Source organism: Microcoleus sp. B9-D4 (genome assembly GCF_036705105.1).
In the GTDB taxonomy this organism is placed as follows: Bacteria; Cyanobacteriota; Cyanobacteriia; order Cyanobacteriales; family Microcoleaceae; genus Microcoleus.
This window is the reverse complement of record NZ_JAUBTS010000063.1, coordinates 1-47857: the sequence shown is the minus strand read 5'-3', so window position 1 is coordinate 47857 and position 47857 is coordinate 1. Positions and strand designations below refer to the sequence as shown.

At 45.3% G+C, this 47857-nt stretch carries 50 protein-coding genes; 23 read left to right on the top strand and 27 right to left on the bottom strand.

Going from position 1 to position 47857, the window contains the following annotated elements:
• Positions 1-180 precede the first annotated feature (180 nt).
• The 3 genes from QUB24_RS27285 to QUB24_RS27275 form a co-directional block, all read right to left on the bottom strand.
• Positions 181-3861 (bottom strand): CHAT domain-containing tetratricopeptide repeat protein, encoded by a 3681-nt coding sequence (locus QUB24_RS27285; protein ID WP_333156735.1) that lies wholly within the window; start codon positions 3859-3861, stop codon positions 181-183.
• A 40-nt stretch (positions 3862-3901) separates the two neighbouring features.
• Positions 3902-5236 carry a zinc ribbon domain-containing protein gene (locus tag QUB24_RS27280; protein WP_333156734.1) on the bottom strand — a complete coding sequence of 445 codons (1335 nt, stop codon included), beginning with the start codon at positions 5234-5236 and terminating at the stop codon, positions 3902-3904.
• Positions 5237-5810: 574 nt separating this feature from the next.
• A complete protein-coding gene (locus QUB24_RS27275; RefSeq protein ID WP_333156733.1) occupies positions 5811-7082 on the bottom strand; it encodes an aspartate aminotransferase family protein in 1272 nt (423 codons plus the stop codon).
• A gap of 128 nt (positions 7083-7210) precedes the next feature.
• On the opposite strand from QUB24_RS27275, the gene QUB24_RS27270 reads away from it, so the two are divergent.
• On the top strand, positions 7211-8485 hold the full coding sequence (locus QUB24_RS27270; protein ID WP_333156732.1) for a ribulose bisphosphate carboxylase small subunit: 1275 nt from the start codon (positions 7211-7213) through the stop codon (positions 8483-8485).
• Between the two features lie 185 nt (positions 8486-8670).
• Here the strand turns inward: QUB24_RS27270 and rbsK are convergent, their stop codons facing one another.
• A complete protein-coding gene (gene rbsK, locus QUB24_RS27265) occupies positions 8671-9597 on the bottom strand; it encodes a ribokinase (RefSeq protein WP_333156731.1) in 927 nt (308 codons plus the stop codon).
• A 303-nt stretch (positions 9598-9900) separates the two neighbouring features.
• Here rbsK and nblR point away from each other — a divergent pair, with 303 nt between their 5' ends.
• From nblR to QUB24_RS27245, 4 genes are all read left to right on the top strand, one after another.
• The gene (gene nblR / locus QUB24_RS27260; protein WP_333156730.1) at positions 9901-10596 is read left to right on the top strand and encodes a response regulator transcription factor NblR; all 696 of its coding nucleotides are present in this window, start codon (positions 9901-9903) and stop codon (positions 10594-10596) included.
• 99 nt (positions 10597-10695) lie between these two features.
• Positions 10696-11211 carry a DUF192 domain-containing protein gene (locus QUB24_RS27255; RefSeq protein WP_333156729.1) on the top strand — a complete coding sequence of 172 codons (516 nt, stop codon included), beginning with the start codon at positions 10696-10698 and terminating at the stop codon, positions 11209-11211.
• Positions 11212-11704: 493 nt separating this feature from the next.
• Positions 11705-11917 (top strand): hypothetical protein, encoded by a 213-nt coding sequence (locus QUB24_RS27250; protein WP_333156728.1) that lies wholly within the window; start codon positions 11705-11707, stop codon positions 11915-11917.
• A 115-nt stretch (positions 11918-12032) separates the two neighbouring features.
• The gene (locus QUB24_RS27245) at positions 12033-12248 is read left to right on the top strand and encodes a DUF2949 domain-containing protein (protein WP_333156727.1); all 216 of its coding nucleotides are present in this window, start codon (positions 12033-12035) and stop codon (positions 12246-12248) included.
• Between the two features lie 55 nt (positions 12249-12303).
• On the opposite strand, the gene QUB24_RS27240 is transcribed toward QUB24_RS27245, so the two are convergent.
• The 3 genes from QUB24_RS27240 to trpC form a co-directional block, all read right to left on the bottom strand.
• Positions 12304-13461: an alanine--glyoxylate aminotransferase family protein gene (locus QUB24_RS27240; RefSeq protein ID WP_333156726.1), complete on the bottom strand. Its 1158-nt coding sequence runs from the start codon at positions 13459-13461 to the stop codon at positions 12304-12306.
• A gap of 83 nt (positions 13462-13544) precedes the next feature.
• Positions 13545-13790 (bottom strand): DUF5340 domain-containing protein, encoded by a 246-nt coding sequence (locus tag QUB24_RS27235; protein ID WP_333055069.1) that lies wholly within the window; start codon positions 13788-13790, stop codon positions 13545-13547.
• A 350-nt stretch (positions 13791-14140) separates the two neighbouring features.
• On the bottom strand, positions 14141-15040 hold the full coding sequence (gene trpC, locus QUB24_RS27230; protein WP_333156725.1) for an indole-3-glycerol phosphate synthase TrpC: 900 nt from the start codon (positions 15038-15040) through the stop codon (positions 14141-14143).
• Between the two features lie 85 nt (positions 15041-15125).
• Here trpC and QUB24_RS27225 point away from each other — a divergent pair, with 85 nt between their 5' ends.
• From QUB24_RS27225 to QUB24_RS27210, 4 genes are all read left to right on the top strand, one after another.
• Positions 15126-15545 carry an element excision factor XisH family protein gene (locus QUB24_RS27225; protein WP_333156724.1) on the top strand — a complete coding sequence of 140 codons (420 nt, stop codon included), beginning with the start codon at positions 15126-15128 and terminating at the stop codon, positions 15543-15545.
• On the top strand, positions 15530-15922 hold the full coding sequence (locus QUB24_RS27220; RefSeq protein ID WP_333156723.1) for a XisI protein: 393 nt from the start codon (positions 15530-15532) through the stop codon (positions 15920-15922). Before QUB24_RS27225 ends, QUB24_RS27220 begins: the two co-directional genes overlap by 16 nt.
• A 157-nt stretch (positions 15923-16079) precedes the next feature.
• On the top strand, positions 16080-16412 hold the full coding sequence (locus tag QUB24_RS27215; RefSeq protein WP_333055073.1) for a DUF433 domain-containing protein: 333 nt from the start codon (positions 16080-16082) through the stop codon (positions 16410-16412).
• On the top strand, positions 16409-16768 hold the full coding sequence (locus QUB24_RS27210) for a DUF5615 family PIN-like protein (RefSeq protein ID WP_333156722.1): 360 nt from the start codon (positions 16409-16411) through the stop codon (positions 16766-16768). Before QUB24_RS27215 ends, QUB24_RS27210 begins: the two co-directional genes overlap by 4 nt.
• Before the next feature lie 205 nt (positions 16769-16973).
• Here the strand turns inward: QUB24_RS27210 and QUB24_RS27205 are convergent, their stop codons facing one another.
• From QUB24_RS27205 to QUB24_RS27195, 3 genes are all read right to left on the bottom strand, one after another.
• Positions 16974-17378 carry a transcriptional regulator gene (locus QUB24_RS27205; protein ID WP_333156721.1) on the bottom strand — a complete coding sequence of 135 codons (405 nt, stop codon included), beginning with the start codon at positions 17376-17378 and terminating at the stop codon, positions 16974-16976.
• The gene (locus QUB24_RS27200; RefSeq protein WP_333037951.1) at positions 17362-17661 is read right to left on the bottom strand and encodes a type II toxin-antitoxin system HigB family toxin; all 300 of its coding nucleotides are present in this window, start codon (positions 17659-17661) and stop codon (positions 17362-17364) included. Before QUB24_RS27200 ends, QUB24_RS27205 begins: the two co-directional genes overlap by 17 nt.
• Before the next feature lie 76 nt (positions 17662-17737).
• Complete coding sequence (locus tag QUB24_RS27195; RefSeq protein WP_333156720.1) at positions 17738-19201, bottom strand: NB-ARC domain-containing protein; 1464 nt, start codon at positions 19199-19201, stop codon at positions 17738-17740.
• A 152-nt stretch (positions 19202-19353) separates the two neighbouring features.
• Here QUB24_RS27195 and QUB24_RS27190 point away from each other — a divergent pair, with 152 nt between their 5' ends.
• The gene (locus tag QUB24_RS27190; protein ID WP_333156719.1) at positions 19354-19755 is read left to right on the top strand and encodes a hypothetical protein; all 402 of its coding nucleotides are present in this window, start codon (positions 19354-19356) and stop codon (positions 19753-19755) included.
• Between the two features lie 65 nt (positions 19756-19820).
• On the opposite strand, the gene QUB24_RS27185 is transcribed toward QUB24_RS27190, so the two are convergent.
• Positions 19821-20012 (bottom strand): hypothetical protein, encoded by a 192-nt coding sequence (locus tag QUB24_RS27185; RefSeq protein WP_333156718.1) that lies wholly within the window; start codon positions 20010-20012, stop codon positions 19821-19823.
• Between the two features lie 95 nt (positions 20013-20107).
• Between QUB24_RS27185 and QUB24_RS27180 the strand changes: the two genes are divergently transcribed.
• Positions 20108-20434 (top strand): nucleotidyltransferase domain-containing protein, encoded by a 327-nt coding sequence (locus QUB24_RS27180; RefSeq protein ID WP_332946008.1) that lies wholly within the window; start codon positions 20108-20110, stop codon positions 20432-20434.
• Entirely contained in the window at positions 20431-20820 is a 390-nt protein-coding gene (locus tag QUB24_RS27175; RefSeq protein WP_333156717.1) for a HEPN domain-containing protein, read from the top strand. The genes QUB24_RS27180 and QUB24_RS27175 overlap by 4 nt, the downstream gene beginning before the upstream one ends.
• A 32-nt stretch (positions 20821-20852) precedes the next feature.
• Here QUB24_RS27175 and QUB24_RS27170 read toward each other — a convergent pair whose 3' ends face one another.
• The 3 genes from QUB24_RS27170 to lpdA form a co-directional block, all read right to left on the bottom strand.
• A complete protein-coding gene (locus QUB24_RS27170; RefSeq protein ID WP_333156716.1) occupies positions 20853-21416 on the bottom strand; it encodes a hypothetical protein in 564 nt (187 codons plus the stop codon).
• Positions 21413-21904: a DUF4365 domain-containing protein gene (locus tag QUB24_RS27165; RefSeq protein ID WP_333156715.1), complete on the bottom strand. Its 492-nt coding sequence runs from the start codon at positions 21902-21904 to the stop codon at positions 21413-21415. Before QUB24_RS27165 ends, QUB24_RS27170 begins: the two co-directional genes overlap by 4 nt.
• Before the next feature lie 297 nt (positions 21905-22201).
• Positions 22202-23638, bottom strand: coding sequence for a dihydrolipoyl dehydrogenase (gene lpdA / locus QUB24_RS27160; protein WP_333156714.1), 1437 nt, complete (start codon positions 23636-23638; stop codon positions 22202-22204).
• Positions 23639-24082: 444 nt separating this feature from the next.
• Here lpdA and QUB24_RS27155 point away from each other — a divergent pair, with 444 nt between their 5' ends.
• Positions 24083-24361, top strand: coding sequence for a hypothetical protein (locus QUB24_RS27155; protein WP_333156713.1), 279 nt, complete (start codon positions 24083-24085; stop codon positions 24359-24361).
• Positions 24362-24864: 503 nt separating this feature from the next.
• Here QUB24_RS27155 and QUB24_RS27150 read toward each other — a convergent pair.
• The 5 genes from QUB24_RS27150 to QUB24_RS27130 all read right to left on the bottom strand — a co-directional run bounded on the left by QUB24_RS27150 (position 24865) and on the right by QUB24_RS27130 (position 32096).
• Positions 24865-27150, bottom strand: coding sequence for a lipopolysaccharide biosynthesis (locus QUB24_RS27150; RefSeq protein WP_333156712.1), 2286 nt, complete (start codon positions 27148-27150; stop codon positions 24865-24867).
• A gap of 194 nt (positions 27151-27344) precedes the next feature.
• The gene (locus tag QUB24_RS27145) at positions 27345-28922 is read right to left on the bottom strand and encodes a polysaccharide biosynthesis/export family protein (RefSeq protein ID WP_333156711.1); all 1578 of its coding nucleotides are present in this window, start codon (positions 28920-28922) and stop codon (positions 27345-27347) included.
• Positions 28923-29054: 132 nt separating this feature from the next.
• The gene (locus QUB24_RS27140; protein WP_333156710.1) at positions 29055-29771 is read right to left on the bottom strand and encodes a cyanoexosortase B system-associated protein; all 717 of its coding nucleotides are present in this window, start codon (positions 29769-29771) and stop codon (positions 29055-29057) included.
• The gene (gene crtB / locus QUB24_RS27135) at positions 29771-30646 is read right to left on the bottom strand and encodes a cyanoexosortase B (RefSeq protein WP_333156709.1); all 876 of its coding nucleotides are present in this window, start codon (positions 30644-30646) and stop codon (positions 29771-29773) included. Before crtB ends, QUB24_RS27140 begins: the two co-directional genes overlap by 1 nt.
• Before the next feature lie 289 nt (positions 30647-30935).
• Positions 30936-32096, bottom strand: a complete 1161-nt coding sequence (locus QUB24_RS27130; RefSeq protein WP_333156708.1) for a DegT/DnrJ/EryC1/StrS family aminotransferase — start codon at positions 32094-32096, stop codon at positions 30936-30938.
• A 189-nt stretch (positions 32097-32285) separates the two neighbouring features.
• Here QUB24_RS27130 and QUB24_RS27125 point away from each other — a divergent pair, with 189 nt between their 5' ends.
• From QUB24_RS27125 to QUB24_RS27110, 4 genes are all read left to right on the top strand, one after another.
• The gene (locus QUB24_RS27125) at positions 32286-33323 is read left to right on the top strand and encodes an NADP(H)-dependent aldo-keto reductase (protein ID WP_333156707.1); all 1038 of its coding nucleotides are present in this window, start codon (positions 32286-32288) and stop codon (positions 33321-33323) included.
• A 174-nt stretch (positions 33324-33497) separates the two neighbouring features.
• A complete protein-coding gene (locus QUB24_RS27120) occupies positions 33498-34022 on the top strand; it encodes a hypothetical protein (RefSeq protein ID WP_333156706.1) in 525 nt (174 codons plus the stop codon).
• Between the two features lie 182 nt (positions 34023-34204).
• The gene (locus QUB24_RS27115; RefSeq protein WP_333156705.1) at positions 34205-34759 is read left to right on the top strand and encodes a GIY-YIG nuclease family protein; all 555 of its coding nucleotides are present in this window, start codon (positions 34205-34207) and stop codon (positions 34757-34759) included.
• 3 nt (positions 34760-34762) lie between these two features.
• Positions 34763-36391 carry a DGQHR domain-containing protein gene (locus QUB24_RS27110; RefSeq protein WP_333156704.1) on the top strand — a complete coding sequence of 543 codons (1629 nt, stop codon included), beginning with the start codon at positions 34763-34765 and terminating at the stop codon, positions 36389-36391.
• Between the two features lie 97 nt (positions 36392-36488).
• Here the strand turns inward: QUB24_RS27110 and QUB24_RS27105 are convergent, their stop codons facing one another.
• Entirely contained in the window at positions 36489-36641 is a 153-nt protein-coding gene (locus QUB24_RS27105) for a hypothetical protein (RefSeq protein ID WP_333156703.1), read from the bottom strand.
• Here QUB24_RS27105 and QUB24_RS27100 point away from each other — a divergent pair.
• Complete coding sequence (locus QUB24_RS27100) at positions 36640-37320, top strand: DUF433 domain-containing protein (protein WP_333156702.1); 681 nt, start codon at positions 36640-36642, stop codon at positions 37318-37320. The genes QUB24_RS27105 and QUB24_RS27100 overlap by 2 nt on opposite strands.
• Here QUB24_RS27100 and QUB24_RS27095 read toward each other — a convergent pair.
• Genes QUB24_RS27095 through uvrB form a run of 5 tightly spaced genes read right to left on the bottom strand, consistent with a single transcriptional unit; the run spans position 37317 to position 40289 of the window.
• Positions 37317-37715 (bottom strand): DUF2281 domain-containing protein, encoded by a 399-nt coding sequence (locus tag QUB24_RS27095; RefSeq protein WP_333156701.1) that lies wholly within the window; start codon positions 37713-37715, stop codon positions 37317-37319. The two genes, QUB24_RS27100 and QUB24_RS27095, sit on opposite strands and share 4 nt — an antisense overlap.
• Complete coding sequence (locus tag QUB24_RS27090) at positions 37712-37945, bottom strand: DUF6883 domain-containing protein (protein ID WP_333156700.1); 234 nt, start codon at positions 37943-37945, stop codon at positions 37712-37714. The genes QUB24_RS27095 and QUB24_RS27090 overlap by 4 nt, the downstream gene beginning before the upstream one ends.
• Positions 37935-38060: a hypothetical protein gene (locus QUB24_RS27085; RefSeq protein WP_333156699.1), complete on the bottom strand. Its 126-nt coding sequence runs from the start codon at positions 38058-38060 to the stop codon at positions 37935-37937. Before QUB24_RS27085 ends, QUB24_RS27090 begins: the two co-directional genes overlap by 11 nt.
• A gap of 5 nt (positions 38061-38065) precedes the next feature.
• On the bottom strand, positions 38066-38260 hold the full coding sequence (locus tag QUB24_RS27080; protein ID WP_333156698.1) for a DUF433 domain-containing protein: 195 nt from the start codon (positions 38258-38260) through the stop codon (positions 38066-38068).
• A 16-nt stretch (positions 38261-38276) separates the two neighbouring features.
• Positions 38277-40289, bottom strand: coding sequence for an excinuclease ABC subunit UvrB (gene uvrB, locus QUB24_RS27075; RefSeq protein WP_333156697.1), 2013 nt, complete (start codon positions 40287-40289; stop codon positions 38277-38279).
• A 180-nt stretch (positions 40290-40469) separates the two neighbouring features.
• Here uvrB and QUB24_RS27070 point away from each other — a divergent pair, with 180 nt between their 5' ends.
• Positions 40470-40952: a hypothetical protein gene (locus QUB24_RS27070; RefSeq protein WP_333156696.1), complete on the top strand. Its 483-nt coding sequence runs from the start codon at positions 40470-40472 to the stop codon at positions 40950-40952.
• A 98-nt stretch (positions 40953-41050) separates the two neighbouring features.
• Here the strand turns inward: QUB24_RS27070 and urtA are convergent, their stop codons facing one another.
• A complete protein-coding gene (gene urtA / locus QUB24_RS27065; protein WP_333156695.1) occupies positions 41051-43978 on the bottom strand; it encodes an urea ABC transporter substrate-binding protein in 2928 nt (975 codons plus the stop codon).
• Between the two features lie 553 nt (positions 43979-44531).
• Between urtA and QUB24_RS27060 the strand changes: the two genes are divergently transcribed.
• From QUB24_RS27060 to QUB24_RS27045, 4 genes are all read left to right on the top strand, one after another.
• On the top strand, positions 44532-44738 hold the full coding sequence (locus QUB24_RS27060) for a hypothetical protein (RefSeq protein ID WP_333156694.1): 207 nt from the start codon (positions 44532-44534) through the stop codon (positions 44736-44738).
• A gap of 500 nt (positions 44739-45238) precedes the next feature.
• Positions 45239-45421 (top strand): CsbD family protein, encoded by a 183-nt coding sequence (locus QUB24_RS27055; protein WP_333156693.1) that lies wholly within the window; start codon positions 45239-45241, stop codon positions 45419-45421.
• A gap of 77 nt (positions 45422-45498) precedes the next feature.
• The gene (locus QUB24_RS27050) at positions 45499-45942 is read left to right on the top strand and encodes a hypothetical protein (protein WP_333156692.1); all 444 of its coding nucleotides are present in this window, start codon (positions 45499-45501) and stop codon (positions 45940-45942) included.
• Positions 45943-46058: 116 nt separating this feature from the next.
• Positions 46059-46571: a hypothetical protein gene (locus QUB24_RS27045; protein ID WP_333156691.1), complete on the top strand. Its 513-nt coding sequence runs from the start codon at positions 46059-46061 to the stop codon at positions 46569-46571.
• 165 nt (positions 46572-46736) lie between these two features.
• On the opposite strand, the gene QUB24_RS27040 is transcribed toward QUB24_RS27045, so the two are convergent.
• The coding region (locus tag QUB24_RS27040; protein ID WP_333156690.1) for an IS4 family transposase at positions 46737-47857 on the bottom strand (1121 nt) is incomplete at its 5' end.

The following is a 47857-nucleotide window of genomic DNA, read 5'->3' as shown; positions in this document are numbered from 1 at the left end:
GCTGCCTATCTTTTTTTAGCACAAGTGGGTTAAATCTTTACGCTCTCTGGATTTGGGGCGGGTTGTCACCCCCCCAGCAAAAATTCAGGATGAAACAACACAGCAAAAACAGACGAAGGCCGATCGCCCTTTATCCATTTCAACCGCCGAATCCTCAAAAGGGTAACTAATGACTAATCACTAAACCCCAGCAGCCGTAAAAGCCGCCCAATAATAAGGATTGGCAAAAGGATAGGGTTTGCGGTTGCGAATTTGCTGCAAAGAAGCCTCCGCAATCAGGCGAGAACTTGGAGACAGCCGATCGAACATTTGCGAAATTTGAGGTTGAAAATCCGCCAGCAATACCTCCAATTCCTCGCTAGTCAAATCCCGCAGCCACCTTTGAGCGTCCCCCAGCGCGATCGCCACATCTCCCACCTGCAACCGAGAAAACCGTCCCAGATTTTCATAAAACTTGCTCGTCAGCAGCAGCGTAGAAACATCGTTCACCTTCCAAAGACTGCTAACCACACTAGACGTGCCAGCATACAACAAACCCGCCGACAAACCCACAAAATCTCCTCCAGCACCGCTAACTCCGCCAGCAGCAATTTCGCAACCCGATAAAGTAACTAAAAAATATTGTCTAAAATCCAGATTAAAAATTTCCTCCAAACTCAGAGAATCATTCCTCAAAAACACTGCGGATTTCAGTGGCCAAGCCAAATTAAGCAAACTAAAACAAGCAAAGTGAGCGCATTTCTTCTGCTGCAACTGCCCTATTTGCTGGGGCAAATCCCCATTATTAGCAGAGATTTCTTGGGAAAAAGCCTCTTTAATTGCCGGCTTATGGCGCACCACTTCTGTACTGGCAAAATACTGGGAAATCTTGCCAATTTCAATGTTGCTGTAGAACGCATCTCTGGTGAAAGTTGGAATTGCCAAAAGCTGCTGCAAACCGGGTTTGTACCGACCAATAGCCGCTCCGTGTGCACTTTGTCTTAACAGCAATAGCTGACAGCTAGGAGCATAGCGAATTCCTCCGGCAAATCGATCGATCAAATAAGCAGCAGGCGCTGCAACGTCCCCAAAAGACGAACTTTGAGAAAAATCCGAAAGGCTGTAGGTTTCCACCTCAAAACCGCTGCGATCGCTCCACCCAGACCTAAAAATTCCCCCACCATCCTCAAACCCGTCTCTCCCCGCCAGAGGCAAAGCGTGGAGTGGCAAAGCGTGCAAAAATCGGTGCGGCACAAAAATCAGCCGATCGCAATTATCGGGAATCAGCGCCACCACTCGATCGATTTCCAGCATCGTAGCCAAGCGTTTGAGGCGAGTCGGGAGATGATTGATCCAGCGACCTTTTTGTTCAGAATAAGCGGTGAGGTACTCCTGGCCCCAACTTTCGGCAGCCAAAGCATTTTCCGACGAACACAGGTGAACGGCGGGATATTGTGAACTCTTTACCACCACAAAAGCAACCAGCAACTCCCCCAAACTCGCCCACACCACAGCAGCGCAATTGTCATCAGGCAACAATTGGCGAATTTGCTCGAAAGCGATCGGTTCAACTTTGTGAGCTAGGCTGAAGAAAGGGTCGTTGGCCTGTACCTCCCGCGCAATCAACCTATCAAACTGCTTCCACAATTGATTTAAGTGCATGAAGTCCGAGTTCGGCAGTAGAGAACCGCTGCTCAAACCTTGGCTATCGCCCTCAGAAATCAAGGTCGTGTTCGGCTCAGGTTCTCCCTGTTCTTGGTGCCGCTGTTCCCCCGCTATTTCCTGTTGCAGCGACTCCAACTCGCTTCGCACCGCTGCAGGAATTTCGGCTTTCGGAGTCAAGTGGCATTTAACCAGCAGTTCTACCAAATTCCGATTTTTGTGGCGTTCGGCGTATTCCAGAGCCTTAGCGTAATATTCAGGTTGACTGGGGCCGAGTTCCAGGCAAACTTGCACCAGGCATTTATAGAGTCCAGCCCAGGTGCGGGTTAATTTGACTTTTGGGGTACTCGTCCGTGAAGCGTAGCTATCCCGTAGGGAATCGCCAAAATCGACTGTATCAACCCCAACTTCGCAACGCAAGAATTCCACAGTATCGACAGCAGCAGTAAAAACCCCGTAGGCGCGAAGCAAGTCGCCTCGAACTCGGTAAGCTTGACCTAAATAAAATAAAATTTCAGCCCAGCGGTGGGGATAGGTTTCGCGAGTGTAGACTTGACAGGCGCTGTGATAGCAGCCGATCGCGCTTTCCATGTGGGACAAGTTTTCCGTCTCTGTCAGTTGCGAATAAGCCCTGCCGAGATAAATTTGCAGCATTGCCCAGCGGTTGGGATATGCCTGCCTGGTGTAGACTTCGCCCGCATTTTGATAGCAGGCGATCGCGCTTTTGAGATTGCGGTTTTTTTCCCCTTTCAGGTGTTCGCAGAAAGCGCGGCCGAGGTAGGCACACAGAATTGCCCAGCGTTCGGGAGTTTTTTGGCGGTTGCAAAATAGCAAAGCATTTTGATAGCAGACGATCGCCATTTCCAAATTTTCGGCTTTTTCCCCTTTCACCCGCCGACTGTATATCCTACCGAGGTAAGTTTGGATCGAAGCCCAGACTTCGGGAAATTTAATGCGGGTGTAGACTTGTAAAGCATTTTGATAGCAGACGATCGCCATTTCCAAATTTTCCACCGGATCGCCTTTGATGCGATCGACAAACACCCTGCCCAAATTCCTTTGAGTTGTCGCCCACTGCAGCGGAAAAGCTTCCCGAGTCCGCACCTGCAAAGCTCTCTGATAGCACGTAACCGCGTATTCGAGATTTTCAGCTCGGTTGCCCTGCTGCAACTCGCAGTAAGCATTTGCCAAATTATTTTGAGTTGTGGCCCAACGCCGGGGAAACACCTTGCGGTTGTAGACTTGCAAAGCATTCTGGTAGCAAGCGACGGCCAGTTCCAGATTTTGGGCTCGGTTGCCCCGCAGCCGCCGACTGTAAGCACGGCCGAGATTGTTTTGAGTGCTCGCCCACTCTTGCCCAAAAGCCTCGCGGCTGCGAACTAGCAGCGCGTTTTGATAGCAGGCGATCGCCTGTTCTAGATTGTCTGCCGGAGATCCCCTGAGACGTTCGCTGTAAGCGTTGCCCAGATTGTTTTGCAGCGTCGCCCACTGTTCCGGGTACTGTTCGGGAGTGCGTACTTGTAGGGCATTTTCAAAGCAAGCGATCGCCTGTTCGATATTTTGAGCCTTATCACCTTTGGGACGATCGCTATAAGCATTGCCCAGATTGTTTTGCATCACCGCCCATTCTTGGGGAAATTCTTTGCGGGTAAACACCTTCGCAACTGTTTCGTAACCGGCAATTTCGATTTCCAAGTTATTAGCCTTGCTGCCAAGGGGAAACCGCCCAATTTTGTTGCTCAGATTGCCGATTAACGCTGCAATCCGCCTTCTCTCGGATTCTTTAGCAGCAGAAAACACCAAATTTGCCCAGCAGCGCAGCAGTTGTGCAAAATTCTGGTCGAGTTTATCTAAATTGTTTCTCAGGAGCGAGTACAGGTGCTGCGAATCAGCGCTGCGCGCCACTGCCTGCAATACTTCTGCTAAAAAAGCCAGATATGCTGCCCCGGTTGCGGGCAATTTAGAATTCCCTTTTGCAGATTCTAAGGGTGCGATCGCCCTTTGGAAAAATTTTGCAGCTTTCAGCAAGCTTTCTCGCGTCAGTGCCACTTCTTCCAAATACAGCGTTTGCACGAACCCAAAGTCGATCGACTTTGGGTTCGTCCTCAAAATCAAATCTATTCCTGAGTCCCCAGGATTTTCCAGCAGCGCTTGGAGCATATTAACATCTGTTTTGCGACGCTGTTCATCCATCGTGCATTCCGCCAAACTATTAACCATAGGAGCGCTGCTTCCCTGCAACCAAGTGAACTACCCACCCCTAAATCGTAGTACCGAATATAGTAGGGGCTTCTGTACTCATAGGCGAGTGCCTTAGCTGAGACTTTCGTCCCAGCTTTGGTCTTACCTCGCCTCCTAAAGCCGAAACGGCTGAACCTTCCGCCTTTAGTATTTTGATACCTTCTGCTTTCATCTTGATCGCTGCGTTCCCCTCCTGATCGCGATCGGTAGCACAGTGAGGACAAGTCCATTCCCTCATATCTAATGGCATCTCGGTCATTTGATGGAAACAATTAGAACAAAGTTTGAAACTGGAAACCCCTCTATCAATCTCGACTAAGTTCCCGCCTTTGCGTTCCCACTTGTAGGCTAAAAAGTTGGTAAAACTTCCCAAAACCTCATCTGATATTGCTTTCGCCAAATTGGAATAGCGAATCATGTCCCATAAATGAAAGTTTTCTACTATGAGCGCGAGGCGATCGCTGACCAATTTATAACTAACTTTATGTAGAAAATCTTGCCACGAATTCCTAAACCCTTCGCATCCCTTGGTCACAGCTTTTCTATATTTGTATTCATAATTACTTCTTTTCTGCTGGCGCTTCAAGTTCTTCTCGTGCTTGGCAAAATGCTTAGCATTAAAGTCGTATTTAGATACTTTTTCATCATCGGGGACAATAGCAAAGTATTTCAATCCTAAATCAGTGCCCGCAATCCTACCTTCTTTTGTTGCCCGGTTTTCAGCTTTAATTTCAGTCAGTATAGATGCAAGATATAGCAATCCTAAATGATTTGTGTAATTCTTGTAGGGGCAAACCCCCCGTGGTTGCCCCGCCTTAGCTGGGGTAGGCACGGGGGAACTACCCCTACATATTTTTACAACTGATTTAGGATTGCTATATTTCCCTGAATATTTTTTACTAATAATTGAATTATGAATTTTACCCTCACTTAATCTATATCTCTTTATTTTGGGTTGACTTATTTCCCTATACCGGAAAATCCTAGTCACCGCTACAAATTTAACGTTTTGAGGATACTGAAATGACAGTTTTTGATCTGGAAATGGAAAGTTATAAAAGCCAGCAAATCCATCATAAAAAAAAATGTAGGCAGTGGTTAACTTGAGCGTAGTAAATTGCAAAAATTTTCTGTATAACTCACTTAAGCACACACTTACCTCGGATTTTTTGAGAGCAGGTAAAAGTGTGTTGAGCCCGGAGCAGCCAAGTCCTTTACCAGTTTTTTTATAAAGTTCAATAGATTTATTTTGACCATAATTAGACCACCAACGCGCACCCCCAAAAGTTGAAGCTACTTGTATTTGTTTATTTTGGGTAGGATACAAACGAACTTGGATAGCCTTGTGTAGCAATCAACATCACCTCCTTGGTTCTTCTATTCTCTCACAATATACAGTTGATGAACAAAGCATTACGAAAAAATTTTGTGACGAAGATTACATATGTTCTCTCTTGAAAGTGATACGCAAAATTACTTAAGGATGCAATCGTCCTCACCTGCCCTTCCCACTATAACGGTACTCGGTTTAGTCGGAAGGGCGCGAAATAGTTAAACCAGGATTCACCAGTGCCAACAGACACTCACATAGCGAAACTAGCACCTACGATCGCTAATAGTATTATTTTGCGCGTTGCTCCTTAGTAAAATCGCGGTAAAAGGCCCCGTCACCCTGTGGCGGCGGGTTTCACAGGCCTTTCTAAAATTGACAAACCCGCCCCGACAGACTTGCAGCGGGACGGGTTTACTTTTACCCCGATCGGACTTACGCTAAGAAACCCGGTTTCTGGGAAACTATGGGGTTTAGTAACGAGAAATCTCGAAATAAACCGGGTTTCTGAGGAAGAGTGTGTCCTGGACTAAGTGAGTTATCTAGGATATGGCGCGAGTTTGAGCGCTACAGCTAACAAAAAGCAACTCAGTAGATTTTACTGTACCGCTTGAGATCGCAACGCTGACTCCACTGCCAGCAGAGCTCGATCGACTTCAGCGGCAGTGACAATCAGCGGCGGGACAAATCTCAGCACTTTCGGCCCTGCAGGAACCAACAAAACTCCTGCGGCGATGGCAGATTTGACGATATCAGCGGATGTAAGTTCGATGTCAGCTTGCAATTCCATCCCGACAATCAAACCCCAGCCGCGCACCTCAGCAATTAAATGCGGATATGCGGCCGCCAACTTGTTGAGCCCTGCTTTCAACTGTTCCCCGCGCTGCTGCACGTTTTCTAGAAGGTTTTCCCGTTCTAAAGTTTGGCACACACACAAAGCTACAGCGCAAGCAAAAGGATTGCCACCGAAAGTGCTGGCGTGACTTCCCGGTTCAAATACATCGCAGGAAGATTTGCACAGCATAGCGCCGATCGGGATACCGCCGCCCAATCCTTTGGCAGAGGTAAAGATATCCGGTTCAATGCCGAGGTTTTCGTAGCCCCAGTATTTGCCACTGCGTCCCATCCCGACTTGCACTTCGTCGAGAATCAGCAAAATGCCTTTTTCGTCGCAAATTTCCCGAATGCGCTGGAAGTAAGCGATATCTCCGGGGCGAACTCCGCCTTCGCCTTGCAGCGCTTCCAGCATAATTGCAGCTACTTGGCGTTCGTCTTTGTCGAGTTGCTCGATCGCACTTTCGATCGCACTAATATCGTTGTATGGCACATAGTGAAATCCCGGCACCAAGGGGCTAAAACCCTTCTGATATTTAGGCTGTCCCGTTGCGGTAATTGTCGCCAAAGTCCGCCCGTGGAAACTCGCAACGGCCGTAATGATTGTCGGATTCGAGATATTTAATTTTTCGTGGGCGTACTTGCGGGCGAGTTTAATTGCCGCTTCATTAGCTTCCGCGCCGGAGTTGCAAAAGAAGGCTCTGTCCGCGCAAGAATGGTCTACAAGCCACTTCGCCAACTGGCCCTGTACGGGGATGTAATAAAGATTAGAAACGTGGTGTAGGGTCTGAATTTGCTGAGTTACCGCTGCAATCATTGCCGGGTGCGCGTGTCCGAGAGTGCAGGTAGCAATACCAGCCACAAAATCGAGATATTCGCGGCCCTCGGTATCCCACACGCGACAGCCGAGGCCCCGTTCTAGGGCGATCGCAAAACGCCCGTAAGTCGTCATTACATAGCTGTCGAAGCTCTCAGAACTGAAGGGACTGGCTTCGGCTTGCACGCTTGGTTCTTTTAATAAGGTTTCTGGACTCACGAATCGCTCCTTAACACATAATATGTAGACCTCGATTGTACGGTAAAAATCCAGGTTAGCGGTGCAGCCTGTTAGTTTTGTCATAAAATCATAACAGTAACCTCAATTAATCCCTCACAAATCTACTGATGAGTTATTACATTTCTCCTAACTTTCTCGATAAAGTTGCGGTGCACATCACTAAAAACTTTTTAAAATTGCCCGGAGTAAGAGTCCCCCTAATTTTGGGAATTCACGGCCGCAAAGGAGAAGGCAAAACTTTTCAAACCGAACTGGTTTTTCGGCGGATGGGCTTTGAACCGGTGATGATATCTGGCGGGGAATTAGAAAGCCCGGATGCAGGAGATCCGGCGCGTTTAATTCGCTTGCGCTACCGGGAAGCTGCGGAGCAAATTCGGGTGCGCGGCGAGATGTGCGCCATCTTTATTAACGATTTGGATGCTGGTGCTGGCAGGTTCGATACTACTACTCAATATACTGTCAATACTCAGATGGTCAATGCGACTCTGATGAATATTGCTGATAATCCAACTAACGTGCAGTTACCAGGAAGTTATGACAGTACGCCACTGCACAGAGTGCCGATTATTGTCACCGGAAATGATTTTTCTACGCTTTACGCGCCGCTGATTCGCGACGGGCGGATGGAAAAGTTTTATTGGGAACCCAGCCGGGATGATAAAATTGGCATTGTTGGGGGAATTTTTGAGTCGGACAAATTGTCAAAAACCGATATTGTGGCGTTAGTCGATAATTTTGCCGATCAGGCGATAGACTTTTTTAGTGCTTTGCGATCGCGCATTTATGACGAACAAATCCGCGAATTCATTCACAAATTAGGAATCGAGCGAGTTTCCAAGCGTTTGGTAAACACTTTGGAAGCAGCGCCAGATTTCCATAACCCGAATTTCAGCCTCGCTCATTTATTAGAAATGGGCAGTTTGATGGTGGGTCAACAAAAGCGGATTAAGGAAATGCGCTTAGTAGATGAATACAACCAATCGCGGCTGTTTAACGTTCAAGGAACCCCCAATCCTCCTGCTGCTGCGCCCACGCAAAGTCAATTAAACGACCCCTCCTCGAAATATTATAAGGCTTACGAGGAGCCAAGTTCTGAAGTGGGTAACGGTCATGCGGCGCGGCTGAGTTCCGAGGTATTGGAACAAGTAAAGCAGTTGTTAGCAAGAGGCTGCAAAATAGGCATGGAATATGCAGATAATCGCCGATTTAAAACTGGTTCTTGGCAAAGTTGCGCGACGATTAACAGTGCACAGGAAAAAGATGTGGTTGCATCTTTAGAAACTTGTTTGGCGGAACACGGCGGCGAATACGTGCGGCTGATTGGTATCGATCCAAAAGTCAAGCGGCGGGTAGTTGAAACAATTATTCAGCGGCCAAAGTAGGGTAAGCTGTTACAGATTTAAATTCTTGCATATTGGGGGCGGGCTAGAAGCCCACCCCACAAGATTTTGATTTTTTTTACATATAATAGACCTATTATGATCGTTCACTTTCATCTCTTGAAATTATCTGCGTTCATCTGTGTTTATCTGCTTGAAATCTGCGGTTAACCGGCTCTATCAAAGATTTATCCAATCACTCTATTGTGCAAAAATTTATCAAAAGTTGCCCGATCGGGCATAGCAACTTGAGCACCGACTTTAGTTGTGCACAGAGCGCCCGCTGCTGCGCCCCACCGCACCGCCTCTGACAAGGACAGACCGGCATCTAATGCAGAAGCCAACCCGCCGTTAAAAGCATCGCCAGCAGCCACAGTGTCGATCGCCTCCACAGCAAAAGCCGGTAAAAAAAAGGTTTCATCCGCCGTCACAGCAACAGCCCCGCGATCGCCCAATTTGACAATAACATTCTTGACCCCACGCTCCTGCAAGTGTTTGGCAGCTACAATCGCTGTTTCGGTGTCATTCACCCGAAAACCGACTAACTGGCCCGCTTCCACTTCATTCGGCGTGATAATGTCAATTAGCGGATAAAGTTCGATCGGCAAATCCGCCCTAGCCGGTGCTGGATCGAGAATAACTCGCACCCCCGCTTGACGAGCAGCTTTCGCAGCTTTTTGGACAACTTCCAGGGGAATTTCTAACTGTAACAGCAAAGATGTAGCTGCTGTTAACAGTTTTTTGAGACGTTCTATATCTGCTTCACCGACATTGTTATTCGCGCCCGGAATCACAATAATATTATTTTGACCTGTCTCGTCTACGGCGATAATTGCCACTCCTGAATGAGTGTTTTGGTCTATTAATACATTGTCTGTACTTAAACCATAAGATTGTAAATTTGTCAATAATTCATCAGCAAATTTATCGTTACCGACGCGACCGATGATGTGGGTGGAAGTGCCGAGACGGGCGGCGGCGACGGCTTGATTTGCTCCTTTGCCACCGCCGGCTGTGAAAAAATTGCTACCGATGATAGTTTCCCCTGGCTGCGGCAACCGGGGAGTTTTTGCTGCTAGGTCGATGTTGATACTGCCGAATACGATGATGGTCATAATTTAAATTGGGAATTGGGCATGGGGCATGGGGCATGGGGCATGGGGCATGGGGCATGGGGCATTATAGAATTGGGAATTGGTAATGGGTAGCAACTCGCAAATAACCCATAACGAATAGACATCTCCCATAATTATCGTGGAACAGGCATCCTGCCTGTTCAAAATCTGCTTTTTAGGAGAAGTCTAATAACAACAAATAACAACAGTCAACAGCCAACAGTCAACAGCCAACAGTCAAGCGCCAACAACCAACGGCCATCAAACGTGCTAGAACAGTTATGATCTACATCGGTCAATTCAATGGCTGCAATTACTCTCGATCGCAATCCCTGTGTCCTGCTAGTTGAAACAGACGAAGTTCTCGCCGGACACTTGAGTCTCGACTTAAAATCCTCCGGCTATGAACCGGTAGTGGCTTCTAATACCGCCACAGGCCAACATTTAGCCAGTGAATTGCAGCCAGCTTTGATTGTAATCGATCGCATACTTGGCGCTGAGTCGGGGCTGTCACTGTGTTCTTACCTCAGAAGTATTGGCAATCGGGTGCCGGTGCTGCTATTGGTGGGTCGTGATACAGTTGACGATCGCGTAGCTTGTCTGGAAGCTGGGGCGGATGATTATTTTCTGAAACCTTACCGCACTGAGGAGTTTTTGCAGTTGGTGCGCTTGTATTTGCAGCCGGATAACAGCAGCAACGAACAATTGAGGTTTGGCGATTTAGTTTTGGATTTGGCCTCTAGGCGGGCCTTACGCAATGGACGGGCGATCGACCTGACGATGAAGGAATTTGAGCTGCTAAAGTATTTGATGGAACATCCCCGCGAGGTTTTGACTCGGGAACAAATTCTGGAAAATGTTTGGGGTTACGACTTTCTGGGCGAGTCGAATGTAATTGAGGTTTACATCCGCTATCTGCGGCTCAAGATTGAAGATGAGGGCGAAAAGCGCTTGATTCAGACGGTGCGCGGTGTTGGCTATGTGATGCGGGAAGCTTGAAGAAGTCAGTTGACTGTTGACTGTTGACTGTTGACTGTTGACTGTTGACTGTTGACTGTTGGCTAATTCCCAATTTAAAATCTAAAATCTAAAATCATTATGAGTTATTTAACTAATTTGCTCGGTATTGGAGTAAGTATATTTTTGCTGGGATGTTCGCCGACTTTACCTGTCGCGAATGCTGGTGGTACTGGTATTTTGGCGGATCAGTCTCCGGCAGCGACAACATCGGGTCAAGTGCTGCCTGTTTCTGCTAGAGCTCGGATAGCCGATCGCCCAATCGAACTCGAAGTGGCAAAAACAGTGGAACAGCAGGCTATGGGTTTAATGTACAGAACTTCTTTGCCGGATGACAGAGGAATGCTGTTTGAGTTTAAACCGGCGCGGCGGGTCAATTTTTGGATGAAAAATTGCAAGATTTCTCTGGATATGATTTTTCTGCGGGATGGGGTGGTTGAGGCGATCGAAGTTTCTGCACCTCCTTGTACTGCTGATCCTTGTCCTACCTACGGGCCCGATACTGCTGTCGATCGAGTTATTGAACTCCGGGGCGGGCGGGCTGCTGAACTCGGTGTCAAAGTGGGCGATCGTATTGAAATCGAGTTTTTCCAGTAAAACTTCGGACTGTTTCAGTAAAATCTTCACACAGACATAATCCCCCGGTTTCCATCGCCCAGAGAGCCCCCTGCCTTCGGACTACCCAAGAAAATTTAGAAACTTTACAAAAATTGATAAAATCTATTAGAATATTAATGTAACATTCAGTACAAACACCCAAACATTTGCTACGATGTCGATCTCAGTCAGTCAGGACTTGAGCTTGTTTCCGGAAGCTGTAGATTGTTGGTCGCAGGTATCAGACGAGTCAGCGACTCGTTACCAATCCTGAGAGACGATACTCAGCCTCAAGGTGTAGCAACACGAAAAGAAATTCTCTGGAAGTTCTGGCGATCGAGCTAAATCTACTAAACCTATCTAAAGTAATATGCTACGAGCCAACTTAATTGGCGGGAATTGGCAAACTTAACTTGTGGTAGCAGTTTCGGGTTTGATCGAAATATCTAACTAATTTTGCCGAAGTAGATTTGCGGATTCTGCATTTCGGCAGATGAAGTTAAACTCTGAACCTGGTTTAGTAGTTTTAGGTAGCAGAATTTATTCTGATTCGCGCTGCAAAGATGCCGAGGTATTCAGTTTAGGTTCGATCGCGATTACCAGTCTATCGGGCAGACATCAGCAAAATTGCAAAACCTTTCACTTTTTGGGAAAGGTTAGCTTGTGCGCTCGCACTCAGCATTACGTTTGGCAGTTCAACCGCTAATAGCGTTTTAAAAGCTATCGACGGTAACAAGACAAATTTAAAACTGGCTTATTACTCATCAAAAACATCAGGTTCACATCAGAAAATGGTGTCCTATACTTAGAGGTGAAATCACATGGCACCCGCTACATACACTAGATTAATTCGATTTTTACAAGAAGATTTGGCAATTTCGCCCGCGTCAATTGCTGTCGCCGAACGTGTCGGCGATAACAAACAGCGGCATCGCGATCAAGACCCGAATTCCTTGCCGATGGTTCTGTGGCAATACGGTTTAGTCACTCTCGAACAGTTGGATAAAATCTTTGATTGGTTATCCGAAGCATATTAAAAGGATTTTAGATTTTAGATATCATCCAAAATCTAAAATCCTTTAACAACTGAGATTAGGATTCAGCCAAGAATTTGGCAGCAGCCGCAACGCCGGCACCAGGAGTGTAGCCTTCATGACCCAATTCTCGCAGCACAACTTCTAAAGAGGAAATTGCTGCTAGAATATCGCGATCGCACACAAAGCCCAAATGGCCGATTCGGAAGATTTTACCTTTCAAATGGTCTTGTCCGTCGGCGAGAGCAATGTCAAATCTCTTTCTCATCAAAGTCCGCACTTTTTGAGCATCTACGGATGCTGGCGGCATAACCGAAGTAATCGCAGGGCTGGCGGCATCGTCAGCAGCAAACAACGGCAAACCTAAAGCTTTTACAGCAGCGCGAGTAGTTGTCATCAACCGTTTGTGCCGCGCGAAAACATTTTCCAACCCTTCTGTTTTCATCATCTGCAGCGATGCTTGCAGGGCAAAAAACATATTGACAGGGGGAGTAAAAGGAGTGGTATTTTTGGCAGCGTCTTTGCTATATTTGCCCAAATCCAAATAATAGCGGGGCAGTTTCGCCGTTTTGTAAGCTTCCCAAGCTTTGGGACTGACAGCCACAAAACCCAAACCTGGAGGAATCATGTAAGCTTTCTGAGAACCCGAAGCAATGACATCGATTCCCCAAGCGTCCATCGGAATATTGACAGCGCCTAAGCTAGTGACAGCATCGACCATAATTAAAGCTTCACCGTGGGCCTTAACGTGGCGGTTGATGGTTTCGAGGTCGTTGAGAACGCCGGTGGAGGTTTCCGAGTGGGTGATGATGACAGCTTTGATTTGCTTCTCTGTATCTGCTTCGAGTTTTTCGCGGAAGTGTTCGGGGTCTAAAGGTTGGCCCCACTCGGCTTTAATAATTTCGGCGTTTAAACCGTAAGCTTCGGCGACTTCAGCCCAACGTTCGCCAAATTTGCCGTTGCATCCGACTAAAACTCGATCGCCCGCACTCAAGAAATTAATTATCCCAGCTTCCATCGCGCCGGTACCAGAAACCGTTAAACTCAGCACGTCACTTTTTGTTTGGTGCAGCCATTTGAGGTTTTCGGTACAGTCTGCAAAAATCGCGTCAAATTCCTTGCTGCGGTGGCCCATCGGGTGTTTTGCCATCGCTAACAATGCCGCTTCAGGCACCGGCGTCGGGCCGGGAATCATCAGCATTAATTTGTTGTCCATGATATTGTCCTAAGTTTTTCTGTGGGAGTTATATAGAATAAATCAAATACGATACGTCACGTCGCGTCGATACTCTAAGTTTTTTAACTTTTAACTCCCTTGTGGTTAATTTCATTTAGAGCCCAGCGATGTTCTACCGCTAAGTTCGATCGCTCGCAGCTTTGTTCTAATTGCTTTTGAATGGCAAGGGCTTTACGCAGTGTAATAATAAGTTGGTGAACTTGTTGCTGCTGCGGCGATTGTGGACTGACAGCAAACATCGTTTTGCGCTCTAACAATTGAAGTAGCAATTCATAATGAATGTACGAAGGAAGGGGGATTGGCTCCATGAAAGCTAACATACCTCAGCGAACCGACACCCCATTGCAATTGCATGAGGCATCACAGGTGAACATTAGATGCCCGATTTTTTATTTGTGTTCTAACCGTACAATAACCCCTGCTTTGCCGATCGAATATTCGGGGCTGGGTGCGTTGGACACGCTAAATCTTGCGATCGACAGGCTTACAGAATAGATTTAATTGCTTTCTGGCAAAATATTTCTATGCAATATAGCTTTCAGTGCTATTTCTTTTTTACAGTAGCGCTTGAGTCGATGCAGGCTAGAAATTCTCATTATTTACCTACTTAATCATTTTTTATCAGAATCAAGGGTGCTTTGTCAAGCGGTCTCGCCTTTCACAGGCTGGGAGGGCGATCGGCAAGGGAGGCTAAAGCTGCGCCTGGATCGGGCTGCTTGACCAGAGATTCGCCGATGAGGACGGCTTCGGCTCCGGCGCTGGCAACTTGAGTTAGGTCGTCGGGAGTGTGGATTCCTGACTCGCTGACGATGAGGATGCCTTTTGCTTGGATTTCGGTTTGGCGATCGGCTAATAGTTGACCGGTAGTTTCTAGGCTGACGGAAAAGTCTGCTAGGTTGCGGTTGTTGATGCCGATTAGGTTGACGCCTTCTAGGGTTAATACTCGATCGAGTTCTTCGAGAGTGTGAACTTCGATTAAAGCTGTCATGCCCAATGTCTTGACAATTTTTACAAAGTATTGTAAGTCTTTGTCAGAGAGAATAGCTGCGATTAACAATACAGCATCCGCGCCGTGAATCCGGGCGAGATAAATTTGGTAGGGATAGATAATAAACTCTTTGCAAAGTAAGGGTAAATCGACAGCGGCACGGATTTTAGCGAGGTTGTCGAAGCTGCCTTGAAAGAACTTTTCATCGGTGAGTACGGAGATGCAGCTAGCGCCGTTTTGTTGGTAAGCTAGGGCGATCGCCACGGGATCGAAATCTTCGCGAATTACGCCTTTGCTGGGAGAAGCTTTTTTAACTTCGGCGATGATAGCGGGTGTGGTTTTGCCGTTTTTAAGGGCGGCAAGAAAGTCGCGGATGGGCGGTGCAAACGGGAGTTTTTTGTGCAGTTCGGATAACGGGGTGCGATCGCGCTTTTGGGCCACTTCTGCTTCTTTTTCCCAGACGATTTCTTCGAGGATGTGCTGGGGTTCGGCGTCGGGTACGGCGATTTGGTAGCTGAGGTAGAGTACGGAGACTGAGGTGCTGGGGGGACGGCGGCGGATTTGAAGCATGATAGGGGGATAAAGGGCGATCGTAACAAGTTTAAAAGTATTATATAATAGTTACAGTAAATCCTCCTAGCCTGAGAGCTAATGCGTGTCAGCTAAAGATATATATCACGAAACAGTTAAGCGTGCCTTACAAAAGGATGGCTGGACAATTACTCACGATCCATTTCCCATGCAAATTGGTCGCAAGCGTTTATCTGCCGACTTGGGTGCAGAGCGTCTAATTAATGCGGAAAAAGGAACCCAAAAAATTGTTGTTGAGGTCAAGAGTTTTGTGGGACGCTCGGATGTAAAAGATTTGGAACAGGCTTTGGGACAGTACGTTCTTTACCGCCATGTGCTTAATGAAATGCAGAGCGATAGAAAACTCTATCTTGCTATTTCTGAGGAGGTTTTTAATAGTGTATTTTCTATAGAATTAGGGGAAGTGTTATTGAAAAATCAGACAGTTAAACTGATTGTTTTTGATAAAAAAAGTGAGGCAATACTTCAATGGATACCCGATTGAGATACCAAGAAATTATCAAAACGATACTTCAGGAACACGCTAACTTCCGCAAGACTATACCTGATGGCTATCATTCTCAAATGTTATTTGATGATGAACGAGGAGGATATTTAGTTTTGGATATTGGTTGGAATGAGAACCAGTACCTTCACGCCACACCAATCCACCTTGATTTAATCGGCGATAAAATCTGGATTCAATATGATGATACTGAAGAAGGAGTGGCGACTGATTTACTGGCGGCAGGTGTTCCTAAAGAAGATATTGTACTCGGTTTTAGGCATCCTCAAGTGCGACAATATACTGAATTTGGAACTGGTTTGAGCGACAAAGATGAAGAAATTGTTGCTGAATCTGCTGCTGTGCGATCGGCCTAAGTAGAGTACGGAGACGGATGTGCTGGGGGGACGGCGGCGGATTTGGAGCATGATAGGGGGATAAAGGGCGATCGTAACAAGTTTCTATTATATAAGGTCGATCGCCCTTTTCAATTTATGATAAAATGCGATTAACTAAGTATTCGGAGATAAACCGATGCAATTAGAAGACTATTTTGAATTTCTCGACCCCGATGACATCCGCATCAAAGGACATCGGATCGGCATTGACGATGTAATTAAATATTACTTGGATGGATATTCGCCCGACCAAATTCTGGAAGAATTACCAAGTTTGAATTTAGAGAAAATTTACGCGACGCTAACTTATTATCTGCAAAATCGGAGGCAGATGGATGCTTATATGTTGCGGCTGGCGAAGTGGCGCGAAGAACGCTATCAGGAATGGTTGGCTAATCCATCTCCTTTAGCATTACGTTTGAGAGCAATCAAAGCACAGCGAGAACAGGAGTTACTTAACCTGAAGTGAAAATTCGTTTTTTACTCGATGAAAATTTGCCTCCTAAGCTCAAAAGTGCTGTTTTAAACCTCGATCCGGAGATAGATATTTTGCGGGTGGGTGATTCAAATGCACCGCCATTAGGCACCTTAGATCCAGAGATTCTCATTTATTTGGAATCATCAAAACGACTATTGGTGACGGATAACCGCAAAAGTATTCCCGGACATTTGGAGGAACATTGGGCCGCAGGGGGACAAAGTTGGGGATTAGTTTGGGTGCGTCCAAGTGGAAGTATCGGCAGATGGGCAGAAACAATTCATTTTATTTGGGAAACTACTGAAGCTGAAGAATGGCTCGATAAGTTAGATTGGATTCCATATTAGAGAATGATGTGGAAAAAGTACGCGCGTGCGTAGCTATCCCGTAGGAATCGCACTTTTGGGCCGCTAAAATCCCTTCGCTAACCCGCAAGTCCGCCGGGGGTTGAAAACCCCCGTCTTATAGCCAAAGTCCTCTAAAAGAGGACTGAAAAGCCAATTCAATAAACAAAGGTCGATCGCGCATTCCCAAATTTTACCAAAAGGTCGATTAATTAAACAGAAACAAACCCGGATTTACGTGAAAAAACTTTCCCAAAGCCTCAGCTTGTTTTTTGCTAATTTCTAGCTGACCGTTAACGATTTCAGTTACCGTCTCAACTGTGCCAATAATTTCTACTAAATCTGCTAGTTGTAAACTTCTAGCATCCATCAAATGAAGAAGTCTTGAGTGGGGAGTAGAAGCATTCAGTTGATAGTGATTTTCTTCATAATCCTCAATTAGTTTGACTAAAAGTTCTAGGAGAGTATCTTCTTCGGGAGTGAGATTTTTCCGAGAGAGCAAATTTTCAACTATTTCCAAAAAAGTCTCGTTTTCATCTTCATTTTTGATGATTCGAGGTTGATATTGAGATAGCAGGCTGCTGTACCTGTCGGAGTCAAAAGTAAGGGTCATTTTTCCAGTTGTCTTTGTCATATTCTGCATGAGTCAAAATGTACTTGATATAAACAATCTGCTTTTGATAGTTAAGACTTACGATTAAGCGATATTTATTTCCTTTGATATTGAAAATTGTAAAATTTCCAACTGCTTCAGCTTGAGGATAAATAGTTTGAACTTCAATAAGTTTAGTCCAGTTGGCTTGACTGGCAATCTTGTACCAATCATCGAGGGCTTCGCAGGAATCAGCATGATTTTGGCAGTAGTCTCTTAATTTTTTGCGACTGATAACGTGCATTGAGCGATCGGTCAGATGTTTTGCAGATACCTAATTCTATCAAATTTAAGTGCAAAGGGCTAAAACCCCAATTTTACTAAAAGGGTGATCGGGCTTCTTTTTCTATGTTTGGGCGGGAATAGTTAGTTTTGACATACTCTTTTAGTACCGGCCCAAGGCTGAAGAATGTGCGATCGCCTTCCGGGATTTTTTCAACTAATGAACGCCGTCCCAAGGATTGCATAACTTTCAAAAATTGCGATCGAGACAATTGCAGATTCTCTGGCACTTTTGAGAGGGAAACTGGCGCGGTTTCACTCGCTAGCCATGACATTACCTGTTTTTCTGACTCGGATAAGCGATTAAATGGCTGATGCAGTAAAGATTCTAAATCACCTAAAAATAGTGGCTCGTCAGACAGAAATTCCGATAGGCTGCCGTCAAATAAATCTTGAATCATTGTAGCAACTATTTTTAACCACAAGGGATTGCCTCTGTATTGTTCAATTAGTTCTGACCATTTTTCATGTTCAGTTAAACCTTTTTCTCTAAGGATTTCCCCCGCGCCCGCACCTAAACCATTGAGTTGTAAGGAGCGAATTGGCTGATTTGTGCCTTCTAATGCGGCGATTTCTCTAGGCTTTTCCGAACTGAGCAACACTAAACAACTGTTGTGAGATAATTCTCCTACCTGTCTCAATAGCCTGCCGTAATCTTCATATCCAGGTTGGTAATTGCCAGCGAGTTTTCCGCTGCTGTTTATCATTTGTACGTCATCGAGTATCAGCAGACAGCGGTATTTTTGCAAGTAGTTCAGTAGGGGCAAACCCCCCGTGGTTGCCCCATTCTCTGGGACAACCACGCCCTCGGCATTTGGGGCGGGCACGGGGGCACCGCCCCTACAGAAGAATTGAATTATATTTGTTTGAAGTATTGACAGGGGTGGAGATGTGGCGAGACTTCGCCAGATGATGAAATCGAATTCATGTTTGATTTGTTCTACTAGGTTTACGGCGAGTGCGGTTTTGCCAATTCCGGCTATGCCTAGTATGGCTAGTAAGCGGGTGTTTTCGTGTAGAATCCACTGTTTGAGGGTGATGAGAGAGGATGTGCGATCGTAGAAAATGCCAGACTTAGGCATTTCAGCTAAGAATTGACGCAATTTTGGTTCAGTGTTGCCTTTGTTTAGAGGTTCTTCATCGGTTGGTGAATTGGGGACTTTTGGGGACTGCAAACTATTTTCACAGACGTTGACGTTACCAATGTGTACACAATCTTTATTATTGAAGTTCCAGAGATGTGAAAATTTTACTTGCTCCAATCTGACTCTAAAATTTGCTTTATTGACTTCTTCGCCTAATACTTCTGATAGTAGCTTCCATAATGCAGAGGCAATATCTTTAATGTGACCTTCACTACAGTGAAATTCATCGGCTATTTTTGAGTATTTCTGACATTGCAAAGTTCCCCGCAGTATCATCTCTTGCAGATTGTCTAAGTGTTTTCCCGTATTGATAAAAACTAGGTCGTCGGCAAGTTTTAACACTTCTTGAACGTCCATAGGTTGCTTTGTTATTAGAGTTTCACTGATTGTATCCTACTTTTTCCTACTTTTTCCTATTTAAGTCGGTTGTTGAAGTCCCGACTTTTTCCGACTTGCAAAAAAGAAGTTTTTGCAGATGATATTGATATAAAGATTTCCACTCAACAGCTATGAAAGGTATGAAACGAATTTTCGGTATTTTTTTCGTTGTAGGTTTAACTATTTCGACCCTTGCTTCTAACCTCCCAACAAAAGCCCAAAGCAATCACAACATTGGAAATAATGGTAAGTCTGGTAATATTGCTGCTACAGATCTCCGTGTTTTTCGCAATCCAACGAAAGGAAGGAATATTCCAGTTGATGTAGTAGTAAAAGGTGCTGATGGGCTAGATGAAGAAGCACGTCAAAAAGGCGCAAATGCTTTTTGCAGGGCAAATCAATATACCGAAGCCGTAAGTTTTGATTACGAACGTGATGGTAACGTCGGCACTATGCAGTGGAATCCAAAAAGTGAGCAATGGGAATTTTGTGAAGAATGTAAAATGTACCTGACGAAAGTAACTTGTAAGTAAGCCGATTATCAAGCTAGCGAAGCTACAACTAAGTACCGCTGTTACATCAATAGTCCGGACAGTTTTTAGGTCGTAGTCTGAAACCCTTCATTTTCTGTTGGCAGCTTGATTGCCAATTCCCAGGAGTGAAATAAAAAAAAACGTAAACTGCTCGTGGCGATCGCCCTTCTATTATTGAGGGGCGATCGCTCTTTTTTGAGTATCACTAATTCTGTTTCTCCAACAGCATAGGGAATTTTTACCGCTTTGATAACCATTCATAAGACAAGCTATAGCCAGTAGGAGAAAATCGGAGTGGGATTATTGGTATAATCAAAGAATCCCGATCGCCCTCCAATCATTTATAACAAATATGAGCATTAACGATAAACTTAAGAACATACTGACGCAATTACGATCGCACTTCGAGCAACTCTACGGCGATCGCCTCACGCAAATGGTGCTCTACGGTTCCCAAGCGCGAGGTGATGCACATCCAGACTCAGATATAGATGTTTTAGTAGTTCTTAAAGCGCCAGTTCAAGCGGGCGAAGAAATTGATAGAACTCTTCAGATTGTAGCAGATTTGTCGCTCCAAAATGATGAAGTGATTAGCTGCCAGTTTATGAATGAAGAAAAATTCACTAATTATCAAGGCCCTTTGCTCAGAAATATCCGTAAAGAGGGAATTTTAATATGACATCGGCTCAATTAAACTTACTCGCAAAAGCTCGTCAAAGCCTTTCAGCGGCTAAGTTAATGTTAGATGGCGAATACCCGGATTATGCAGCCTCTCGCGCCTATTACACTATGTTTTATATTGCCGAAGCATTTTTAGAAGGTGAAGGACTATCTTTTTCTAAACATTCCGCAGTCATTAGTGCCTTTGGCCGAGAATTTGCTCGTACAGGGAGAGTTCCTGTTAAGTTTCACCAATACCTAATCCGAGCTCAGGAATTGCGAAATGCTGGAGATTACGGCGAACTTGATGCCGTTACCAGCGATCAAGCCGCAGAATCGATCGCCCAAGCTGAAGAATTTCTCGAATTAGCCCAAAATGCGATCGGCCCTCTACCGCCGCCTTAAATACGCGCAATTCCCTACGGGATAGCTACGCTTCACGCACTTTCATCTTTTTTAGCTTCCTCTGCCATCAAAGCAAAATCGTGCAGATTTTTCATCGCAAAATATCCACCTACTTTCAGCAAATCACCGGCGCAAGTGACAGGAATTCTCTCCTGATAAGCTTTCAGTGCTAAATTACAATCAATTTCTTTGAGCTCAAGATAGATTTTCCGCAGCTTGTTCACCACAAACCCCATCATCACCACCTTAGCGATTTCCGCCCCATCTTCGCGATCGACTTTCACAACAAATCCCTGAATCTCAGTATTGTCTAACGAAGTAATTAAATCGCTTAAAATCTCTAACTGAGAACGATTTTCTGTCAGCTCCAGCTTTTTGACAGCATCTCCCATCCGAGCTGGATAATCCGCAAACTCCCTTGTCAAAGGTAGCCCGATATCAAACACATCTCCTGCATCATTTTTTTTGACCCAAATCGCTCCTTTATTGTCGTAAATTCGGCTGTGTTCGTGCCAACCATTTTTTTGTAAATATGCTATAATTACATTCACATCTAAACTTTTGAAAACTTCCAAATCCCGTACAGTTACTTTCATGGGAAACCTCCTTTGCTAATACGCTGCATAATTGACTCAAGAGCCTGTGGAGTAAAGTGATTCCGGCGGGGCAATTCAACAGTAATGCGATTTGTATTTCTAGTTTCAGGCATTCCCCGCAGCGATACCCAATAGGCACAATGTCTAAGCAACATTTCCTGTTCAGACTGTTGTATCCATTCCCCTATATTTTCCGGTACTAAAACGACAACCAGCAGGCGGGGAATAAAGGCAGTGACTCTCAAGTCGTTGTAATTTTTGACATTGAGCGGATATCGCACAGATTGAGCATCGAGTACATCTCTTGAAGTACATTTTAACTGCAATTCGAGGCGGTGCGGTTGCATTGGATCGCTGCCGATCGCCTTGATACAGAGATCCACGCTATCATAATCATTCTCAGGTTGATCTACAGAACAGCCGGCGACTGCCGCCACAGCACGGACATAAGCCTTGCTAAATAATTGTTTGCGTTGATTCAGTTCCATTTAAACACAATTCTCAAAAACGGGCGGTCACGATCGCACATTGGTGTCAACAAACAGGTCAAACATAGTACCAGTCTTTTGTTGCTCCGATAGGCTTTTGATCCCCCCTAGCCCCCCTTAATAAGGGGGGGATAAGAGGATTCAATGCCCCCCTTCCCAAGTGGGGAACCGCATTTCAAAGTCAACCCCTACTCCCCTTCTTAAGGGGGATTTAGGGGGATCTAGACTGGAATGCAAACGAGTTTTCTCAAGGGTTTAGACTTAAGTTGACACTAATCGAGACACAGCCCCTACAGATTAATGACTACCCGCTCCAGCCGCCCGTTTGAAAGCCTCATCCAGCACTTCCGAAAGCGTCGGGTGAGTGTGCACTCGGAATGCTAAAGTGTTCACAGAATCGCGCTGGGCGATCGCATTTGCCGCCTCCTGAATTAAATCCGAAGCGTGCAAACCGAAAATGTGAACTCCCAACAACTCTCCAGTATCTTTGCGGTAAATCACCTTAGCCGTACCGTCGGTTTCCCCTTCAGCAATAGCCTTAGAATTTCCCTTAAAATAAGTCTTGACAGAAGCTACCTCAAACCCTTCAGCTTTTCCTAACTCTTTGGCCGCAGGTTCCGTCATCCCCACATAGCTAATTTCCGGGTGAGTAAAAGCCGCCGCGGGGATACTCAAATAGTCAACTTCGCGGGCTCGCCCGCAAATATTTTCCACCGCAGCAATTCCCTGAGCAGACGCAGAATGCGCTAACATCATCTTGCCGTTAACATCGCCGATCGCCCACAAATTTTGCACCGGTTCACCCGCCGCCAAAACCTGCATCTTATCGTTAACTGGGATATAACCGCGCATCGTTTCCACGCCAACAGTTTCTAACCCCAAATTCTTGCTCACCGGAACCCGACCAGTTGCTACCAAACAAGCATCAACTTCCAAAACTTCGACAACTTCCTTAGTTTTGAAATCAGCTAATTCAATAATGACTGGCGAACCAGGAGTAATCTTCTTGGCCAAAACACCCACTTTTGTTTCAATATCGCGGGGTGCAATTAACACTCGTTCTGCCAACTTAGCAATATCCGGGTCAAAAGTCGGCATCAATTGGTCTAGAGCTTCAATCATCGTAATTTCGCAGCCCAGGGCTGTGTAAATATCCGAAAACTCCAAACCGATATAGCCACTGCCAATAATTGCGATCCACTTCGGCAGCGATTCCAACCTGACAGCATCATCGCTGGTAAATACAGTTTTGCCGTCAATTTCTATCCCGGGGGGGACGAAGGGAACCGAACCGGGAGCGAGAATAATATCCTTGGCGGTAATAGTTTTCTCGCCTTTATCGGTTTCGACGGTAATTTTTTGAGCACTGGCAATTTTGCCCCAACCTTGGATGACATCGACGTTCAAACGTTTGAGGCTGTTGGTCAAGTCGCCGCGCAGTTTACTGACAATAGTATTAGCATGATTGGCGATCGCCCCGCGATCGAAATCCACACTGCCCAATTGAATACCCAAAGTCTTCAGGTGGTGGGCATTCCGCAAATCTCGCACGCGCCCGGAAGCCGCCAAGAGCGCCTTCGAGGGAATGCAGCCGCGGTTGACGCAAGTCCCCCCCATATCGCCCGCTTCGATAATTGCCACTTTCAGCCCGCAGCTAACCGCGTGTATGGCCGCGCCGTGTCCGCCCACGCCAGCGCCGATAATTGCTAAATCGTAATCAAATCCCTGAGTCACCTTAAAATCTCCTAATGCCTTTGAAATCTTAGAACTCAAGCAAAAAACACCGTCTCTCCGTCCTTTCGAGGTGGCGCGTTGCCATCGCAACCCTTGAACAGCGGTAATAGTTGCATAAGTCCTGTCTCCTTATTCTCGACTAGACTAGGGTTAATTAGACAACGAAAGAGCCCTAACTGAGATTTTTTCAGGGTCAATGATTTTGAGCTGGGTCTGTACCAAGTCTCAAATCACTCAGTAGGCGGGTGTACAGTTAAATATAGTTTGAAGGCTGACAAGGTCCGCTGCAGGTTTTATATGGGGCAGCAAGTTCAGCCACAGGCATTCCACCGTCCGGTTAAATTCTGTCCTCCTGCTTGTTTTAGTCGGTTTTCATGTCTAATATCTGCACGCGCCGGGGCAGACAGACTTTGTTGGCAAATTTTAGACCCTATGGAGTGGCTTATGACGGATGACGACGACCAGAAAGATTTACGCCGGGCCTCGGCTCAATCATTTTTTGAGTCCCTGGATGAATTGTTCGATTCTATAGAATCGAACACCACGCAAGCTGCACAACCGAAATCTCCACCGCCTCCGGCTAAACCTTCGAGTCAGTCTTCGAGTTTGCCGAAGAAGACTAGACCTGCGAAAATTAATTTGTCGGATTTTGAAGATGCGATCGCCGATTTGGAACAGTTTATCCAGAGTAAACACCAGAAACGCCCGGAATCCAATCAATAGGACGATGACACATTTTCAAGTAATGACGGTTGACTGTTGACTGTTGACTGTTGACTGTTGACTGTTGACTGTTGACAAGCGAAAAATTTTAGATTAATGTTTACGCTCCCAGATGAATCTGTGGAGTCAATTTTTAATGTCAAATTCGGTAGCATAGGAATTATTCATCTCTCTGTTCTCTGACCACGAATTTCTTGAGGGTACAACCCCCCGGATTTATCCGTGGAATCAATCAAAAATCGAAAATCGAAAATCAGAAGAGCCCCCGCATTTATCCGTGGGGTCGCCTCTAAAATCTAAAATCTAAAATCTAAAATCGATTGACTCTGTGTTCTCTGTGTCCTCTGCGGTTTAATCATTCCAAAGCAACCATAATTTATATCAATTCCAAATCTAAAATCGACGGGCTGTTAACGGTGCTTTCGGCTTAACCTGCTTAGGTTGCACCTACAAAACATTCACATTTGCTTGAGGATTGCTTTACAAGAATCAAGCCAGATAAATCATCTCAATTTACTATTAATAGCCTTGTTTTTAGGCTTTGAGTGCTGCGGTAATTGCCTCGATCGCACTTCGATCGCGCGATCGCCGATCGCACTCACAGGCAACTCCCATTCATCAATATCAATATCATTGCGGAACTTCACCGGAATATCAGCACCGTTAATAATCGCTCCCAACAGCCGCGGCCCGGATTTATGCGACTCCTCCTCCTCAGATTCCTGCAACTGATCTGCAGCCTCAGACAACATACTAGACAAAGTGTAACCAGGCCGCGCCACCAAAATCATACCATCCGTGTACGGTTCCAGCGTCAGCGCGTCGTTGCACTCGCTCAACGCCGGAGAATCCACAACCACAAAATCAAAGCGGTTGCGAACATCCTCAAACAATCTCCGCATTTCGCTGGATTCTAGTACGGCGGAGGCTTGCCGCAAAAAGCCGGGACTCGGCACAACGTATAGATTCTCTACCTCTGGAACCAAAAGAACGCACTCGCTAATATTGCCGTAATAGTGCAAAGGTTCCACAGTCGCCAAAGGATCAGCAGCAATTTTCAAAGATTCAACGTTAGAAGGCGATCGCAAATCTGCTTCAATTAGCAAAGTCCGTTTACCCGATCGAGCCGATGCAATTGCCAAATTGTAAGCACTAAAACTTTTCCCCTCCAAAGGCGCCGCCGAAGTCAGCAACACCACCTTCACCGGTTTGTTCCCGATCCGGCGCAAATTAGTACGCAACCGCTCGTAAAATTCCAAATAGGGAGAATTTGCCTCCAAGGCGAGCGGCATTATTTCATCGCCGTAGGAATCAAATACCGTCACTTCAGGCAAAACTGCCAGTATCGGCACCTCTTTTTCCACCAAAGCCGCCCGCACTTCTTCCCAACTGTAAAACTTGCCGTTGAGCATCCCCAACAAAAATATCAACCCCCCGCCCAGCAGCAATCCCACAAATCCGCCCACCGCCAGCATCACGGGCAAACCTCTCTTGTTTGACTCAACATCATCAGTTTGTGGCAATTGGGCGATTCTCAAACTCCCCGTTGTCTCAGCTACCGCCGCCTCAGCATCTACCAAAGCCGACTGCATCTTGTCATAGAGAGCTTTTTTGAACGCCACTTGCTGGGCTAACCGCGCTTGTTCTAACTGCTTGTTGGGGATTGTCGCGTGTTCCCGACGCAATTGTTGTTCAGTTTTCTCGATTCCTTGGAGTTGCTGTTGCACCGTATCCCGCTGCGTTTGCAAAGCAATCAAAGTTTGAGCTAACTGCTGTCTGGCAGGATCTAAAGAAGAGTCTACCCGAATTCGAGCAGCACTTCTGAGCGGAGCCGCCACCCCGTTACCGCCGAGTACCTCAGATTGCCGCTGCTGCAACTGCTGCTCAAAAGCTTGTTTTTGTTTGAGCAATTCTACAATTTTCGGGTGTTCCTCCTGCAAGTCGCTGCGGAGAATTTTGAGCTGAGATTCGATCGAAAACAATTGCACTCGCAGTTGGGCAATAATTGGATCGGCAGAGAGTGCTTGAGCGACGTAAGCTTGCTCCACATTCAATCCCAAGCGATCCTGCAAACTGTTAATTTGAGCTTCTATTCCTCCCAACTGCACGCGGAGTTGCCGCTGCTGCTGTTGGCTGCTGGTAATCGCTAGCGGCAAAGCACCGCTCTGAGCTGCTAAAATTGAAGTTCCTTCTCGTTTTTCGTAGGCTTCAAGTTTTGCTTCCGTCTCTCTAAGTTCCTGAGTTACTTTCGGCAAACGCTCGTTAATTTGGGCGATCGTCTCACGCAGTCTAGAAGTATTAATACTTTTGCTGTGTTCCACCATTTCGTACATCAGCGTCTTTACTACCGCTTCTGCTTTTTTGCGATCGGCATTTTTGTACAATATTTGAATCAAAGCGCTGGGGTCATTATTCTTACTGGGCATCTTTATCTGCACATCTTTTACCAGCTTGTTAGCCAAAGCTTGTATTTTTTCTTTCGCTTCTTCTTTGTTTAATTTTTCTTCCGGTTTGATGAGTTTTTCCGCTGCTGGTTCAACCACCCTTGTATCCAGCAGCATATCTTTAGTTATTTCTTGTCCTTCCTGTTGAATTTTAGTAGTAGTAGATGAAAAAATCACGCTCGGTCTGTCGTAGGCCAGCGTACCTATTGCAACATAAACTGGCGCCGGCTTTGGCTGCAGTGCCACTACTCCCGACACCCCCACAGTCACCGCGAGAGTAGCCAGTCCCACCCACTTGTATTGGTCGAAAGCAATTAAATAACGTTTAACAACGGATAAAGTCATGACGATTTTAGATTTTAGATTTTAGATTTTAGATTTTAGATTGCTAATTCTTAACGATAACTAATGATTGCTGACTAATTCTACAAATCCCCCAAAAACCTTATAACTTTCGGTCTGTGATTAAAACCCATATCGCCTAAGTCATTCCCCATCTTAAATCTAAAATCTTAAATCTAAAATCTAAAATGGTATGACTACCTATCATTACGTGATGGGCCGAACAAATCTGTTACCCCATTTCTCAACTGCTCAAAGAACAGAATAAATCCCAAAGTATCCCGGAATGGTCGAGTAAAAGTGTTGAGTACATAACCAATGCGCTCTACCAGATTCCTACCAATCACAATCACATCATTATCTTCGAGCATCGGGTTCTGAGAAACATTGCCCTCCAAAGCAGCTTTAGCATCTATCGAACGGTTGATTGCTCTACCTTGCTTTTCGTCGAACCGAATCAGGGCTATTTTCCGCAAGTCAGCAAGATTAACAGGCAAGTTGTTGAGAGCATCCAAAAACCTGCTGCCATTTTCAACGTAGAACGAGGTCAAACCACCACTAGCGTAACTCAAAACTCGAACGTAGATCCTGGGCTTAATCAAAGTAGACCGCGAAACCAGAGCTTTGTCGTAGTCTAGGTTTTTGGTACTAGCGTCCAATTCCGGGATGACAATCACATCTCCCGATGCCAAAGGAAAATCGAACAAATCGTTACCGTTTGCTAGGGGAGTGTAGAGGTCGATTGGTTCCTCCACCGAGGAGCCGTTCATCAGCGTCCGCCGCACTCGCACCTCGCGCAAATCGGCTTTTCCCGTCACTCCCCCCGCAGTCACCAAAGCAGCCGAAATTCTACCAGAACCCGCCGGAAGCGTGTAAAAACCTGGTTTGCTGACTTCTCCGGTAACAGTGATTTGGACGGGGACAGCAGCAGCAGCGAGGCTGTACCTGGATGCTAAATCTTGATCGGATTTGCGATCGGGCGTAACCTGTTTATACGGTACGACGATCGCATCTCCATCTTCCAAACGCAACTCCGGTGGAGCAATACCAGTTTGCAACGGTGTCAAAATATCAACAACTTGCTCCGCCACAGCACCGGACGGCAGAGTCCGCCGCACCCGCACCGCCCGCAGTTCCGCCGTAGGATTAGTCCCAGCAGCCGCCGCCAGAGCCGCAGGAAGCTGGGGGGTTTGCAGCGGATAAAAACCCGGTCTGGCCACTTCCCCCGTCACCGTCACCACTACGGGGCGCTGAACCAGCAAAGCAGCCGAGACTTGAGGATTTTTGATAAATTGACCAAAGCGCTCCCGGAGGCGCTGCTGTGATTCTTCGACAGTAAGACCGCGCACATTTACTGTTCCGATTAGTGGCAGTACAATTACCCCTTCAGGGCTGATTGCACCTGTAAAACCTAGCTCAGGGAAGCGCTGAACTTGAACAGAAATCTGGTCTCCCGGGCCCAGGCGGTAGGGCCGATTCCGAAAAGCTGGGTTAATATCCCGGTTGAAATTGGCAGGCGGCGGTGGCGGTACACGCGGTGGCGGTGGCGCCACGAGTCGCTCGTCTCTGGGAACAACAGATTGAGCTAAAGCCGTTTCCGAAAAATTTTTGCTATTAAAACCCCAGAATACAGCAGCAAAAGATAGAGTCCAAGCAGTTGAATGCAGGCCTGCCAAGTAAAAAGCGAGGCGATTTTTAATAGTGGATTTTTGCCGCATTTTCAGAGGATTTAAAAAAGTAATATTTTGAATAATGACCTGATTTGTAAGTTTCATCTAAATATAGCGACGAGAAAAAACAATAAGATATTTTCGGGGCGAGTTGAACCCGGATATTTACTAGGAAGCAGTTGATTTTGGCAAAACTCGCCCACGCCCTAGGCTGATTTATTTGCACCTACCTGCTTACTAAAACCGAAAAGTTTCTGTAATTAATTTAGCCTGAACACTTTCGGCAAGAGATTCCAGCAATGGTTGAGCTATCTTAATATCGCCCTGCGGTTGAATGGGAAGGATGATACTGACAGCAACCCAAGAGGCGCGGCGGTTCGAGAGTCTAGCCATGCTGTCTTCCCAAAACCAGCGACTGGTTGCTGGAGAACCCCCGTTAGGCCAAGCGTACCACTGCACGACAGCAAAAGTTTGTTGGGGAGTCCAGCTTCGGAAAAACCTCGCCTCGACATTAGGCGGTGGTTGGCCGGGTATTGGTGCTAATTTAACTGTAAAGCTCAAAGTGCGATGAGAATCGGTTTGCCATCGGTGAAATCCATCGATATCTAGCCATTCTACTTGGGGCTGGTTTTTGGGGTAATTTTGAGGCAACAGCAATAAAATGGCAATTGTTTTATCCTTTTTAATTTCTTGAACTAACCATCTGTGAGTGCCAATTTGAACGTTATTCTGAACGGCTATAACCTGCCACCCAGGAATTTTTATCCCGTTTTGGCGCACACTTCTTAATTGCTTGAGGTTGGCAAGGGTTGGCGGGTTTGTCCAAGGCCACCTTCCCGTCGCGTAGCCTGGAATTGCTACTGCCCCAACTAATACCAGCAAAAACACCAGTACCATAATTTTAGATAATTGATACCGCCGCAGGAGTTTCTGTGCTGAAATCATCTGTTTCATTAATTGCCAGACTGACTTGGGAAATACTTTTCCATCCCGTTGAGGAGAAGTACCAATAACCCTAGTATACAAGCAGAATACAAATCTCCGCCCCATCCGGCGTGTAGCCAAGTAAAAAGCGCCTCTCTGTCGGTTCCGTGAAAGTAAGTTAGCAAAGTATTGCGAAAAATGTTGGAAGTGATGCTAATAATGGATGTAATCACTAAAAACAAAAGGCTTTTTTTGCGATAGATCCAAACTCCCGTCCAATCCAGCAGAATTAAGCTGACATAAAGACTGGTAAACAGCATTTTTAAGCCTGCACAGTGCGGAGCAACTTCTACAATGCGCTCGTTCACGTACAGATAAATTTCTTCCACTCTCACGTTGATACCAACCTTAATTAATATCCAGGCTGATGCTTCAGCAATGAATTGCTGTAAGGGCAATGCGTAGGGTTCTATGAGGTAAGGAATGTGGTTGGGCGAGGCCAGAAATACGAAGAAAAGCGGCATCGCCTGCAATTTTAAGCCGGGAATTCCTTTTAAAGATAAGCAAATGCTGGCCAGCATTATGGGGAGGGATAAATTTACTAAATCGCTCAAGCGACTCAGATAAAAAAGCGTGGCTAGTACCAGCAAAAAGCCTCCCAAAGGATGCGGTGAATTGGGTAAGTTGCGCCAGCACTTTCGGTTCATCCAAGCAATATAAGCTGCGTAGGGCAAACCAATTAGTCCGTGGCTGAAATATTCGTGTTCGAGGCTGATGTTTTTGTTCAACCAGCCGTCGTACCAATGTACTAGCAGGGGGGCGTACAGCAGCACTAGGAGCACTGTGATACCTTCCGCCAGTAGGTATCGCTTGAAAACAATGTGAATTCTGCGCTGGATGTGCATGGTTTGAGAAGTTTTAAGATTGCCGCGCTGGATTCGCAACGCTTTGGGGTTTTAAACTGTCAGTTAAAGAATTGTTAATTCCCGACATCAGGCATCAATATCAATAAAGGACTCTCGCGCAGGGTGGGGGCGGGTTTATTTAACCTGTCTGCACCCTTTAAAGCTATTGGTGAACCCGCCCCTACGGGTTTTTGATATGGGTGCCTGATGTGAGTTAATTCGGAACTTAAATGCTTTTATAACTGCACTCTACTGCTGGAAACAGGTTCCGCATAACTTTTATGAACAATTAGCAATTCAATGATAGTACGATCGCCCGAACAACTTGCTCGATCTGAGTATTGCTCAATCCGGGATACATTGGCAATGATAAAATTTGTTGGCACAGGGTTTCTGCGTGGGGGAAGTCGCCCGGATTGCCTAAGTTTTGGTAGGCGGGTTGCAGGTGACAAGGTACGGGATAGTGTATACCTGTTTGAATGCCGTGTTGGGCGAGTTTTTGCTGAAGGGTGTTGCGGTCGATCCTCTTCGAGGGCTTCGCTAACGAGCTTTCCTCAGTAATTTGGATAACATATAGGTGATAAATGTGACCGCTGCTGCTGTGGTTGGCGATCGGTACAATGCCTTTGTGTTTCAATGGTGCTAGTAGAGTATTGTAGTGTTGAGCGGCGGCGGTGCGATCGCGATTCCATGTTTCTAAGTAAGGCAATTTAACATTGAGCACGGCAGCTTGCAAATTGTCGAGGCGGCTGTTGCTACCAATTTCTGTGTGCAAATATTTGCTGGGTGCTCCGTAATTGCGGAGAGTTCGCATTTTTTCTGCGACCTTTGCATCGTTAGTAATTAACATCCCGCCGTCGCCAAAAGAACCAAGGTTTTTGCTGGGATAAAAGCTGAATGCTGCTGCTTTTCCAATGGAACCCGCGCGGTATCCTTCTCTTTCGGCTAAGTGTGCTTGGGCCGCATCTTCAAATATGATTAAATCGTGGCGATTCGCAAAATCTAAAAGCTGCCCGGGCGATACCATTTGACCGTAGAGGTGTACGGGGATAATTGCTTTAGTTTTCGAGGTAACTGCTGTTTCGGCTGCTGTGAGGTCAATCAGGGCGGTTTCCGGGTCACAATCTACAAGAATAGGTATAGCTTTGGCTTCGAGGACGGCGATCGCGGTGGCGATAAAAGTGTTAGCGGGTATGATAATTTCGTCGCCCGGATTAATGCCGCAAGCTTGGAGTCCCAGAGCGATCGCATCTGTTCCGCAAGCCACTCCTACGCCGTATTTTACTCCCGAAGCTGCTGCAAATGCTGTTTCAAATTCTGTCAGTGATTGACCTAAAATAAAATCTCCTTGCTCGATAATTTTCCCAATTGTTTCTGTTATTTGAGATTGGATTGGTTGGTGTTGCAGGGAGAGGTTGACAAATGGAACTTTTGGCGGGCGACTACTCATACATCAGACGAATACGAATTATTTATATTAACATTTAAGTGCGGATATCTTTTAAAAGTTTTTAACCGCAGAGGTCGCAGAGAGCGCAGAGGAAGAGAGGAGAAAGCCTCGCGCACTTTTCTGGAGTTGTCAATTAAATCAAGGTTTTTCTGTAATATAGAATCAGATATTTTTCCAGCAATCAAACTCATGGAATACAAAAAACTGGGCGACAGCGACTTATCAGTATCTGAAATCTGTTTGGGTACGATGACTTACGGCCAGCAGAACACCGTTGCAGAAGCGGCCGAACAGCTCGATTTGGCGATCGCCAGAGGCATCAACTTTATCGATACCGCAGAAATGTATCCTGTCCCTGGAAGACCGGAAACTCAGGGTAAAACAGAGGAATATATCGGCGAATGGTTGGCGAAACAGCAGCGGGATAAAGTCATTATAGCGACTAAAGTGGCGGGCAGAAGCACTCGCTTAAAGTGGATTCGGGAAGGGAAAAATCAGATCGATCGCCCAAATGTGGAAAAAGCCCTGAATGACAGCCTGAAGCGCTTGCAAACTGACTACATCGACCTGTATCAGATCCACTGGCCCGATCGCTACGTCCCGCTATTTGGCGCGCCGGATTACGACATCGCCCAAGAACACGAAACAGTACCGATTTTGGAACAGTTAGAGGTATTTGCTGACCTAATTAAAGCTGGCAAAATCCGCTATTTGGGTTTGAGTAACGAGACGCCTTGGGGAGTTTGCGAGTTTTGTGCATTGGCGGAAAAACACGGTTTGCCGAAAGTTGTTTCGATTCAGAATGCTTTCAGTTTGAGCAATCGGACATTCCACCTAAATTTAGCAGAAACTTGCCGCTTTAAGAATGTGGGATTGATGGCTTATAGTCCTTTGGGATTTGGGCTGTTAACGGGGAAATACTTGAATGGAATTCCCGAAAATTCAAGGTTGGCTTTATTTGCGGGATTTGGTCAGCGTTACGATAAAACTAATCTGAACGATGCGGTGAAAGCGTATGTTGAGATTGCGGGGAAACATGGGATAAGTCCGGCGCAGATGGCTTTGGCGTATGTGCGATCGCGCTGGTTTGTAACTAGCACAATTATTGGTGCAACAAGTCTCGAACAGTTGGAGGAAAATATCGGTAGTTTGGAGGTGAATTTGGATAAGCATATCCTAGCGGAAATCGATGCGGTGCACGCTAAGTATCCTAACCCGACACCGTAAGTTTATTACTCCCTCTATCGGCGGTTGAAACCGCTACTACACAAACAAAGTCTGCCTTCGCGGACTAAGAAATAGAGGCAAAATTTACCGCGAATTTGGTATTAGTAGGTTGGGTTGAGGTCACGAAACGAAACCCAACTTATTAAGTTTTTATATTGTTTAGGATGAACAGCGATGAATAGCAGTCAAAAATTTAATTTTAAATTATCCGAGCGTTTCTTAGAAAACTACGCAGATCCTCCTGAAGATCCATTGGGAGAGCTTTCTCATTTTGAAATGGGATGGCGATGTTTCTGTTTTGAATACAACCATAAAGTTTTCATAGAAATAGGTGAGGCTCAAAAAGAGGTATTTTTAGATCCAGATATCTGTATGATGATTGACAATTACTTTCCCAAGGAAATTGCGAAGCTATCGCAAGGTAAACCAATAGAAATAGACTTTGGTGAGAGTTGGTTCACTATTATGTTGGTACCGATCAACAATAAGATTAACTGCACTTGGATCAAGTTTGGGACTTCGTGCTGGGAAAAGCAGTTTGAGTTCGATCGCACTCACGTATTAGATGTGCTCAGAGGTTTTCTTCAGGAAGTGATGCAGCTAGCTGTAGATAAGGGTTACATCACGCTGGAAGAGAAGGAGGAGTTTATTAGTCCGGCTTTTGCTAGCACTACCGATGCTGCGGTATTAGGCAAGTAGTTTGTTTTGGTGGTGTTTTGGGCGATCGACCTGCCAATTCATCCATAAAATAGGAGAATGGTAAAAGGCGATCGCCCTGTTGCTGAGGTGTTACGAGTTGTTACAGCTTCCTCCAGTCATGCAGTAAAAGTGAGATACTGCTAATTGTTAAAAGTGAGCGATACTTTTTAAAATTTTACTCTATGGAAGAAACAGTCCACGACAACTTTTTTAAAAATTTTACTGTAGTAACAGCAACTATATCCGCCGCCGATGATCTTCCTGAAAAATCTGGGATTTATGCTTTTTATCACGCTTTTGATTTTTTAGAAAATAACTTGTTTGATGGTGTAGATAATCGTTTAAAAAGTACAGTATTTAAAACAAAATTTTCCGAAAAAGATAATAGAAGTAAGTTTATTGTCGATACTTGTGGAGAGTCAGTTGGTTTGTCTCAAAAAATGGGGCAATTTATCCAAGCGGTTTCTCAGCCTAAAGAACGAAGAATTTTAAAAAGTCTTCTGATCTCATGTAGCATTTTCCAACGCCCCGATTACATCGGCACAGCAAGCAACTTAAGAGATAGATTTATCCAACATTTGGATCGAGACGATGGTTTTTTATCAAGGTACGGAAACTCCAGAGCCCCTGATGAATTTTTATTCGTTTGTTTACCTTGCCCCAAAAACATTTCTAGAGAGTTAGAAAGTCTGTTAATTCAACTATGTCAACCTAAGTTTAATACACAGAGGAGTTAGAAAATGGAATTAGATAATCAGTCTCCAGAGACGATAGAATATAAGGCAATCAGTGGTAAATTTGGTGAAGTTAGGTACTTCATAACAACTCTCGATCAAAGTGATGCCGTTGAAAATATTAGATTTGCTGATGAAATTCAAGGCAGTTGGAGCTTTTCTGAAAGAGTTCAGAGAAAACTAGATGAAAACAGAGCGAATACAGAAATATTTTCTTACCTAGCACAGGGTGGAATTCGCTTTTTTAATTCAATTGTAGTTGTACTTTTGCCCAACTCGAATAACCAAAGAGAGTTTTGGGACTTTTCTGAAGTTAGTAGTCAGGGAAAAACTGTTGAAAAATGGGTCAATTTAAAGCTATATAAAAACGTAGCTAGAATTGTAATTGATGGTCAACATAGACTTCTTTCATTAAAGAGATACTGGAACGCCTATACTGGAAAAGAGCCTTTAACTCCTCAACAAATAAATGAGAATTTCAATTGCGACGAAACTTTTGACATACCAGTTGTTTATCTAGTATTTGGTAATCTTGGTAGAGTTGGTCATGCCGACTTAAGTGAAACAGTAAGAGATGAAATAATCAAAGCAACTCGCAATATTTTTACAGTTATCAACAAGACTGCAAAATCAATCGATAAACAAACTCAATTATTGCTGGATGACAGTAAAATATCAGCATTGATTCCTAGAAAACTTTTAGAGGAAGAAGTGCTTGAAGATAAATTTGTTAAATGGTCTTCCAAATCAAGAAACTTGACCCAATCAGAACCCTATCTAACGACTCTAGATTTGGTTAGCCAATGTACTATTGAACTATTGAAAGATTATCAGAAGCAAGCTTTAAAGAAATCATTCAATTCACCAACTGAGCGTAATATGGCTCTGGAAAATTATTACGAGTCTCATCCTAAACTTCCTGAAATAAGTACAAAATCATTGCTTAAGTGGTTTTTCACTGAACTTCAGCCATTCAAGGATTGGGTATCACAGATTAATTACGTTGGTATCAATATTCCTACTCAACCGGAGCAATCTAGATTAAGTGCAAACCAAAAAGCAACTATAAAAGAATTACGAGATTCTAACATTTTGTATACTATATTAGGGCAAAAAATTCTTTTTTCCGCTGTTTCAAGGTTCCTACTTAAGATAAGAATAGAGTACCGTATTCCAGCGATTCTTGATGCGATATCGCTTAGTATTACTAAAATGGATAAAGAGGGATTTTTTAACCGAAATGCACCCCATTGGTCTAGTGTTCTAGTGCGATCCAATGAAAAACTAACCATGATCACTACAGGCTCTGGGACTGATAAATGTATAGACCTGGTTAGAATGATATTGCTAGATTCCTCTGAGGGCGTGAGAGACTTGATCAAACGTACTAGAGATGATGTCAGCAGCGAGGTTAACTGGAATGAATCTTTGATTTCCGTTTGGAGAAAAGATTTTCATGTGATATTACCGGAAGTTGAATTTATTGATGAGCAGATAGAAAAATCTTCTGAATCGGATGATTCTTTTGCTGAAGTTCGAGATTCGCTTGACTCTTTTGAGGAAGATGAAGAAGAATCTGATGAAATTGAAGATGATGAGGATATTTTCAAAGAAACGGAAGAAGTAAAAGATTAAGCTATCAACTTGATGAGGTGTTCAAATATAGCGATGTAACAAAACTTTTTTCGACAATTGCCGAAGCAGCCGGAGATGCCGGATGTCCGCCCAAAATTTACGGCATTACCTCCTCTGGGTACGATCGCGAATATGCAGCATACCGACTAGGAATCTCATAGAAAGTACGATCGCCCTTCCCATCCAAAAAATAGGACAATGGTAAAGGGCGATCGCACTTCACCCTAAAATCTTTCTCAACTAAAACCATGAGTACAATTCGCTTACAACTAGCCGAATACTTGAAATGTCGAGGTTTCACCCCCGAAAACTTAGTCGAAGCTATGGGCGAAACACTCAATCCTGAAACCGTATACCAACTGATCGAAAAAGCAGAAAACCTCAGCCATCTAGACTTATCCGTCTTAGCCGCCATTATAGATGGCTTGAGCAAACTCAATGGTTTTCCCGTTCGCATTGGAGAAGTGCTAATATTTTTTCCTGACATTTCCGAGGAAGCATTGGCAAAATCGCCTTGGCGTCAACTTTACCTCGTCGATAATGAAATTCCCCCCTATGATTGGGGAGATGTAGACCCCCTCGAAGGCACAAAGCCTGTGCGTTTTATTCCGGGAGTTGGAATAGTAATTCAGGACAATGAAAGTGCAACGAATAGTAAAGAAGATATCCAGCCATTTACTAGAATTACCTGCGATTCAGAATTCATGGCGGGAAAACCTTGCATTCGCAACTTACCGATAACTGTTGAAACTATCATCTCAATGATGGCGTCTCACTATTCGACAGCAGAAATACGCCAAACTTATCCAGAACTTGAAGAAGCAGACTTTAAAGAAGTTATCGCCTATGCTAAATGGCGGATTCAAGAAACAAACCCGATCGACCTTGGCAATAAAAAGGTAGAGAAAATTTGTGAGTCAGCTACCTAATACGATCGCACTTTTTGCTGTTTTTCCTGCAAAAACTCTGCAAAGTCGCAGACTTCAGCCACTAACTCGTCAGGTAAATTATTTAAAACCGACAGTAAATGCTCTCGAATCCCCATCATTTGGTCGGCAGATTTTACTAATTGCAACTGATGCGGATAAACTGTTTCAACACCAATCGTTTCCATAAATGCGCCCGGTTCATCCTGAGTTGCAGGCACAAAATCCCCGCCAACTTCTGCTTTCACCCATCCGCCAAATAATTCTACTAAATAAGCTTCACCGTTCTTGAAAACCTCAACAATTGTCCCGGCTGTTTGTGGCGGTGCAATCTCGCCATCAGCGATGGCGACTGCTTCGGTTAAAGTCACTGCATCCAATAACTGAAATTTGCTCATTGCTGTCTCCCAAAGCGTTGAGGAAATGCGGTAACAAATCTAGCAATATCTTCACCAAATAAAACAATCCAACCTGTACGGATTTGCCAAGATACTCCCGATCGCCCTGTAACTAAAATAATAGCTTGGTAGCGTTCTCCATAGTCATTCTGTCCGACTGGCTGTAACAATTCTAGCGAGATTTGGGCTATAATTGCGTCTCGAATCGCCTCCGGTGACTCAAACCGCATCACCTCCCTCCCGCCAGAATTTCTGCTTATCTCCGCCTACTCCTGCTTCCGTGGCACTGCTGAAGAGATACTGCGCCTTAGCAATGGGAAACTCTAAACGAGTGGGTGCATTCATAGCATTCAGGTTGAGAGTTGATACCGGAGACTAGCTTTAATATCCTCAGCTTCCAAATAAGGATAAGCTGCCAAAATTTCCTCTACACTCATCCCATTTGCTACCAAACTCACTACCAAAGAAACAGTAATTCGCATTCCTCGAATGCAAGCTCTTCCTCCCATAATTTTTGGATCGAAGGTAATGCGATCGAACATCATATCCTCCCACTCTTCCTTAATGTCCCAATAGCTTATCCCGCAAATGCTTGATCCGATCGCGCAATTTACCTGCCTCCTCAAACTCCAACTTCTTAGCCGCCGCCTTCATCTGCGCTTCCAACCGCCCGATTAACTGAGGAATCTCATCCAAAGATAACTCGTTTACCTGTTCGTAAACCTCATCCAACTGCTGAGAATTCAGCTTGCGCGACACATCCAAAAATGCCAAAATCGCATTACTCGATCGCTTTTTGGCGATCGGCTGCGGCGTAATCCCGTGCATCTTATTGTATGCTAGCTGAATCCCCCGGCGCCGATCGGTTTCGTCGATCGCCTTAACCATACTATCCGTCAAATTATCCGCGTACAAAATAGCCTGTCCCTGAACGTGCCGCGCCGCCCTTCCAATCGTTTGAATCAAAGAACGTCCCGATCGCAAAAACCCCTCTTTATCCGCATCCAAAATTACCACCAGCGAAACTTCCGGCAAATCCAAACCTTCCCGCAGCAAGTTAACACCAATCAATACATCAAACTTACCATCCTGCAAATCTTGGATAATTTCGATGCGTTGAATCGACTGAATTTCCGAGTGCAAATACCGCACTCTAATTCCCCTTTCCTGCAAATATTCAGTTAAATCTTCCGCCATCCGCTTGGTTAAAGTCGTCACCAAAACTCGCTCGTCCCGACTTACTCTCTCCTTAATTTCCCCCAACAAATCATCAATTTGTCCTTCCGTCGGGCGCACGAAAATTGTCGGATCTATTACTCCGGTAGGGCGAATTACTTGCTCTGCAACTCTGCCTTCCGATATCTCCATTTCCCAATCCCCAGGCGTAGCAGAAACAAAGATGCACTGATTTTCTTTTGCCCAGAATTCCTCTGCTTTTAAAGGGCGGTTATCGGCAGCGCTGGGCAAGCGGAAACCGTGTTCTATCAATACTTTTTTCCGCGCTTGGTCGCCGTTGTACATCCCCCGAATTTGCGGCACTGTGACGTGAGATTCATCTATCACCAACATCCAATCTTTCGGGAAATAATCAATCAAACATTCTGGCGGTTCCCCCGCATTTCTCCCTGCTAAATGCCGCGAATAATTCTCGACTCCGTTGCAGTATCCTACCTCGCGCAGCATTTCCAAATCGTAGCGGGTGCGCTGTTCCAACCGCTGAGCTTCTAATAGTTTCCCCTCTTTTTCAAATTCTGCCAGTCGGTCTTCTAATTCGAGTTCTATCCCTTGGCAAGCCGCCTCTAATTTATCTTCTGCCGTGACAAAGTGGCGCGCTGGATAAATATTTAAAGCGGTTGAACTTTGCAGGATTTTACCCGTTACGGGGTCAACGTAGCGAATGGCATCAATTTCGTCGCCGAAGAATTCGACGCGAATAATTCTATCTTCGTAAGCAGGGCCAATTTCCAAAACATCGCCTTTGACGCGAAATTTGCCTCTGCCTAAATCTATGTCGTTGCGACTGTATTGGACATTAACTAAATCTCGCAAAACTTGCCGCTGGTTGACTTCCATTCCTACTCGCAAAGGAATAGCAGCTTTCAGGTATTCTGCGGGCATTCCCAAACCGTAGATGCAGCTAATTGAAGCAACTACAATTACGTCGCGGCGTTCAAAGAGCGATCGCGTGGCGGAGTGCCGCAACATATCGATCTCGTCATTAATTGCGGCCGTTTTCTCAATGAAAGTATCGGTGACGGCGATGTATGCTTCAGGTTGGTAGTAGTCGTAATAACTGACAAAGTATTCGACTGCATTGTTCGGGAAAAAATTTCGCAGTTCGTTGCACAGTTGAGCAGCCAGGGTTTTGTTGTGTGCTAGGACTAAGGTGGGTCTGCCGACTTTTTCAATCACCGAGGCAATGGAGAAGGTTTTGCCCGTACCTGTGGCACCGAGTAAGGTTTGAAATCGATCGCCCGCTTCGATGCCTTTGACGAGTTGCTCGATCGCTAGCGGTTGGTCGCCTGTGGGCTGGAAGGGCGCTTGCAATTGAAAAGATGCTGCCGCAGTTACCATAGGAAAATGTAGCTATTACCCATAAATCTTAACAAAAATGCAGAGATTCTGCAATTTCGTTAAAAAAATAGTTAGACTTTGTAATATTATTTTAATCATCGGCCGAAATAGCAAGCAGAAAGCCAAGAAAAGCAGTTGTCCGAACCCAGCAATCAACAGCAGTAAGCGAGGAAAAGAATTATGGATACGCGCAGCACAGGTACAGGCAAAGGCAAAGCGATCGCCCGCCGCGGCAAAGGCAGTTCCAAAAGCCAACCGACAGAACCCACGGATGCCAAAGCAACAGGAATTCAACTTTATCGGCCGCAACTCATGCATGACAACCGCCCTGTCGGCCCAGACGATTTTACCATCAGCGAGACCGTCTCGATGTCGGGGAATCGCCCGATCGGCATTAGCACCCTGCACCTCAGCGAAACCTACGGCATTGTAGGCAATCGCCCAGTCGAATCCAGCGACTTTGAAGTGGTTGCTACCATCGGCAATCGCCCGATCGGTTCCAGCGCCATGCAAGTCAGTGAAATGTTCAGTATGTCCGGTGCCCGCCCTATTGGCATCAGCACTCTTCACATTGATGAAGTTTACTCCACAATGGGAGGAAATCGACCAATTGCCTCAAACGAAATTGACGATAGCTCGGCATTAATGGGCTTCTTAGATTAATTAGTCAGTTGTTAGTTGTTAGTTGTTAGTTGTCATCTGCTACCAATAACTAATAACTAATAACTAATAACTAATAACCACTGCTAACAGTCAACTAACTACTTCTCGATACCCTGATATTTGCTCAATAAAGCAGCAAAGCGCTTGTAATCCACAGGCTTCCTCACATACTCCGCCGCTCCCAATTCCAAACCCTGATTTTGGTCGTCCAAAAAAGTTATCATAATCACTGGAATATCAACCAAATCTCGATCGGCTTTCAATGCCGACAGCACCGCCCAGCCGTCCATACTTGGCATCATCACGTCCAGAATAATCGCGTCGGGCAGCAACTCCTTAGCCAACAAAAGCCCCCCTTGACCGCTAGCCGACGATCGCACCCGAAATCCCTGTTTCGACAAGCAGCGAGTCATCAAATCCCGCGCGTCTGGATCGTCGTCAATCACCAGCACAGTAGCAGCATCGGGCAAATCCAGCGGTTGCGATCGCACTGCTTTTTGCTTCTCTTCAGTCGCCGCTACACTCGTTTCTAACTCCTCGCCATACTTCGGCTGCATTTCTGCGATTTCTCGATCTTCCTGCGCTTCTTTCGGGCTTTTAACCGCAATCGGCAACCGGATCGTAAAACTAGAACCGCAATCAAACTCGCTCTCAACCGTAATGTCTCCGCCCATCATCTGGCAAAATTTCCGGCTAATTGTCAGCCCCAAACCGGTGCCGCCGTATTTGCGGGTAGTAGAATCGTCCGCTTGAGCGAAAGCTCCGAACAGCCTCGACACCTGATCCTCAGTCATGCCGATGCCGGTATCTGTTACTTGAAAGACGATCCAAGGCTGTTGACACCGAGAAGGATCTGCCGAGAGTTCTTCGGAATTGTCGATCGGCAAAACCTTCCCTTCTTCTTTCCAAACATTAATCCTAATTTTGCCTTGATCCGTAAACTTAGCAGCATTGCTCACCAAATTCAACAGCGCTTGCCGCAGCTTCGACGAATCGGAGTAGATCGTGCCAATATTGCGATCGCAATTGACGATCAAAGTATTGCCATTTTTCCCTAGCGTCGGTTGAACAGTAGTGACAACCTGCTCTATCAAATCCCACACCTCAAAAGTCTCCAAGAAAAGAGTCATCTTTCCTGCTTCAATTTTAGAAATATCCAGGATGTCACTAATAATGTTGAGCAACTGCTTGCCTGCCATATTAATGCTTGCCAAATCCATCACAAACTCTTCTTCGCCGAGTTCCAGAGCCTCTTCTTGCAGCAGCTCGCTGTAGCCGATAATCGCATTCAAAGGCGTCCGCAACTCGTGAGTCATATTTGCCAAAAAAGTGCTTTTCGCCCGGTTGGCAGCTTCGGCAGCATTCTTAGCGACTTCCAATTCCCCCGATCGTTCCTCTAGCTGCCGCTGCCGCACTTCCAAACCGTTGAGCAAACTGCTAATTTGCTGAGCCATTGTATTGAGAGTAGAAGATAGCACCCCGATCGCGTCATTAGAAACAACAGGCGATCGAGCCGTCAAATCACCGCTGGCCATCTGTTCGGCAGTTTCCCGCAGCAAGCCCAGATTCCGAATAATTGCCGACACCGACACAAAAGCCACTATCCCCGCGATCAAACTCAAAACCAAAGCCCCCATCAGCCAGTGCTGAGTGCGGCTCGCCACCAAGAGAGTTTGCTGCACCAGCACCGCCATTGCTGCCTCAGAAACCCCCGCCGCCGGATGTGAGGCAGCCTCTATTGTCAGCAAATAGTTCTTCATCTCCATAGAACCCATCCACCCGACTCCCACCGCCATCCAAGTTATCAGTACCAATATGACAAACAGCCCGCTCAAAGACACCCGAGTTCCCAGAGAAATCCCCCTCGTAGCAAGTGCCGCCGCCCAAGGATAGCCCTTGAGAAAAGGATCTGGCCGAACCGATGCGCCGGAATTCCAAATCTCCTCAATTTGACCGTCCACCCTCACCTTGCCAATCCGCACTGTTTTCCAGATATGCTGAGTTTGGGCATCTATTTTTACCTTGCCCGAAGGCGCTGCCAACTCAATATTTTTAGCAGCAGCCCTGACTTTAACCACATCTGTCGAACCAGCTTTTTCTACTGCTTGCTTCCAGAGGTAAACACCCAAATAAGCCGCTTCGATCGGGTCATCCGTGACTCGATTTTCCCCGTATCGGGCTTTATAAGCCTTGACAAATTTCCGATTTTCCGGTGTATCCACCGTTTGAAAATAGTTCCAAACCACCAAATGTCCAGCAATATTGGACGCCCCGATCGCCCGCACTTCCTCTTCTGCTACGCTGACCGACATCACCGGCAAATCCTCGGGTTTCACGCCAGCTTCCCGCAACTTTTGGAAAAAAGCCACATTGGTGTCGCCGTTGAGAGTGTTGAGAATCGCATCGGGTTTCACTGCTAAGATATGTGCGATCGCCTCACCCACTTCCCTAGAACCCAGCGGCAGATACACTTCCCCCGCCAACTCTCCCCCCAGTGCCGCCAGTTGAGCTTTCACAATCCGATTTGCCGTGCGGGGAAAGATATAATCCGAACCCAACAGGAAAATTTTCCGCTTTCCCTGTGCCAGCAAGTAATTCACCCCAGGCACAATCTGTTGGTTGGGGGCAGCACCAGTGTAGAAAATATTCCGACACTGTTCTAGCCCTTCATACTGCACTGGATAGAACAGCAACCCGCTGCCTTGCTCGAAAGCCGGCTGTACAGCTTTGCGGCTCGCCGAAGTCCAACAGCCAAATACCACCGCCACCTGCGCTTCTAGGAGCAATTGCTTAGCTTTTTGGGCAAAAGTTTGCAAATCGCTGGCTCCATCTTCTATAAGCGCTTCCAAGGGGCGTCCGAGCACCCCTCCCGCCGCATTAATTTCCTCAACAGCCAACAGCGTCGCATCTTTAACAGAAATTTCGCTGATGGACATCGTACCCGTCAGCGAATGCAACACGCCTATTTTGATCGGCTCACGAGTCGGGCCGGCTGCTTCGAGGGGGTGACTGCTCCTTGCTCCCATAGGGTTTTAGATAATTTTTTTTTACTAATAACAGAAATTTTAGTTCGATCCTGCTGGAAGTTAGCCCTGACGCTAACTCTTGTTTAGCAGATTATTTAACCCGATCGCCACCAAACTTGGGAATCGGTGCACCCTGTTGATTTTAACGGTCAAACTGCTCTACATCTGACTTAAGTCTGCACTAAATCTGTCGCCTATTTCTCTCTTCATCTTTTACGGCTCGCGAAACAGCCTCATCCAACGACAAAAGGCACTTATGGCGATCGCGCCGCAGAAAAATTCTCCCCCCTCCTCCCCTTTCCCCAACTCACTCACTGCCCGCGCCTTGCGACTCACCAAGCAATCTCACCCACTATTCCCCTTCCCCTATCTCCTTTTGGGCCAATGGAAGTCTCCGTAATTTATCTTAACTATATAACTCAAAACTCTTCACCAGGCTCTATCTCCCTTCAGGCAGAGGGAAGTATTCGTGATTTCCCTTATGATATATATAAGGTTAACTTCTAAGTACCCTTGTTAAAAATAATTTTTGCAAACAATAGGGGAAAAACTAATGAATACTGAAGAAAATGCGACCCACACTGGCAGCGAAAATCAAGTAACGCTACCAAAATCAAGGGAAACATTGCTCGGCGAGGAAACAGAAAAAGCCCTCGGTCAGCAAAAACAAGAAGCTGCTCAAACTATGCGCGCTGTCGAACAGTTGAAAGAAGAACTTGAGCACAGAATAGATGAAGAATGTCATCACAAGGTAGATTAAAACTAATACGGAATTTGTTTGGGTGTGGGTAAGATGCGGTCTTGCCCACACCCGCCTTTTTAAAGCAGAATTAAATATAATTTAAAAATTATAAATTATTTGGGGTTTAAAAAAATAGTCTGGGACGCACGGGCGACCATCCAGCAGTTTTTTACAAAAATACTTAATTGCCGCCAGCAGAAACGGTAAAAAAAGACGGTAAGCTGTTGTGCATTTAAATTGTATATTTCGAGTCCCGATCAACAATCGTCAAATCCTCTCCCCCTCTCCTCTTCTCCCCCTCTCCCTCTCAAATACCATAGGCAATCTAGATGCAACACAGCTTAAGTATGAAAGTGGCAGTCTGTCTAAAATGGAAAAATTATTTTTCCATCTTCCATGTTCCCTCTTCATTTTTTGTTCATTCTTTCTTCCTAGAGGTAGAGTGCAACGCAGATCCTAGTTACCTATGATGAGTTTATAAAGTAAAAAATGTCTGAGATACAGATAGGGAGAAACCCATGAGCACTAAAGATAGAGCAAAGGCAACTGGCAACAACATCGCAGGCGCAGCTCAAGAAGCCCTAGGCAATGTTACTGGCGATCCGAAGGATAAAGCAGAAGGCAAAGCCAAGCAGGCCAAAGCTGAAGCTGGTCACGCGATCGAAGATGTAAAAGATGAGCTCAAAAAGAAACTAGACTAAGCCTAATACTAATTGAGAGGGTCGAGCAACCTGACCCTTTCAAGTATTCCAAGTGTTTTCTGAACGGAGGAAAAAAGGTGAGTTTATTACAGCAGAGTCGCAAAATAATTGCGGGCTTACTCTTGGTATTAATGCTGGCAGTTACTACTGCCTGCGCGCCCAGCGTTTCAGCCCAAAAACCGACTGATGTACCTGTAGCAATTGGTGGCATTCAGGGTTATTACGCGCAGCTAGAACGTGGCAATACCGCCGCCGGTCAAGATTTTGGTCAATGGGTAACAAAGACGGCTCAGGGCTTGGTTCAGGATGCTTACGTCCGCGACAATAACAAATTGGGAGTTGTAATTACCCCGCAAGTCCGCCCGACTGAAGTGAAAGATTTGGCGAAATCTCTAGCACAAGGTTTTCACCGCAATTTCCCAAATCAGGATGTAAGTGTTTTGGTTTACGCTCCTGACAAAAAACTGATTTTGACTGCTAAGTACGACCAGCAATCAAATCAGATTGAATACAAGTCTTGACCCGGTTAGCAAGCTTAAATGATAGCCGCGTGGCGGTTTAATATTCCGCAGTTTTTTGAAGGCGAAACAATCTCAATTTAAGACTGAAATGTTGTGTAGATTGGAAAAAACTTACCATGAGTAGCAGCGATAATTACAAGCGTCAAATCATGAGCGATTTGGCCCAGGGAAATCGAGAAATGATGCCGGAGACAACTGGTGAAGATTACGAAAACTTTGACGATTTTGCTCAGAGAACTTCGCCGGCTCAGCGCAAACAATTATTCGGGCGTTCCCTGAATCACGACTCTCTCCCGCCGGCTCAGTTGGAACCGGAATTGCAAAAGGCGATCGCCCAAATTAAGCCCAATGAACGCGACGACGTGGCCCGCGAATTCTTCAAGCATTTGGGCAAGAGAGGATTGGACGATCGCCAATTGGAAAAGCAGCTAGGACTTTCTACCCACCACGCCAGCCGCATGAATGCTGACGATGTTACCAAGCTGGCCTCGTTCACCTATCACAATCACCCGGATATCTTCCGAGAAGTGCTGGCCGAACAGCCGAGTTTGATGAAGTTTTTGGGCAATCCAGTTGTTGCGGGTATTTTGGGAATAGTTGCGGCTAAATGGCTCAACAACCGCAAATAATCTTGGATTCAGACAAGCCTAAAACCGGATAATACGTGCAGCAAATAAAAGGACGATCGCCCAGGCGATCGTCATTACTCACAAGTTAAGCTAAAAACACTGTTGTCAATGAGTAATCTTACTCATTTTTTACCGAGATACCAATTAAAATATGACTCCATTTGTTCATTCATTATTGAAAAAAAATTGTTCGGGACTTCTTTGAGTTCCAGGGAAAGGAGAAATGATTAGCCTGACATGAGGTTTTCGCAGTCGCTTAACGATCCCTAAATCTTGATTTTTCGCGTCGGCAAAATACTTAACTAGGTCAGAAGCTAATCCTTTTTGATAAGCAACAGAAAAATGATACATTCCCCGATAAATCATTTCTAATGAAATACGTTCAATGGGCACTCCTAATTCATCCGCAACGGCATCTCCCAAGTCTACTAAAACCGCATAAAATAGCCAAGTACCCCAGATTTGTAGCTGGATTCCATTGCTCGAACCTGTCCATAAATAACTTAAATTTAGGAGTCTCTTTACTGTACAAAATGCCTCTTCAATTCGCCAGCGTCTTTGATATAAATCTGCCACTACATAAGGCGGCAGTATTTTGGGTTCTTGGACACTTGTCAGATAAGAACGCCAGGAATTTTTTGAGCGAATTTGTACTAATCTTATAGTTAAAGATGGTGTTTTTTTTGTCCCTGCACCTATCTGAATTATTTGGTCTTTAACATCATAAGTATTGGTTAATACCCGCTTTACTTGATAAGATGCACCTTTCTTTATCCGAGTAATAAATCCAATTTCTTGCTCAATTAATTTTGACCAAAAAGCGAAGTGATAGAAGCCTATATCCAATAACAGCAAGGTTTTTGGCTTAACTTTTTTTAGTAAATCTTCTTCCCAATGAGTATCTGCTTGTTTCGGATTTTCCCAAAAATAAATTTCTTCGGGAAGATGAGTTACTAGGTCTATAATTACTCCCATTTTTCCGGATAATTGACCAATTGAAACATCTGATAAACTATCGAGTTTACGAAATAACGCTTCTAATGTTGAGCCATCTGCTATCCAGATATTTTCAAAGTTTTTTAAGGCAAATTGTACGCTACCTGGTAATGGTCTCGATTTTCTCATCAACCATTTTTGTCGAAAATGAGGTAGTAATTCTTTAAATACTTTTTCAAATAAAATTGATGGAAAAGTTAAAAACTTTTGTGATAATGCTTGTTGACTAATTTCTTGTGGCTGACACCATAAAAATCCTTCTCTATTTAATAATCTGGTTAATTCTGTTA

Excerpts from the sequence above, each read along its gene's own strand:
- QUB24_RS27185 (WP_333156718.1), bottom strand. The coding sequence starts at position 20,012 with ATGGTTATCAAAGCGGTAAAAATTCCCTATGCTGTTGGAGAAACAGAA.
- QUB24_RS27175 (WP_333156717.1), top strand. The coding sequence starts at position 20,431 with ATGACATCGGCTCAATTAAACTTACTCGCAAAAGCTCGTCAAAGCCTT.
- QUB24_RS27090 (WP_333156700.1), bottom strand. The coding sequence starts at position 37,945 with ATGCGGTTTGAGTCACCGGAGGCGATTCGAGACGCAATTATAGCCCAA.
- QUB24_RS27145 (WP_333156711.1), bottom strand. The coding sequence starts at position 28,922 with ATGAAACTTACAAATCAGGTCATTATTCAAAATATTACTTTTTTAAAT.
- rbsK (WP_333156731.1), bottom strand. The coding sequence starts at position 9,597 with ATGACCATCATCGTATTCGGCAGTATCAACATCGACCTAGCAGCAAAA.
- QUB24_RS27255 (WP_333156729.1), top strand. The coding sequence starts at position 10,696 with ATGAGTTATTTAACTAATTTGCTCGGTATTGGAGTAAGTATATTTTTG.
- QUB24_RS27155 (WP_333156713.1), top strand. The coding sequence starts at position 24,083 with ATGACGGATGACGACGACCAGAAAGATTTACGCCGGGCCTCGGCTCAA.
- QUB24_RS27130 (WP_333156708.1), bottom strand. The coding sequence starts at position 32,096 with ATGAGTAGTCGCCCGCCAAAAGTTCCATTTGTCAACCTCTCCCTGCAA.
- QUB24_RS27070 (WP_333156696.1), top strand. The coding sequence starts at position 40,470 with ATGGATACGCGCAGCACAGGTACAGGCAAAGGCAAAGCGATCGCCCGC.
- QUB24_RS27105 (WP_333156703.1), bottom strand. The coding sequence starts at position 36,641 with ATGGTTTTAGTTGAGAAAGATTTTAGGGTGAAGTGCGATCGCCCTTTA.
- crtB (WP_333156709.1), bottom strand. The coding sequence starts at position 30,646 with ATGCACATCCAGCGCAGAATTCACATTGTTTTCAAGCGATACCTACTG.
- QUB24_RS27285 (WP_333156735.1), bottom strand. The coding sequence starts at position 3,861 with ATGGTTAATAGTTTGGCGGAATGCACGATGGATGAACAGCGTCGCAAA.
- QUB24_RS27165 (WP_333156715.1), bottom strand. The coding sequence starts at position 21,904 with ATGGAACTGAATCAACGCAAACAATTATTTAGCAAGGCTTATGTCCGT.
- QUB24_RS27190 (WP_333156719.1), top strand. The coding sequence starts at position 19,354 with ATGAAAGGTATGAAACGAATTTTCGGTATTTTTTTCGTTGTAGGTTTA.
- QUB24_RS27085 (WP_333156699.1), bottom strand. The coding sequence starts at position 38,060 with ATGAATGCACCCACTCGTTTAGAGTTTCCCATTGCTAAGGCGCAGTAT.
- QUB24_RS27125 (WP_333156707.1), top strand. The coding sequence starts at position 32,286 with ATGGAATACAAAAAACTGGGCGACAGCGACTTATCAGTATCTGAAATC.
- QUB24_RS27240 (WP_333156726.1), bottom strand. The coding sequence starts at position 13,461 with ATGGACAACAAATTAATGCTGATGATTCCCGGCCCGACGCCGGTGCCT.
- QUB24_RS27270 (WP_333156732.1), top strand. The coding sequence starts at position 7,211 with ATGAGTTATTACATTTCTCCTAACTTTCTCGATAAAGTTGCGGTGCAC.
- uvrB (WP_333156697.1), bottom strand. The coding sequence starts at position 40,289 with ATGGTAACTGCGGCAGCATCTTTTCAATTGCAAGCGCCCTTCCAGCCC.
- nblR (WP_333156730.1), top strand. The coding sequence starts at position 9,901 with ATGGCTGCAATTACTCTCGATCGCAATCCCTGTGTCCTGCTAGTTGAA.
- QUB24_RS27110 (WP_333156704.1), top strand. The coding sequence starts at position 34,763 with ATGGAATTAGATAATCAGTCTCCAGAGACGATAGAATATAAGGCAATC.
- QUB24_RS27200 (WP_333037951.1), bottom strand. The coding sequence starts at position 17,661 with ATGCACGTTATCAGTCGCAAAAAATTAAGAGACTACTGCCAAAATCAT.
- QUB24_RS27140 (WP_333156710.1), bottom strand. The coding sequence starts at position 29,771 with ATGAAACAGATGATTTCAGCACAGAAACTCCTGCGGCGGTATCAATTA.
- QUB24_RS27215 (WP_333055073.1), top strand. The coding sequence starts at position 16,080 with ATGCAATTAGAAGACTATTTTGAATTTCTCGACCCCGATGACATCCGC.
- QUB24_RS27100 (WP_333156702.1), top strand. The coding sequence starts at position 36,640 with ATGAGTACAATTCGCTTACAACTAGCCGAATACTTGAAATGTCGAGGT.
- QUB24_RS27060 (WP_333156694.1), top strand. The coding sequence starts at position 44,532 with ATGAATACTGAAGAAAATGCGACCCACACTGGCAGCGAAAATCAAGTA.
- QUB24_RS27205 (WP_333156721.1), bottom strand. The coding sequence starts at position 17,378 with ATGACCCTTACTTTTGACTCCGACAGGTACAGCAGCCTGCTATCTCAA.
- QUB24_RS27245 (WP_333156727.1), top strand. The coding sequence starts at position 12,033 with ATGGCACCCGCTACATACACTAGATTAATTCGATTTTTACAAGAAGAT.
- trpC (WP_333156725.1), bottom strand. The coding sequence starts at position 15,040 with ATGCTTCAAATCCGCCGCCGTCCCCCCAGCACCTCAGTCTCCGTACTC.
- QUB24_RS27115 (WP_333156705.1), top strand. The coding sequence starts at position 34,205 with ATGGAAGAAACAGTCCACGACAACTTTTTTAAAAATTTTACTGTAGTA.
- QUB24_RS27120 (WP_333156706.1), top strand. The coding sequence starts at position 33,498 with ATGAATAGCAGTCAAAAATTTAATTTTAAATTATCCGAGCGTTTCTTA.
- QUB24_RS27220 (WP_333156723.1), top strand. The coding sequence starts at position 15,530 with ATGGATACCCGATTGAGATACCAAGAAATTATCAAAACGATACTTCAG.
- QUB24_RS27235 (WP_333055069.1), bottom strand. The coding sequence starts at position 13,790 with ATGGAGCCAATCCCCCTTCCTTCGTACATTCATTATGAATTGCTACTT.
- QUB24_RS27080 (WP_333156698.1), bottom strand. The coding sequence starts at position 38,260 with ATGATGTTCGATCGCATTACCTTCGATCCAAAAATTATGGGAGGAAGA.
- urtA (WP_333156695.1), bottom strand. The coding sequence starts at position 43,978 with ATGGGAGCAAGGAGCAGTCACCCCCTCGAAGCAGCCGGCCCGACTCGT.
- QUB24_RS27055 (WP_333156693.1), top strand. The coding sequence starts at position 45,239 with ATGAGCACTAAAGATAGAGCAAAGGCAACTGGCAACAACATCGCAGGC.
- QUB24_RS27250 (WP_333156728.1), top strand. The coding sequence starts at position 11,705 with ATGAAGTTAAACTCTGAACCTGGTTTAGTAGTTTTAGGTAGCAGAATT.
- QUB24_RS27095 (WP_333156701.1), bottom strand. The coding sequence starts at position 37,715 with ATGAGCAAATTTCAGTTATTGGATGCAGTGACTTTAACCGAAGCAGTC.
- QUB24_RS27180 (WP_332946008.1), top strand. The coding sequence starts at position 20,108 with ATGAGCATTAACGATAAACTTAAGAACATACTGACGCAATTACGATCG.
- QUB24_RS27170 (WP_333156716.1), bottom strand. The coding sequence starts at position 21,416 with ATGAAAGTAACTGTACGGGATTTGGAAGTTTTCAAAAGTTTAGATGTG.
- QUB24_RS27150 (WP_333156712.1), bottom strand. The coding sequence starts at position 27,150 with ATGACTTTATCCGTTGTTAAACGTTATTTAATTGCTTTCGACCAATAC.
- QUB24_RS27045 (WP_333156691.1), top strand. The coding sequence starts at position 46,059 with ATGAGTAGCAGCGATAATTACAAGCGTCAAATCATGAGCGATTTGGCC.
- QUB24_RS27195 (WP_333156720.1), bottom strand. The coding sequence starts at position 19,201 with ATGGACGTTCAAGAAGTGTTAAAACTTGCCGACGACCTAGTTTTTATC.